The following is a 56,351-nucleotide window of genomic DNA, read 5'->3' as shown; positions in this document are numbered from 1 at the left end:
GGCTACGGAGACGACTCCTGGGTCATCGCAGGTATGGAATGGGCGGTGGACCAGGGTGCCAAGGTGGTGAGCATGAGCCTCGGCGGCTCCGAGCCCACGGACGGCACCGACCCGATGAGCGAGGCCCTGGACCGGCTCAGCGAGAAGAGCGGGGCGCTGTTCGTCGTCGCCGCGGGCAACACGGGCATGGAAGCGTCCATGAGCGCCCCGGGTGCCGCCGACGACGCGCTCACCGTGGCCGCGGTGGACTCCGGCGACCAGCTCGCGGACTTCTCGACACGAGGCCCGCGCTACGGCGACTACGCCCTCAAGCCGGACATCGCCGCACCCGGCGTCGACATCCTCGCCGCGAAGGCCGGCGGCAGCGCCGACAGCGGCTGGTACCAGACCATGAGCGGCACCTCGATGGCCACGCCGCATGTGGCGGGCGCGGCCGCGATCCTCGCCGAGGAACACCCGGACTGGACCGCGCCCCAGCTGAAGGACGCGCTGATGAGCACCTCCAAGGAGCTCACCGGCTTGAGTGCCTACCAGGTCGGCGCGGGCCGGGCCGATGTGGCAGCCTCCGTCGACGCCACCGTGACCGCCACAGGTTCGGCGTACTTCGGCTTCGACGCCTGGCCGCACAGCGGCCCGGCGACCGTCGACCGCACGCTCACCTACCGCAACACCGGTGACACCGCCGTCACTCTGAAGCTCGCTGTCACCGCGGCGGTGGCCGGCGGACCCTACGACGTCGACCCCGGCGCGGACGCCGGAAACCCCGCCCCCGCCGGGATGTTCTCGCTCTCCGCCGACTCCGTGACCGTCCCCGCGCACGGCACCGCCACCGTCACCGCCACCGCGCGGCCCGGCCTTGGCGCGAACGGCCGCCGCTACCTCGGACAGGTGTCCGCGAGCGACGCGTCGGGCGAGGTGCGCGCCCGCACCCAGGTCGGGCTCTACCGGGAGGAGGAGCGCTACTCCCTCGACGTCCAGCTCAAGGACCGCTCCGGCGAACCCGCCTCCGGATACGTCCAGTTGCAGCGCTTCGGCACCGACGCCGAGCCGGAGATCGTTGCCGTCGGTGACAGCGGCGAGGCGACCGTACGGCTTCAGGCCGGCACGTACAGCGCGCTGAGCTACGTCGATGTCGCGGGCAGCCACGGCCCGGACTCGCTCGGCATGGCGCTGCTCGGCGATCCGGAGATCGTCCTCGACCACGACCGGAAGCTGGTCCTCGACGGCAGCAGGACCCGTGAGGTCACCGCGGAGGTGCCGCGCAGGACCGAGGACCGGATGCTCTACATGAACTGGTACCGCTCGGACGGCGGAATCAGCACCGTGGACTCCGAGTACCTGCTTCCGCCCACCTACGACAGCATGTTCGTGCTGCCCACGCGGAAGGTGACACAGGGTACCTTCGAGTACGAGACGCGCTGGCGCAAGGCGTACCCGCTGCTCTCGCTGAGCCACGAGGGCAAGGCTCTCACCCCCCTCGGGCAGGCCGGATCCGCCTTCTACGACGGCCACAAGCGGTTGGACGTGGTGTACGCCGGATCCGGCACCCCCGCCGACTACGCGGGGCTGCGCGCCAAGGGCAAGGCGGTGCTGGTGACCCGTTCCGACGACGTCACCGGTACGCGGCGAGCGCAGGCGGCGGCCGACGCCGGGGCCGGTCTCCTGCTTGTCGTGAACGATCAACCGGGCAAGCTCCTCGAATGGGTCGGTACCGACGAGGGCGGCTACAGCGCCGTCCCGGTCGCCTCGCTGACCGCGCGCGAGGGCGCCCCCCTCGTCAAGCAGGCCCAGCACGGCACCCTGCGCCTGAACGTCGAGGGTGCGCCCAACTCGCCGTACGTGTACGACCTCGTCGACCCGCACCCGGGCCGGATTCCCGACACGGGCCTCACCTACCGGCCGCACGCGTCCGAGCTGGCCGTCGTGGACATGCGCTTCCACGGCACCACCAAGTACCCCAGCGGTGAGTACCGTTGGGACTACCGCCCCTACCGCACCTACGCCGTCGGATTCCCGCTGCGCACGGACATGCCCACCACACGCACCGACTACCTCTCGGCACAGCCGGGCACCTCGTGGGCCGAGGACTCGATCACCGGGCCGAACCTGGCCATGGAGTCACGCGGTGGAATGGTCGCCTACAAGGCCGGCAAGCGGGTCACCAGCGACTGGTTCGCCCCGATCGCGCATCCGCGCAACGGCAGCGGCTTCTGGTGGTCGGAGCGGCAGCAGACCTTCGTGTCCTTCAACATCCAGCCCTGGACGGACAACGGTCTCGACCACGGCGGCTACATGCAGGACGGCAACGACAGCCTGGACTTCAAGGTGTACCAGGACGGGGAGCTGGTGAAGACCTCGGCCTGGGCGTCCGCGGCGCTGTACCCGGTGCCGACCGTGCCCAGCACCTACACCCTCGACCTGCGCGCCGAACGCGACGCGAGCTCCTACCGGTTGTCCCCTCGCACGCACACCGTGTGGCAGGTGCGATCGGCGCCGGTGACCGATCCGATGAAGATCGACCGGATGGCGCTGATGCAACTGGACTACGGCGTCACCACCGACCTCGCGGGCGACGCGCGCGGCGGTCGGCAGACCCTCGGTCTGACCGGGTCGCATCTGCCGGACGCGGCGGGCGCCGGACGGGTCGCGGGCGCGACGCTCGCCGTCTCCTACGACGACGGCCGCCACTGGCTTCCGGTCCGCCTGGACCGGACGGCCACCGGCCACTGGACCGCCCGATTCGACGCCCCGCACGACGGATTCGTCTCACTCAAGGCCCGCACTTGGGACGATGCGGGCAACAGCGTCACGCAGGAGGTGACACGGGCCTACGGCTTGAAGTAGACCTTGGTGGCACCGTGAGATCGGGCCGGCCCCGGGCTTTCGCAGCCCGGGGCCCGTCCGGTGTCACCACGCCGACTTCAAGGAGTGGCCCATGCTCGCCGCGCTGGGTCTCGGTCCGGCCGAGGAGGAGATCTACCGCCTTCTGGTGGCCCGGGGACGGGCCGCCGTCCACGAACTGGCCGCCGACGGCGGCCGCCCCGAGTCCGAGGTGCGTGAAGTCCTCACCGAGCTGGCCGGCCGCGGTCTCGTCGTGCGCCAGGCGAGCGAGGGGACGGCCACCGTGTTTCTCGCGGCACCACCGGCGGTTGCGTTGGGCGGAGAACTGCGGCGCCGTCGCGACGAGTTGAGCGCGGCGGAGCACGCGGTCCTCGCTCTCGCGGAGCAGCACCGCACGGGTGCCGAGGGCGGCGCGGTGGAAGTGATCAGCGACATCGACGCCGTACGCCACCGGTTCAGACAGCTCCAGGAGTCCGCCCGGCAACAGGTGCGGGCGATGATGGTGCCCGAACAGACCGTTGTGTCGCGCAGCGACAACACCGCGGAGGGGGCCGGAGTCCGGCGTGGCGTGCTCTACCGGACGATCCTGCACCGGGAGACGCTGACCGAGCCCGGAACGGTTGCCCAGGCCCTCGCGGCGCTCGAAGCCGGACAGCAGGTCAGGGTCGCCGACGCCGTACCGGTCAAAATCATGATCGCGGACCATGAACTGGCGATGCTTCCGCTGTTCAGCGGCCGCAACACCGCGGCCGCCTCGGTGCTGGTCCACGCCGGCGGGCTGCTGGACGCGCTGGTCGCCTATTTCGAACTGGCCTGGGAGCAGGCGTATCCGCTCTCGCCGCACACGGCGGGCGACGGCGTCGCCGAGCAACGCCCGGACGCCATAGACGAGTTCGACGCCCGGATGCTCGCCCTGGTCCTCGCGGGACTCACCGACCAGGCGGTCGGTGCGCGGCTCGGCGTATCCCGCCGCACCGTACAGCGCCGCATCGGTGAACTCATGGCGCGGGCAGGGGCGGAGAGCCGCATCCAGCTCGGCTGGCACGCCGCGCGCAAGGGCTGGGCCTGACGGGACGCCCGGTGGTCGTTCCGGGCGTCAGTGCCCCCGGACGGCGGGTGAGGGGCGCGCGGACCGGGTGACGACGAGGTCCGGCTCGCGCGGACCGGGAGGCAGGCCGGTGTCGAGGTCGGCCTGGCGCAGTTCGGCCAGCAACTCGGTCTGGCCGGAGAGCAGTTCGGTGAGGATGCGACGGGCGGCGCGCAGGAGTTCGGCGACATCGCCGCCGGCCAGCGCGTAACTGACGGTGGAGCCCTCGCGGATGGACACCACGATTCCCGAGCGGCGCAGTACCGCCAGTTGCTGCGAGAGGTTGGAGGGTTCGATCTCGATCTCGCCGAGCAGGTCGCGCACCGAGACGGGTCCGCTCTGCAGCAGTTCCAGGACCCGGATGCGTACAGGGTGTCCGAGCATGCGGAAGAACTCGGCCTTGGCCTGGTAGAGGGGGACCTGCCTGGTCAAAATCGTTCGCTCCCTGCCGCCTGGGTCGGGCTGCTTCTCCGGCTGGTGCGGTGGCGGTCTGCGCGCCCTCCGCGAGCGGTGCCGTAAGGACCGATCCTCGCGGCTCCACCTCCGCACGCCCACGGGATTGACTTGATCTGGATGTACCTAAATGAAGAAGTCTTCAAGTCGTGGGCATGCGGAGGCGCGGAGAAGGCGGCCGACTACACCTCCAGTTCGGCCTCGATGCGTGCGAGCTGGTGACGCGCCATGGCCAGGTTGGAGGTGGCCTTGTTGAGCACTAGATACAGGAACAGCCCGTTGCCGTCACGGCTCTTGAGCGGCCGGAGGAGGTGGTACTGGTCGGCGAGCGTGATCAGTACGTCCTCGATCTTGCTCTTGAGGCCGAGGTGCTCCATGGTGCGCACCTTGGCCCGGATCACGTCGGTGTTGCCCGCCGCCGCGACCGACAGGTTGAGTTCCTTGCCGCCCCCCAGCGTGCCCAGTGCCATGCCGCTCGTGTAGTCGACGAGAGCGGCGCCCATCGCACCCTCGATCGACGTCATGGTCTCCTTGAGGGAGATCTCCACGTTTGCCATACCGATGTCTCCTCCTGGTCACCGCGCGGGCGGAGGAGTTCCCGCCCGGTCGGTGACCAGGACCCTACGTACCGTCCGCGGCGGGCAGCCGAGTTGTTTCGGGACTGGCGGAAGGAGTATCGAATTGCCCGCCGACACAGGCTCTATTGATCGCTGTTGTGTGGTCGGTGATCGTGAATCACGGTGCGGAGGAACGTCCGGTGGTGTGCGGTCGGCGGACGAGGCTCAGCCGGCGGCCGAGGACCGTGACGCTGCCGTGCGCGTCGCGAAGTCCGCGAACCAGGTCAGCATCTCGGGGTGGGTGATGGATCCTTCGCTGCTGACCTCGGAGCTGCGGGCGCCCTGGAGGATGCGCTTGACCGGGACTTCGAGCTTCTTGCCGGTGAGGGTGCGCGGGACCGCGGGAACGGGCACGATCACGTCGGGCACATGGCGCGGGGACAGCCGGCTCCTGATGGCCGCGGCGATCCGCCGGCGCAGGCCGTCGTCGAGCGCGGTGCCCTCGGCGGGCACGACGAACAGCGGCATGAAGTAGTCGCCGTCGGGCTGTTCCACCCCGATGACGAGGCTGTCGGCGACCTCCGGGAGCTGGTCGACGACGGCGTAGATGTCGGCGGAGCCCATGCGGACGCCCGAGCGGTTCAGGGTGGAGTCGGAGCGGCCCGCGACGACGACCGACAGGTCCGTGTCGATCGTGACCCAGTCGCCGTGCCGCCAGATTCCCGGGTAGGTGTCGAAGTAGCTGGCCCGGTAGCGGGCGCCGTCGGGGTCGCCGACGAAGCGGAGCGGCATGGACGGCAGCGGCGCGGTCACCACCAACTCGCCCTGCTCGCCCGTCAGCGGGTGTCCCTGAGCGTCCCAGGAGGCCATGGCGACCCCCAGCGCGGGAGCCTGGATACGGCCCACGCGGACGGGCAGCAGAGGGGTGCTTCCCGCGAGGACCGAGCAGACGTCCGTACCGCCGCAGATGGACTGGAGCCGCACTCCGGGCGTCAGCCGGTCGTTGACCCAGCGCCAGGTGCTGGGCGGCAGGGTCGACCCGGTCTGCAGGACGGTCCGCAACCTGTCGAGTCCGAACATGTCCGCGGGACGCGAGTCCGCCTTCTCCCCGGCGGTGAGGTACGCGGCGCCCAGGCCGACCACGGTCGCGCCGGTCCACTCGGCGATCCGCCAGGCGCCGTCGACGTCGGGAAAGGTCGGGCTGCCGTCGTACAGGATGACGGTGCTGCCGTGCAGCAGCCCGCCGACCAGGAAGTTCCACACCATCCAGCTGGTGGAGGTGATGAAGAGATAGCGGTCGTCGGCGCGCAGATCGACGCCCAGGCCCAGGGCCTTGAGCAGTTCGACCACGATGCCGCCGTGACCCTGCACGATCCCCTTCGGTATCCCCGTGGTCCCCGACGACCACAGGATCCACAACGGGTGGTCGAAGGGCACGTCGGCGAACTCCAGCTCCTCGTCCGCCGCCGGCAGCGTGGACCAGGCGTGCTGTTCGACGTCGGGGCGCCCCGACCAGGGCTCGGCCGGGGCCGCGAAGAGGCTGTCGACGGCGAGGATGTGGCGGACGGTGGGCAGCCCGTCCGCGAGCTCCGCGACCTCCGGGCGCTTGTCGTAGTCCTTGCCGCCGTAGCGGTACCCGTCCGCGGCCACGAGGACCGTCGGCTGCGCCTGGCGGAGCCTCGCGAGCACACTGGGCGTCCCGAAGTCCGGGGAGCAGGCCGTCCACACGGCGCCGACGGCGGCCGAGGCCAGCAGCGCCACGACGGTCTGGCGGAGGTTGGGGAGGTATCCCGCCACACAGTCGCCGGGCTCCACGCCCATGCGGCGCAGGGCCGCCGCGACATCGGTGACCTGCAGGCGCAGATCGTGCCAGGAGATGTCCTCGGGAGTGCCGCCCTCGGTCAGGCAGACGAGCGCGGGGCGGGCGTCCGTTGCCTGGGCGAAGCAGCGTTCGGCGAAGTTCAGCCGGGCGCCGGGGAACCAGACGGCGCCCGGCATGGACGCCTCGCCCAGTACTTCGTCGTAGCCGGAGACCGCGTCCAGCCCGTAGAACTCCCACACCGCCGACCAGAATCCAGCCAGGTCGGTGGAGCTCCACCGCCACAGCTCGGCGTAGTCGGAGAAGTGGAGTCCCCGTACTTCGCTCACCCAGTCCATGAAGCACGCGACGTTGGAGTCCTCCAACTCACGGCGACCGGGGGACCACAGGAGGTCGGTGTCGGTGTTCATCGGCTGCCTTTCTGGGCTGGACGCGGCGTTCAGCCGGTTTCTTCTATTTCGCGGAGCAGTTCCTCCGCGCGCGGCCAAGGACCGTGGCCGGACGCGGGGTTGAGATGGCCGACCTCGCCGAGGTCCACCAGAGCGCTGCCCCAGTCGCGGGCCAGTTCCGTGACCCGCTCGACCGTGCCGAGGGGGTCGTTGGAGCTGACCGCGACGATGCTGGGGAAGGGCAGCGGTGTCCGCGGCACCGGTGTCCAGCCGTTCTCCGCGAGCACCTCGGGCCTCGGATAGCCGTCGGGCAACGGGGTCTCGAAGTCCGGCGGTGTCGCGAGAAGCGCTCCGCGCACCTGTGCCGTGCTTCCTTGGGCCCAGTGGACCGTGGTGATCACACCGGCGCTGTGCGCGACGAGGACGACGGGGCCCTCGATCTCCGAGACCACCTTGTCGAGCGCCGCCACGCGGGCGTCGCGGTTCAGGGCGTCCTCGGTGAGCGGCGGGACCGTACGGACGGTGCGTCCGGCCTCGGTCAGCCGGTCCGCCAGCAGGGTCTGCCAGTGGTCCGGGACATGATCGCGCAGTCCGGGGACGATCACGATCACCGGGTCGGCGGTGGCGCTCACGCGGTCACCACCGCGTCCTCCGGCTCCGGCGCCGGGACCGGTCCGCTCGTCAGGCGGTGCAGATCACGCTCGTAGAAGTGGCGGCCGATCAGGAAGGCGACGGTGGCGGCGACCGCGGCGAGCGGGATGACCCGCAGGGCGCCGAGCAGCCCCATGTGGTCGGCGAGCGCACCGGTGACGGCGGGTCCGGGAGCCAGCCCGAGCAGGCTGTTGGCGAGGGTCAGGGTGGCGAAGGCCGTCGCGGAGATGGACGCCGGGGTCAGGTTGGCCACCATGGCGGTCGCGGGACCGGCCGTGCCGGCGGACAGCACGGCCCCGGCCGCCAGCACGGCGAGCTGGAGGGGGCCGGTCGGCAGCCGGAACGCGGTCATGAGCAGGACGAGGGAGCCGAGGCTGCACGCGATGGCGACGGCCCACTTGCGGATGGGGAACGCCCGGCTGATGCGGTCGGAGACGATGCCGCCGCCGATCATGCCGATGCCGATGACGAGGATGAAGATCCCGGCGGTCGCGCCCGCCTTGGCGGTGGGCATGTGGTAGTAGCGGTTGAAGAAGCTGGGCAGCCAGGCCATGAGGGAGGCGGCGATGAAGAGCTGGAGACCGCTGCCGACGTACGCGCTGATCACCGAGACCGAGGAGAACAGCCGGGGCAGCAGCACGCGCAGCCGGCCGCTCGGTCCGGGATCGGGCTCGGCGTCGGTGGCACCGGCCCCAGGGGCCAGCTTCTTCTCGGTGACGACGAGGCCGTAGACCGCGGCCAGGACCAGGCCGAAGATGCCCATGACGCCGAACGCCCAGCGCCAGCCGAGGTGTTGGGCGACAGCGCCGCCGATCGACACACCGAGGACCGACCCGAAGGCGCCGCCCGCTATGAACGCACCGGAGAGGGTGGCGCGCAGGCCGATCGGGAAGATGCTCAGGACGACGGCGATGCCGACGCTTCCGTACGCGGCCTCGCCTATGCCGACGAAGAGCCGGCCGACGAACATCTGGTCGTAGCTCGCGGAGACCGCGCAGCCGAGGGTCGCCACGCTCCACAACGCCGCGGCGAGCAGCAGGCTCTTCACCCGGCCCCAGCGGTCGGCCATCAGCGACATGGGGAAGGTGAGCAGACCGACCATGAGGGCGACGACGCTGCTGAGCGAACCGAGCTTGGCGTCGGTGAGCAGCCACTCGCTCTTGAGCATGGGGAAGACGGCGTTGAGGACCTGCCGGGACATGTAGTCGGACAGCAGCAGGCCGAAACTGAGGGCGAAGACCACCCAGGCATAACGTCGGGTCACGGGCCATCCGGACGAGGCGGTCGTGTCCGTCTCGGGAATGGATCCAGCAGTGGTGTGCAACTCCATTGTCATCACCTCACGCGCTTGGAGGAACGGGGTCAGAACGGTCTGTCGCCGACGATTCCGGCGCGCTCCATCCGGCGGACGGCGGGCCAGTAGTCCTGTACGGCGTAGTGCTGGGTGGAGCGGTTGTCCCAGATGGCGACACTGTTCGGGGTCCAGCGCCAGCGCACCTGGTACTCCGGGATCGCGGCCTGACCGATGAGGTAGTTGAGCAGGAGGCTCGCGCCGGGAGCGAAGTCCTGCCCGAACCGTATGTTCTCCGGGGTGTGGTAGTTGACGAAGTGCGTGGTGAACGCGTTGACGAAGAGGATCTCCTCGCCGGTCTCGGGGTGGACGCGCACCACCGGGTGCTCCGCGTCCGGGAACCGCTCCTTGAGGGCGTGCCGCTTCTCCTGCGGCATGGCGGCGCCGAACGTGGCCTCGATGCTGTGCCGGGCCCGCAGTCCCCGGATCGTCGTCCGGATGTTCTCCGGCAGCCGGCGGTAGGCCTCGGCCATGTTGACCCAGATCGTGTCCCCGCCGACGGGGGGCCCTTCGATACAGCGCAGTACGGCGCCCATGGGCGGGTTCTCGCGCCAAGTGGCGTCGGTGTGCAGGGCGTTCTCGTAGTGCTCCGCCGGGCTGTCGAGGTCCTTGTAGATCCGCACCAGGCCGGGGTTCTCGGGGTCGCTGCCGGCCACCGGGTGGTCCTCGAGCGCGCCGAAGCGCTCGGCGAAGGCCACGTGTTCGGCGCGCGTGATGTCCTGGTCGCGCAGGAACAGCACCTTGTACTTGAGCAGCAGGGCCCTGATCTCTTCGAACAGATCCTCGTCGCGTGAGGCGTCGCCGAGGTTCACTCCGGACAGTTCCGCGCCGATGGTACAGGTCAGCGGTTCGACCTTGATCGAGCCACGGGTATGTGCGAGGACCGGTGCGCCCTCGGGGGGAGCGAGCGTGTGATCCATGGTGCTTCCTCCTGGAGAGAGTGGAGTTGAACCGCGGGGAGTGGTGAGGATCAGAGGACGAAGACGGACGATCCGGTGGTCTGCCCGGCCTCCAGTTCGCGGTGCGCCTGGGCGGCGTCCTCGAGGGCGAAGCGCTGGTTGACCTCGATGGTGATGCGGCCCGAGGTGACGTGGTCGAAGAGTTCGCCCGCGAGGTCCGCCCGTTCCGCGGGGTCCGCGATGTAGTCGGCGAGCGCGGGCCGGGTGACGAACAGGGAGCCCTGGACGGCGAGTTGCATGGCGTCGATGGGCGGGACGGGGCCGGAGGCGGTGCCGAAGCAGACGAGCAGGCCGCGGCGGCGCAGTGAGGCGAGCGAGGAGGCGTACGTGGTCTTGCCGACGCTGTCGAAGGCCACCGGGACCCCGGCGCCGTCGGTGAGTTCGCGTACGCGCTCGGCCACGTTCTCGGACCGGTAGTGGATGACGTGGTCGCAGCCGTGCGCGCGGGCCAGTTCGGCCTTCTCCTCGGTGGAGACGGTGCCGATGACGTTCAGACCGAGCAGCTTGGCCCACTGGCAGACGATGAGGCCGACGCCGCCCGCCGCCGCGGTCAGCAGGATCGTGTCACCCGCCTTGAGGGGGTGGATCCTGCGGAGCAGGTACGCGGAGGTCAGACCGCGCATGGTCATCGCCGCGGCGGTCTCGAAGGCGATGCCGTCCGGCAGCTTGATCAGCGAGTTGACGGGCATGACCCGCTCGGTGCTGTAGGCGCCGAGCGGACTTCCGGTGTACGTGACCCGGTCGCCCTCGGTGAACTGGGTGACGCCCTCGCCCACAGCCTCGACCACGCCCGCCGCCTCGACGCCCAGCCCGGCGGGCAGCGGCGCGGGGTAGAGCCCGGTGCGGAAGTAGGTGTCGGCGAAGTTGAGTCCTACGGCGTGGTGGCGGATCCGGACCTCGCCGGGGCCGGGGGCGCCGACGACGACCTCCTCCCAGCGCAGGACCTCGGGACCGCCGGTCTCCTTGAATCGAATGGCGTGAGCCACGGGAGCACTCCGTTGTTGGTGTGAGGTGGAAGGGGAGGGAAGGGGCCGCCGGAGCCGGGGGGTCTGGCCCCGGCGGCCGCGTGGCGTGACGAGTCGAGTTGCGCCACGGTGGCCCCGGCCGCGAGCGGCACGCCTGCCGGTACCCGGGCCGGCGAAGGGCGCGGGGCCCCTGTCGTGACCACCGTTGGACCGGTGACCGGTGACCGGTGACCGGCGCATGAGCCTGTGCCGTGGCCGGGTGGCCAGGACGGTGGTCCCTTTCGGGGCCGGGCAGGCGAGGAGGTGATCCTTGCCGTGCCGGCCGATCGGTCGGGACTCCGGTCCTGGCCGTGGCCCGGCGGGCCACGATGCCGGGCCGTGGGGCAGCCGGGCGGACCGTACTGGCGGTCCGTGCCCGGCCGGCGGCCCGGCGCGGTGGTCCGCCGGCGGGTCGGGCGTGGGATCAGGCGTCGCGCAGCATGAAGCCGCGGCGGCCGGGACGGCGGTTCGGCACCATGCCGAGCTGGGCCAGCGTCTCGTCGGCGTTCGCGTACGTCTCGCCGAGCTTGTAGATCTTCCTGGCCTCGGCGCCGGTCGCGATGTCACGGCCGAGCGCCTCGGAGATCTGCACCATCTGCTCGACCTGCTCGACGCTGGACATGCGCTCGCCCTTGCGTCGCCACAGGTTGTCCTCGTTGCCCACCCGGACGTGCGCGCCGAGCGCGATGCCGATCGCGTTCATGGGCGCCACGGCGCGCATGGAGCTCTCGATGGTGAGGACGGCGCCGTCGGGGGCGCGACGGACGAACTCGATGAGGTCGGCCGGGTGACGGCCGGCGAAACCGCCGCCGATCGCCACGTAGTTGAGGATCAGCGGGCCGGTGTGGATACCGGCCCGGATGAGCCGCTCCACGGTTTCGAGCTGGGCCAGCGTGGCGAGCTGGAAGTGCGGCTGGATACCGCTCGCGGCCAGACGCTTGAGGTGCTCCAGGTAGAAGTCCGGACCGGCCTCCAGGTACATGTCCCGGTACGCCTTGTAGTAGTCCGGCTTGGCGATCGAGGTGCCTTCCAGATCGTCGTCGGTCATGATCTCGACGATGTTCATCTGGCTGGTGTTGATCGCGATGGTGACCTGGTCCGGCTTCGGGTCCAGGTCGGCGAGCATGTGGCGGCTGTCGAAGTCCAGCCACTTGGCGTCCGCGCCCTCGCCTTCCGGGGCGAACGAGATGGACCCACCGATCTGCAGGACCATGTCCGGCACGGCCTCGCGCAGGCGTCCGATCAGCTCGTTGAACATGGAGAGCCGCTTCGAGCCCTTGCCGTCGAGCTCACGTACGTGGATGTGGAGCACGGTGGCACCGGCGTTGTAGCAGTCGACGGCCGCCTGCACGTGCTCGTCCATCGTCAGCGGAAGGTCGTCGGCGTCTCCGGGAAGCCATTCGGGCCCGTAGGGAGCGGCCTGGATGACGAGCTTTTCCTGGTTCTCGGGGAACAGTGAGTCGTCGTGGAAGTGCACGGTCCGTCTCCTTCGTCGGATCGGTGATCACTCGCCGGGGGCATCGCCGCGAACTGCGCGGGCCTGGGATGTCCGGCGGGGATCGATGCGGGTCACCGGGTGACAGCGGGCGCGAGGTGGCCCGCTGCGATCGGCCGTTCCGGAGGGAGTGCCGGGGGAGTGGCACGGCTCCCTCCGGCGGCCGACCGCGTCTTCTGTGCGGTGGTGCAAAGGTAGGGCCGGGGTCTGGAGTGTGCTTGCCGTCAAGGGACAGATGATTTGCCATTTGGGGACATCGGTACTTCGGTGCGTCCTGAGGGCGGTGCATGGCCCGGACACCCGTCTCGCCCGTCCCGGCAGTCCCCGTGCGGGAGTTGGGGCGGAGGAGCCGGAGCCGCTACGGAGCGTTGTTGCCGCGCCACGCTCTAGGGCTGCACCCGAACTGCTCACGGAACCAGCGCGAGAACCCGCTCAGCGAGGAGAACCCCAGAAGGTCGGAGATCTCCGTCAGCGAGCGCCGCGGGTTCGCGACGAACTGCTCCGCGAGATGGCGGCGGGTGACGTTGAGGAGCGAGGAGAACGTCTCGCCCGACGCGGCCAGATGCCGGTGGACGGTGCGCCGGTCGACGCCGAGGCTGCGCGCGACCTGCTCGATCGAACAGCGCCCGGTCGGCAGCAGGACCTCGATCAGTTCGCGCACCCGGTCCGCGGCCGTGGTGTCCTTGGGGACGGCGATCGCGTCGAAGTACTGGCGGGCGTACTCGCGCATCAACGGGTCGGCCATGGCGTTGGGCGCGTCGAGGTCGTCGGCGTAGAAGACGATGCCGTCGAGCTCGCGGTCGAACTCCACGATGGGTCCGAACGCGCGCCGGTGCGCCGCGGTGTCCGCCGGCGCGGAATGCCGGAACCACACGGAGAGGGGCTGCCAGCGGGTGTGCAGGAAGTCGTTCAGGATGCGGTGGAACGCGGCGACGGCCAGCTCGGTGGCCTGCCGGGACTCCATCACCTCGCCGAGCCGCAGATCCACCTTCAGCGTGGCCAGCCCGTCCCCCTCGGACAGCCGGGCGTGCAGCACCTCGTTGTACATGTACTGATGACGGATCAGCAGTTCCAGCGCACTGCGCACGTCGGGTTCCTCGCGGACGACCAGGCTGATGGGTCCGAGATTGGAGAAGCGCCGGAACTCCGCCAGCAGGACCCCGAAGTCCTCGTGGCCCGACTCGGCCGCCGACAGTTCCAGCACCTGGACGGCGGCCGTGCCGGAGATCCACCGGTCCTGGACGGTGAGAGCGGCCGTGTCCAGGCCCACCCGCTTCAGCAGCGCCTGCGGATCGATGCCGAGTGAACGGCACAGCTCGACGTAGCCGCTCAGTGCGGCGGTGCGGACCAGGGGTCGCATGTGCACGCTCCAGGAATGTCCCGAAAAGCCAAATCTCCTGTCCCGCCATGGCAAGCATGGCGGTGGTCGAGGAACCTAGCATGACGCCGTTCACCGGCCGGGCCCCTCAGCGGGGACCGCTCGCGTGTGGGTGAACACATGACGGATCGGAGGCGAACATGACAGGAACGACGGACGCGGACCAGGCGCCGCCCACGCCCACGCCCCGCTCGGGCCCCTCGGTGTGGAAGGGCCAGGACCTGGCACACCCCGAGGAGTGGCAGCTGCACCTGTCGGCGTCCGGGCTCGCCGAGATCGACTCCGCCCTGCACGCGGCACGCAGCCGGGATCTCACCCTGCTGAGGCTGGCAGCCGCCGATTTCCCGCTCCCCACCCTCGCCGCCGACCTGGCGCGCCTCGCCGGGGTCCTCGAACACGGACGGGGGTTCGCGATCGTCCGGGGCGTCCCCGTCGAGCGGCTGGGCGAGAGTGCCGCGAGCACCGTCTTCTGGGGCCTCGGCCGGCACCTGGGGCACCCGGTCCCGCAGAGCGCCGACGGACTCGTCCTCGGCCACGTCCGGGACACCGGGCGCAGCCTGAGCGACCCCGCCGTACGCGGCTACCAGACCCGCGAGGCCCTGCCCTTCCACACCGACGGCGCCGATCTCCTCGCCCTGCTGCCGCTGCGGACGCCCCGCAGCGGTGGACGGATCTCCCTGGTGAGCTCGTCCGCGGTCCACAACGCGGTACTGGACCTGCGGCCCGATCTGGCCGGGCGCCTGTACCGCACGTACCACTTCGACCGCCGCGACGAACACGCTCCCGGTGAGCCGCCCTGGACGGCCGCCCCGCTGGTCTCCCGCGCCGACGACCCCTCCGGCGCGCTCAGCATGCGGTACAACCGGTGCTATCTCGAATCCGCCCAGCGCTTCCCCGAAGTGCCCCGCCTGGAGGCGGCGGACCGGGAACTCTTCGATCTCATCGACTCCGTGGCCGCCTCCCCGGAGTACCGGCTCGACCTCGATCTCCGGGTCGGGGACCTGCTCCTGCTCAACACGCACCGGGTGATGCACGCCCGCTCGGCGTTCGAGGACCATCGATCGCCTGAACACAAACGCCATCTGCTGCGCCTGTGGCTGGCCTTCCCGCCGGGACCCGGTAGCCAGGACGCACCCCACTGGGTCACTCTTCGCGATGTGATCCGACCGCGCAGCACCGCCGCGCCCGGCGCGACGAATTCAAGGAGATACCCGGCATGACCAACCTCGTCACCCTCCTGGCCGCCACGGTCGCGGCCCACGGCGAGCGCGTCGCCGTCCGCCACGACGACGACACGCTGACCTACGCCGAACTCGACGACGCCAGCGCACGGGTGGCCGCGCTGCTGCGGGACCGCGGCCTCCTGCCGGGCGACCGCGTCGCGATGACCATGCCCAACGTCCCGCTGTTCCCCGTCCTCTACTACGGCATCATGCGGGCCGGCGGTGTCGTCGTCCCGATGAATCCGCTGCTCAAGGCCCGTGAGGTCGCCTTCACCCTGCGCGACTGCGGGGCACGGATCGCGCTGGTCTTCCCGCTGTTCGCCGAAGAGGTCACGAAGGCGGCGGCAGAGACCGGAACCGACTGTCTGGTGACCGATCCCGAGGCCTTCGACGCCCTGCTGCGCGGCCACGAGCCGATGCGCGACACCCCGGACAGGTCCGACGACGATGCCGCCCTGATCCTCTACACCTCGGGCACCACCGGAACGCCCAAGGGTGCCGAGCTGTCGCACCGGAACCTCGCCAGTAACACCCTCACCACGTCCGAGACCCTCCTGCAGGTCGGACCGGACGACGTACTCTTCGGCGGCCTCCCCCTCTTCCACGCCTTCGGCCAGACCTGCGGGCTCAACACGGCCGTCGCCGCCGGTGCCACGCTGACCCTGCTGCCCCGGTTCGACCCGCGGAGCGCCCTGGAGATCATCGCCCGTGACGAGGTCACCGTCTTCCTGGGCGTTCCGACGATGTACGCGGCCCTGCTGCACGCCGAACTTCCCGAGGGCTTCGACACCGGCCGGCTGCGCCTGGCCGTCTCGGGCGGGTCCGCGCTCCCGGTGGAGGTGCTGCACGGTTTCGAGCGGCGCTTCGGTGCCGCGGTGCTTGAGGGGTACGGACTGTCCGAGACGTCGCCGGTCGCCGCCTTCAACCACCCGGACCGCCCGCGCAAGCCGGGGTCGATCGGCGTGCCCATTCGCGGGGTCGAGATGCGGCTCGTCGCCGAGGGCGGCGGTGAGGTCGAGCCCGGCGGGATCGGCGAGATCGCCATCCGCGGCGAGAACGTCATGACCGGTTACTGGAACCGCCCGGACGCCACCGCGGAGGCGATCCGTGACGGCTGGTTCCACAGTGGTGACCTGGCCCGCGTCGACGAGGACGGCTTCTACTTCATCGTCGACCGCAAGAAGGACATGATCATCCGCGGCGGCTACAACGTCTATCCGCGTGAGATCGAGGAGGTGCTGTACGAGCACCCCTCGGTCGCCGAGGCCGCCGTCGTGGGCGTGCCGCACCCCCTGCACGGTGAGGAGGTCGCGGCGGTCGTCACGCTCCGGCCCGGTGCCGAGGCCACGGCCGAGGAGATCCGCGCCCACACCAAGGAGCGGGTCGCGGCGTACAAGTACCCGCGCATCGTCACGATCGTGGCCGAACTGCCCAAGGGCCCCACGGGCAAGATCCTCAAGCGCGAGATCGTGGTCGGCGGCGAGTGAACCACTGAGAGCGGACGGCTGTGCGACGGTGGCGGAAACCCCGCCACCGTCACCGCTCCCGAGGGCGCGGTCCCGCGAGGATCAGGCTCTCGACACCCTCGTACACCCCCCGTTCCCGGTCCGCCGCGCGGCGGCCGGACAGCAGGCTGCCGAGCCAGCCGAAGGCGAAGCCCAGCGGGATGGACACCAGCCCCGTGGTGGTGAACGGGAACCAGTTGAAGTCGGCGGCGGGAAAGGCGGACGTCGGGGACCCGGACACCAGTCTGGTGCCCGGCATCAGGATCAGGACGGCGAGCGTGCCGCCGATGAGCGTGCTCATCAGCCCGGTCCGCGTATAGCGGCGCCAGAACAGGCTGTAGACCAGAGCCGGGGCGATCGCCGAGGCCCCCACGCAGAAGGACATCGTGGCGAGCGGTTGCAGACTGCGGTGCTGGACGAGCACCGCGAGGGCGATCACGGGCGCGCCGACGACCAGGGCCGAGCCGCGGGCGAAGGCCGTCTCGCGCTGCGGTGACATGGCGGTGTTCCGGCCCGCGAAGACGTCGTGGGCCAGCGAGTTGGCGCAGGCGAGGGTCATGCCGGCGACCGAGGCGAGCAGCGTGAGGAAGATCGCCGTGGTGACCGTGGTGAACACGAGGGACTCCGCCCGGGACACCACGGGGCCGAACGCCGCTCGTGAGCCCAGCAGATAGGCCGTGTGCCCGTGAGGGTCGGCGGCGGTGATGCCGGCCCGGCCGATCATCGCCGTCGCCCCGATCGCGACAACGCCCGCCACCAGCATGAACAACGCCACCGAGGACACCGCCCAGGACATCGAACGCCGCACCTGACGGGCGCTGTTCGCGGTGAACATGCGCATGGTCACGTGCGGCAGGCAGGCACCGCCCAGCACGACGGCGAACTGCGTACTGATCATGTCGAGCCGGGGATGCGGCCCACCGGCGAACTGGAGCCCACCGTGCAGGTACGCGGCCGGTGAGCCGCTTCGCTGGGCGGCTGTGGTGAACAAGGCTCCGACGCTCCAGTGGAACCGGCTCAGGATCAGCAGGGCGACGACGATTCCGGAGCCGAGGAGCACCACCATCTTCAGGAGCTGGATCAACGCGGTGCCCCGCATGCCGCCGATGGCCGCGTAGGTGATCATCAGGGCGCCCACCCCCACGATGCAGCCGGTCTGCATGGAGTTGTCGGAGAAGCCGAGGATGAAGGCCAACAGCTGCCCGGTGCTGGCGAGTTGGACGAGCATCATCGGCACGAGCGCGGCGATCGTGACGCCGCACGCGGTGATCCGTACGGTCCGGCCGGGCATCCTGCGGGCCAGCACGTCGCCCATGGTGAACTTGCCCGTGTTCCGCAGGGGTTCGGCCAGCAGGAACATCAGCACCAGCAGGGACAGCAGTGTGCTGAGAGCCAGCACGACACCGTCGAAGCCGCAGAGGGCCATCACGCCGCCGATGGTCAGCACGGTCGCGGCGGAGATGTAGTCGCCCGCGATGGCCAGTCCGTTGCGCAGCGGGGAGAGCGAGCGGTAGCCGGTGTAGAACTCGGCGAGATCGTCGCTGTCGGGGCCGGTCAGCACGCACAGCAGCAGGGTCACCGTGACGGCTACGGAGAACGCGACCAGGGACCAGGACTGCGTGGAGCCACCGAAGGCGCTCACCGCTCCCGCTCCTGCTCGCCGCTCGCCCAGGGAGTGCTCCGGTTCACGCGGCGTGCGAGGGGATCGACGAAGCGGCGGGCGGTGCCCTCGTAGACGAGCACGGCGAGCCAGGTGGCGGGGATCTGGGAGAGCGCGAGCACCAGGCCGGTCGACAGGCCTCCGGTGACGGGACGGTCCATGAGACCGGGGGCGCCGGCGGTGAGACCGAGGAAGACGGTGAAGCAGCCGAGTACCGCGAAAGTGGTCACGCGCCGTTGCCGGCGGTAGGCGCGGCGCAGGATGCGCAGATCGCGATGTTGCCCGGTCCAGGTGCGGGGTGAGGCCCCGCCGCGTAACGGTTCCCCGGCGGGGTCCGGGACACGGCCGGGCGGGGAGTCGTGCTGTCCGTGCGGCGGTCGCGCGGGACGCGGGGCGGAGCTGTCGTACGACATGCCGGTCTCCTGGTGGGGGTGCGGGCCCGGCGTACATGGACCGCGGGACGGTGGGGGACGGCTCGGGTCCTCGCACGCTATTCGGCCCTTCGGCCCGTGCGAAGGGCTTTCCTTCAAGTGCCTGGTCGGAAGGTGTCCATGCCGCTGACCTCGTCTGTTGTGGGTGAAACCGCTGTTGCGTCGTGCGCTTCGAGTGAGGGGTGTGGCAAGGGTGACCGGGACGTTCGGCGCGCGCGGAATCGTCGCCCACCCAGCCGCGGGGTGGAGCGGCGAGGGTCTGCGCGGTGCTCGACGAGGTGGTTCGCGCGGGGCCGGCGCGGTGCCAGTGGCACCCGTTTCCGGACGGATCGGCGGTCATGCCCGTACCGGGTCAGCCGTGCCCGTACGGGGGTCAGGGAGAGTCGCTGAGTTCGTTCAGCGGTGTCCCGTGCGCCCAGCGTCTGAGGCGGGAACCGTCGATCAGACGGACTCCGCCCTGCCGCCGCGCCCACTGGACGTCACGCCGGGTGAAGTCCCCGCGGTGCACCACGAGACGGAGCGGCGGGCCGGGGCCGCCCGCACGTCCCGGACGAGAGGGCGCGTCCTCGTCGGGCAGCGGCTCGGCCACGGGCCGGAAAGCGACCTCCAGACGATGCCCGCGACCGTCCCGCGCGCGGACACGGACGCGGTCCTCGGCTCGCCGCGGAGGGAGCACCCGCCAGCCGTCCCGGCGCAGCATCCGGGACACGGCCAGGGCCAGCCCCGCCGTGTCCAGTTCCGCCAGTTCCTCCGGTGTGTAGAAGCCGAGGCGCCGACGGGCCGGCGGACGGTGCCGCCGTACCGCGGCCGGGGTGGCGACGGCAAGGACGACCAGCGCGCCGAGCGGTACGGCGATGCCGGCCACGCGATAGCCGACGGCGAGGCCCGCGACGATCGCGCACAGGGTGACGACGACCGCGGCGAGGGCCGGCAGCACCTCACGAAGCAACGGCCCGTACTGCCCTTCCGCGCGCAGCCGGCGGACGGCTCGCCGCCGCTGCGCACGTCCCGACAAGCGTTTCCCTGGTGTCCGCCCCCTGGGTGTCACTCGGGCCAGCTCCCCCCAACCCCCGCGCGCTTCGGCGTGTGCGGGAAGGGGCTACCCCTCGCGGGCGCGTCTGCCCCCTGGAGCACGGGATCCGGCCACGAATCCGGCTGAACTCTTTCGCGGTCCCGCGACGCGTGGGGCACGATCGGTTCCGGTGGCCGCGGTGTCCTGTGCGGCGGACCGCACAGGGAGCAGGGGCGTCGACGCGACCACCGGGCGGTGGCCCTCTCATTCCTCCAGCCGACGGGGCGTCAGAAGCCGTCTGAGCAGAGCGCGGTGGGCGGTGTGCAGCGGCGGATCCATCGTCGCACCAACTGGTGCACTACTACTTCCGCACGATGGACGACCTGTTCCCCGCGCTGTTCCGGCACCGCGCGCAACAGGGCATGGAGCAGCAGGCCGAGGCGCTCTCCTCCGGCCAACCGCCGCGTGCGCTCCGGGAGTCCAGCACCGATCCGGCCGGGGCCGCGCCGGCCGTACTCACCCCGGTGCGGCGCTGTCGCCCGGAGGTCGGCGGAGCAGGTGCAGACAGACGACCGAGGCAACGACGGTCCGCCGTTCGGAGGCGTCCAGGCGGGAATTCGTCTCGACTACGTACCGCTCCAGTCCGAGCCACGCGTCGCCGGAGCTCACCGTGACCCGGCCGAGTATCTCGGGCTCCGGGCTCCGTCTCGGATCGGTCTCCGTAAGAAGCCATTCGGGGGACATGTGACCCCAGCGTGTGAGGAGGAGTCGGCGTCCCTGTTCCGTCTGAAGGGTCAGCCGTAGGGTCTTCATCACTGCAGGGGTGACGGCGGTGCCGACCTCCAAGTCCGCGCCGTCGGTGAAGTGGAACCGCACCGGTCCCAACTGGCCGAACCAGGAACGCCTCTCGATACGGACGATGCACTCGCCGGACGTGTCCGTGAGGAGGGAGCGCGTGTCGTCGGTGTGGGTGACCTGGGCGAGCAGGGTTCCCTCCACGGTGGACACGGCCAGGGCGGGACCCTCGTACCTGCGCCATCGTGAACGCTCCGGCTGTCCCACCACGACGGCTTCCAGTTCGAACAGACCAGGTTCCGTCATCGGTCTTCCTTCCCCCGCCACGGCTTCCCCCTCGATCGCGTACGTCCACTGTGACGGAGAAGCTGCCCGACGCCCATCCCTCGGGCGGAGACCGACGCCACGCGATGGCGCCAGGGACGATGACATTCTGTCAGGAGTTATGAGTGATCGTCAGGTGATGGCGGAGTCGCCGTGGTCGATGGGCCCGCTCAGTAGCTCGCTCGCCGCCCGGTTGACCTTCGCCAGGGCGTTCAAGAGGCATTCGCGTTCGGTTTCGGTGAGATCCGCGGTGACCTTCTCCTCGATCAACCGCCGTTCCGCTTCGACCGGTTCCTGCAGCGCACGCCCCGCGTCGGTGAGCCAGAGCCGGACGAGGCGGTTGTCCCGGTCGTCACGACGACGGGCGAGCAGCCCGGCCGTCGTCATCCGGTCGGCCATCTTGACGACGGTGGGCGTCGTGACGTTCAGGGCGGCGGCGACCTCGCCGGGCGTCCTGCCGTCCCGTTCCCACAGCGCTGCGAGCAGGTGGTTCTGTCCGACGTGCAGACCATGGCGTCGCATGGCCGCGTCGGCCAGGGCCCGGAGCACCTTCGACGTTCTGCCGTGCAGGTCCAGGAACTCCGGCATCGGTGCCTTTCGGTGTTGTGCGGGAGCGGCTGCCTGAGCCGCGAGCAAGTCGATTGACGGCTAATTATTCACCGGCTAACGTTCCGGGCAACTCGTTAGACGGCAAACGACTTTAGGGAATCATGATGATACTGGTCACCGGTGCCACCGGTGCCACCGGGAACATCGGACGTGAACTCACCCGTGAACTCGACGCGAAGGGCGCGAAGTTACGTCTTCTCGTCCGCGACCCCGCCCGCGCTGCCGGACTGTCCGACCGCGCCGAGCGCGTCGTCGGCGACCTGGGGGAACCCTCGACACTGCCGCCGGCCTTCGATGGCGTCGACAAACTCTTCCTGCTCACCCAGGGCATCGGCACCGACCACACCGCCGCCGCCGTCGCCACCGCCGAGGCCGCCGGGGTGAGCCACATCGTGCACGTGTCTTCCCTCCACGTCACCCTTGTCCCGCTGCCCGCCATGGCCCGCTGGCACCACGAACGCGAGGAGATCGTCCGCGCCTCGGGAATACCCGCCACATTCCTTCGGCCCGGCGGGTTCATGACCAACGCCTTCGACTGGCTGCCCACCATCCGCGAGGGAAACCACGTCCTCGACCCGGTCGGCCCGGGCCGCTACGCGCCGATCGACCCCGCGGACATCGGCGCGGTCGCCGCGCTCGTCCTCACCGAGGCCGGCCACCAGGGCGAGGAATACGTCCTCACCGGCGACGAGACGTTCACCGTCGCCGAACAGGTCCGCGTCATCTCCGGGACAGTCGGCCGCGACATCAAGGTCCGAGAGGTGACCACACCGGACGAGGCCGTACGGTTCCGCTTCCCCGACGGAGCGCCCCAGGAACTCGCCGATGCCATCACCGAGGGCTTCAACCTCATGCGCGCCGACACCGTCGGGTTCCGGACGGACACCGTCGAGCGACTGCTCGGACGCAAGCCGCGGACGTTCGCGGACTGGTGCGCGCGTAACGCCGAGGCGTTCCGCCGGCCTGAAACCTTCTGAGCCGAGATCGAGATCTTCTTCTCGCCCCCGGACTTCGCCCCGCCGGAGCGTTGCCCGAAGGAGGCGGCGGGTGGTGCACCGCCGCCTCCGTCAGCACTGGTCCGTGGGGGTGGCCCCTGCTGCCGGACCGCTCAGACGGTGCCGCAGTCGGAGATGACGATCTTCTTCGCAGTGCGGCCGGAGTCGCTGCCGAGCGCCTCGATCGTCTTCACGACGTCCATGCCCTCGACGACCTCGCCGAACACGACGTGCTTGTTGTCCAGCCAGCCGGTGACGATGGTGGTGATGAAGAACTGCGAGCCGTTGGTGTTCCGGCCCGCGTTGGCCATGGACAGCAGACCCGGCTTGGTGTGCTTGAGCGTGAAGTTCTCGTCGGCGAACTTCTCGCCGTAGATGCTCTTGCCGCCCGTGCCGTTCTGGCGCGTGAAGTCGCCGCCCTGGAGCATGAAGTTCGGGATGACCCGATGGAACGGCGAGCCCTTGTAACCGAAACCGGGTGCGCCGGTGGCGAGCTCACGGAAGTTCCGCGCGGTCTTCGGGACGACGTCGTCGTAGAGTTTGAACTCGATGCGGCCCAGCGGCTCGCCGTCGGCGGTGACCTCGAAGTAGACGTTCTCGCTCATTGCTCTGCTCCTCATGGATGCGAATGTTCGCCCCCGAGCATAGAGAGCCTGAGGTGGTGGGCGCGTGACCGGGGGTGATCATTCGGCGTGTGGCCCGGAGGCACGGACGGGTGGGCCGCGGGTGGGACTCGCCCCTCGAATCGCCGGGGACACGGCTGTCACCGGCGGGCCTGCCCGGTTCGCGACTGCTCATGAGACCCCACGGGGGCGCGTTCAGCCCCTGACGCGAAGCGAGCCAGGGGCTGAACGCGGTGCCCTTCGGCCACCCGTGTGATCGACGGGCCGGTCTATTCCACTTTCGCCCAGTCGAGCGTGCGCTCCACCGCCCTCTTCCAGTCGGCGTACCCCTGTTGACGCCGGTCCTCGGACCACTGGGGCTCCCAGCGCTTGGACTCCTGCCAGTGGGTGCGCAGTTCGTCGGTGTCCTTCCAGAAGCCGGTGGCCAGACCCGCCGCGTAACAGGCGCCGAGCGCGGTGGTCTCGGCGACGACGGGACGGCTGACCGGTACGCCCAGGACGTCGGCCTGGATCTGCATGCACAGGTCGTTGGCGGTCACGCCGCCGTCGACCTTCAGCACGTCGAGATGCACTCCGGAGTCCTGCTCCATGGCCTCGACGACATCGCGGCTCTGGTAGCAGATCGCCTCCAGGGTCGCCCGGGCCAGGTGGGCGTTGCTGTTGAACCGGGCGAGACCGACGATCGCGCCGCGGGCGTCGGAGCGCCAGTACGGGGCGAACAGGCCCGAGAACGCCGGGACGAAGTACATCCCGCCGTTGTCCTCCACGCTGCGGGCCAGCGTCTCGCTCTCGGCCGCGTTGGTGATGATCTTCATCTGGTCGCGCAGCCACTGCACCGCGGATCCGGTGACCGCGATGGAGCCTTCCAGCGCGTAGACGGCGGGACTGTCGCCGAACCGGTAGGCGAGGGTGGTCAGCAGGCCGTGCTGCGAACGGACCAGCTCCGTACCGGTGTTGAGGACCAGGAAGTTGCCCGTGCCGTAGGTGTTCTTGGCCTCGCCGGGCGCATAGCACACCTGGCCGACCGTGGCCGCCTGCTGGTCGCCGAGCACCCCGGTGATGGGGATGGGGGCGCGCAGCGGCCGGGAGGTGCGCGTCGTACCGAACGCCTCGCGGTCCGACGAGGAGTTGATGCTGGGCAGCATGGCGCGCGGCACACCGAAGAAGCCCAGCAGTTCGTCGTCCCAGTCGAGGGTTTCGAGGTTCATCAGCATGGTGCGGCTGGCGTTGGTCACGTCGGTGGCGTGGATGCCGCCGTCGGGGCCGCCGGTCAGGTTCCACAGGACCCACGCGTCCGTGTTGCCGAAGAGGGCGTGGCCCTGTTCCGCCGCTTCGCGGACGCCGTCGACGTTCTCCAGGATCCACTGGATCTTGCCGCCGGAGAAGTAGGTCGCCGGTGGCAGCCCCGCCTTGCGGCGGATCACGTCACCCTGGCCGGAACGTTCCAGGGCCGCGGCGATGGAGTCGGTCCGGGTGTCCTGCCACACGATGGCGTTGTAGTACGGACGGCCGTTGCGCGGGTCCCACACGACGGTGGTCTCCCGCTGGTTGGTGATGCCGATGGCCGCCAGGTCCTCCGCGGTCAGGTTGCTGTGCCGCAGGGCGTTCTGGATCACCGAGTTGGTGCGTTCCCAGATCTCCACCGGGTCGTGCTCGACCCACCCGGAGCGCGGGAGGATCTGGGCGTGTTCCAGTTGATGCTTCGCCACCTCGTTGCCGGCGTGGTCGAAGATCATGAATCGGGTGCTGGTGGTCCCTTGGTCCACCGCGCCCACGAAGTCAGCCATGGGTTGCCGCCTCTGCTGGGGGTGTCAGTCCTCGGGAACCGGGACGCGTCCTGCGGGTTCGGGCTCGGCCGTCGGCAGGAACCGGCCGATGAAGAGCTTGTAGATGCCTGCGCCGAGCACACCACCGATCAGGGGGCCGACGATCGGCACCCAGAAGTAGAAGTTCCCGTACTGATCTCGCCATGCCCCTCCGTATCCCGTGAGGAAGCTCGCCAGCCGGGGACCGAAGTCACGGGCCGGGTTGATCGCGTAGCCCGCGAGGGTGCCCCAGGCCATTCCGATGCCCACGACGACCAGGCCGATGATGAACGGGGCCAGGTTCGCGCCGGGCGGGGTGTTGAGCAGGTCCGTGATGGCCATGATCAGCAGCAGCAGAATCGCGGTGCCGATGATCTGGTCGCGGAACGCGCCCCACTCGTGGACCGGCAGGTTCGGGTTGCCGTTGGCGGGCAGTGTGGAGAACACGCCCTGGGTTTTGATGGTGTGGCCGGGGTCGGCCTTCGCCAGCGCGTCCGTGTAGTTCCAGCGCACGATCAGCGCCGCCACGAAGGCGCCGAGGGTCTGGGCCACCACGTAGGGCGCCACCCTGCGCCACGGGAATCCCCTGAACGTTGCCAGGGCGACCGTCACCGCGGGGTTGAGGTGCGCGCCGCTCAGCCGTGCCGCGACGTAGACGCCCATGATGACGCCGATACCCCATGCCCAGGCGATGCTGTCGTGGTTTCCCAGACCGCCCGGTGGCGTCGTGAGCGCGCCGCCGGCGACCACCTGGGCCACCACGCCGCACCCGAAGAGGATGAGAATCATCGTGCCGAGGAATTCGGCGGACATTTCGCCGATCAGCCCCGACTTAAGCCGCCCAACCATGGAAGCCCGCTTCCCGCCGGTCCAGGACCGGCCGTTGACCGCCGCCCGAGCCCTCCCTCACATCAGCATAGGATGATCAAGAGTGAACCGCATCAAAAAGATAAATATCCTGTTTTGATACTCCTTGCGAGGGGTGGTGCCCGGTCGTGATGAGCGGTGCCCGGTCGGGTGAGCGGTGCGTCGGTCCTCCCCCTCGGCGTCGTCGGCGCGGACACGGGACGCGTCAGGCCGGCACCGTGACGATGCCGAGAGGCTCGCTCGTCGGCTGCTGTGATCCGCCCGCGGGTTCGGCCGTGATCCCGACGGCGCTGACGTCGTCCAGGGATCCCTTGAGCAGCTGCGCGTGCCCGCCACCCGAGCCGGGGAACAGGCCTGCCGGGCGAAGGCCGCCCGCTTTCTCGGCATACCAGAGTTCGTACACCTGGTCGTCGCCGAGGCGGGGCAGGTCCGAGGCGATGAAGGCCGCCCGGCCCTGCGCGCGGGAGGCGACCACGCTGATGTCGGCCCCGCCCCCCAGCTTCCGCGTGCTGATCGTGGCGTCACGGGCGGTGAGGATGTCGGTGAGGGTGGAGGCCTCCGCCTTCCTGGCCGCGACTTCGGCGCGCGCCTCGTCCGCCTGGGTGTGCTGCCATGTGGCGAGGCCGCCGAGCGCCGCCGCGAGTGCCAGACATGCGGCCAGGGCCACGCGCAGCGCCCGCTGACGGACCGGAATCCTGCGCGGACGTTCGCGCGCGAGGTGCTCCTGACGCGTGTGGGCGATCCGGTCGATGACACGCCGGCGCAGTTCGGGCGAGGGGTCCGCTTCCTCCGCCGAGGCCAGTCGCAGCGTGACCTCGGACAGCTCCGTCACCTCGTCCCGGCACGCGGCGCAGCCGGCCAGATGGTTCTCGAAGGAGGCTTCCTCGGCGGCAGGCAGGGCGTGCAGCACGTATGCGCCCACGAGCTCGTGCGGGTCTTCGGCGCCGGTCATCGCCTGGCCTCCAGACACCCGCGGAGCAGGCGCAGCCCGGCGCGCATCCTGGACTTCACGGTGCCCGCCGGAGTGGCCAGACAGGCGGCCACCTCCAGATAGGTCATGCCCTGGTAGTAGGCGAGCACCAGCGGTACGCGTTGATGCCGCTCCAGGGCGGCAAGGCAGCGCCGGACGCGATGGTGGTCCTCGTGCCGTTCCACGGCCTCGGCCACCTCGTCGAAGGGCCGGTCCTCCGCGAGCAGCGCGCTGCGCCGTTCGCGCGCCGTACTGGCCTGGACGTACCGGACCCGGTCGACGGCCCGTCGGTGTGCGAGCGTGAGGACCCATCCCCGGGCGGTTCCGAGTTCGGGGCGATAGCGGTCCGCGGTCCGCCAGATCTCCACCATCACGTCCTGCGTCACCTCCTCGGCCTGCGCCTCGTCCATCAGCACACGGCAGATGAGGCCCTTGACCGCTCGCGCCAGGGCGTCGTAGACATCCGCGAACGCGTCGTGGTCGCCCTCCGCCACGCGTTCGAGCCGGGCGTCCAGCCACGCCTCCGCCGAGGAGTGCCGTCGCGAACCGTGTCCGTCCTGGCCTGTCTTGGACATCGCTCACAGAATCCGTCCGTTGCTTCCTTCTCGCCTGGCCCGTCGGGCTCGACCCTGCGTCGCGGCGCCCTCCTCCGCGGCACGACGGGGCCGTTCGCCGACGGTGTGCGCCCTGGACGCCGCGCCGAGAAGGCCGCGGCGTCCGGCGCCGTCCGGAGTCGAGGAGGCGATGGGCGTCGACACCGTGTATCCGTAGCCGCCGTACCCCGCGTATGAGCCGGGGGTGCCGCGAAGTTCCCAGGCCGGAGGCCGTCGGCCCGCGAAGTCCCCGCGTCGGAGGCCCTGGGCCGCCGCACCGAGGGGAATCGGCCCGGTCCGGGTCCTCCCGAAAACTCGTATGAAAAACATAAGGAGGTCTATCCTCATACATACCTTTCGTCGCTCCGAATACCTTATGTCCCGCACGTCGGGGGCCTTGGAACGTACCGACAGTTTCGGCGCGAACTTCCGTGACACCGCCCCCGTTGTGCACGTCCGTCACATTTCGAGGGAGGTGAGTCCGATGACCACACGCATCAGCACCCGGCGCCTGCTCGCCGGTGCCGCCGCGACAAGCCTGCTGGCCGGAGGGGCCGCGTTGGGCCTGTCCGGTTCCGCCGCCGCGACCACGGCACCGTCGCCCACGCCGTCGGCGACCGCTGACCACCATGGTCACCACGACCGCTGCGAGTGGAAGAAGGGCCACTGGGAGAACAAGTGGGTGCCCGGACACTGGGTCAAGAAGTGGGTCCACCAGGACACCTGGCACCACGGCCATCACAGCCACGGCTGGATGCAGAAGTGGGTCTACGTCCCCGGCCACTGGGACCACGTGTGGGTCAAGGGCCACTGGGACTGCCGGCAACACCATCACGACCACTGAGCACTCCGGTCGAGGTGTGAGGACCGGGCGCGGCCACCCCGCTCCCGGTCCGCCCTCACGTGTTCGCCGCGACGCGCGCCGGTTCCGTCACGGTGAGTGCCTACGGGGGAGGTCGACGGTGGGCGCCCACGGTGAGCACGCGGGAAACGCGGTGGAACAGGCCCGATCCCGTTGGTTAGGCTCACCCGATGACCACACGCACTTTCCGTATCACCGTTCGCGGTGTCTTCGACGGGCTCAGCCCCGACCAGCGAGCCGGACTCCTGGCGCGCGCTTCGGAACACGACGTCCTGCAGGCGGCCTTCACTCCCGAGGGACACCTCAGCTACGACGTTGCCGCCCGGCCGGCCTTCACCTTCCGCTTCCTGGATTCAGGGGAAGCGGAGGAGGACATCCTCGAGGCGGTCGAACGGGCCGAAACCGCCGCGACGGCCTGGCTGGCCGAGCGCGGCTACGGTTTCAAGAGGCTCAAGTCCCAGGGGGAGGACCTGTCCCAAGCGCCCCTCGGCAAACGACAACGGCGGGCCATCGCCCAGAACACCACCCCCTGATCCCTCGTGCTTCAGGGGGAATCGCGTTCCGGATATACTTGAGTAGTCAAGGAGGTGTCAATGAGCAGGGGACTGGACGCGGCACTGCGCCTGATGAGGGCGCAGGCCGCCCTGGTGAAGCGGTTCGACGCGAGTCTGGGCGGACTGCACGGGGTGAGCCTGGCCGACTTCACGACGCTGCTGCGCCTGTCCGAGGCCCCGGGTGACCGTATGCGCCGGGTGGATCTGGCCGAGGCCTTGGGGCTGACCGCCTCCGGTGTGACCAGGGGTCTCGTTCCCCTGGAGCGCATCGGCCTGGTGCGGCGGGACGCGGACGCCCGTGACGCGCGGGTGGCCTACGCGACGCTGACGGAGACCGGCCGGGAGCGGCTGGCGGACATGCTCGTCACCGCGGAACAGGTCGCCGAGGACATCTTCGCCGAGCCGCCGTGGACCAAGGAGGAGGCGGCACAGCTCGCCGGCCTCCTGGGCCGCCTCGGCGGCACCGGGTTCACCCGGCGCGAGCCCGGCGGCTCCTGAACCGAGCCGCCGGTGGTCCGGGCAGAGCGTCCCGCTGCCGGTCCCGGGCAGAGCGTTCCTGCCGCGGCCCGCGGGCTGCCGGGCCGCGGCAGTGCGCCGGGCCGCGGCAGTGCGCCGGGCCGCGGCAGTGCGCCGGGCCGCGGCAGTGCGCCGGGCCGCGGCAGTGCGCCGGGCCGCGGCAGTCCGCAGGGCGGCGGTGCCGCGACTGTGGTGGGGCCGGGGCCGGGGCCGAGGGTGCGGGTGCGGAGTCGCTGTGAGTCCGTCACTCCGAGGTGTCGCACGGGAACAGCGTGCCGCAGCCGGGGGCGTCGTTGGGCTCGCGGGTCCTGTGACGCCTTGCCTGTCTCGTGACCTCGGCGCACGCTGGTGGCATGGGAGCTCGCGACGGGCCGACGCTCATCACCTCCGTTCAGCGGGCCTTCCGCCTGCTGGAGGCGGTGAGCGCGCACGAGAACGGCGCGCCCGCCAAACAGCTGGCACGCGAGACCGAGCTGCCCCTGGCCACCGCGTACCACCTGCTGCGGACCCTCGTCCACGACGGATACATACGCAAACTTGACGACGGTGGATTCATCCTGGGTGACAAGATGCAGACGCTGCAGAGCCAGGGCCGCGGGCAGGCGCTGCTCAGCCGCGTGCGTCCCACTCTCGCCGCACTGCGTGACGAGCTCGCGTCCGCCGCCTACCTCACCTTCTACGAGGAGGGCGAGATCAGGGTCGCCGAGATCGTCGACGGGCCCCGGGCACCCCGCGTCGACCTCTGGGTCGGATTCGAGGACGCGGGACACGCCACCGCGCTCGGCAAGTCCGTGCTGCGGGAGCTGGACGAGGAATCCCGCAACGACTACCTCGCCCGGCACACCCTCGCCGACCTCACACCACGGACGATCACCACTCGACGGGAGCTGTTGCGGAGCCTGGCCTCGTCGCCGGTGGCCCCGGCTGTCACCGACCTGGAGGAGTACGCCCTCGGCACGGTCTGCGTCGCCGTACCCGTGTACAGCGGGGATACGCTCGGCTCGCTCGGCGTCTCGCTCCCCGCCGAGCGTCTGCCCCGGCTCCAGGCGGTCCTGACGCGGCTGATCCCGACCGCAAACCGGGTGACCAGGAGCCTGTCGCTCACTATCTGAAATCTATGTGCTTGTGGCGCGGGCCTCGAACGTCTTTCCTGGATCAATCGGACATTTCAGGGATGAACCCAGGTGAGGACTGCGGACGAACATGAGTCAGGCCCGAGAGCACAGTAGCGAGCACTGGCCGAAACGGACGTTCACGAACCGAGACGCGGGTTCCTGGGCGGCGGTCCGCAAGCGCGCCGCCCACCTCGCCTTCGGCACGCCGGTGCTGCCCTTCCTGGTCGTCGGCGCCATCGTGCTCATCGACCTGGCCGGCGGAGCGGGGGTGATCTGGCTGCCGCTGCTGGCCGCCGGACCCGCCCTGGCGGCGACCACCAGCCGACCGTGCGGAGTTCTCTGCGTCGGTCTCCTGGCCGCGGCGCTCAGCGTGATGCTCGGTACCAAGGACGGTGTCCCGGGCGGCGAGCTCGCGGCCGTCCTGTCCGCCCTGGCGGCCGTCACCCTGGCGAGCGCCCTGGCCAGCGCCCTGCGCTGGCGCCGGGAGCGCGTCCTCGCGGCCGTCCGATCGGTCGCGGAAGCCGCGCAGCACGCCGTGCTCGCACCCATACCGCCGAGTGTCGGACCGTTCCAGGTGGCCGTCCGTTACAGCGCGGCCGCGGCGGAGGCACGGATCGGCGGCGATCTCTACGCGCTGGTGCCCACGCCGTACGGGGTCAGGATGATCATCGGCGATGTCCGCGGCAAGGGGCTGCCCGCCGTGGGCACGGCCGCACTCGTCCTCGGTGTCTTCCGCGAGGCCGCCTACGACGAGCCCGATCTCCTCGCCGTCGTCGGCCGGATCGAGCGGAGTCTGGCTCGGAACCTCGGGTACGACGACTTCGTGACCGCCGTGGTCGCCGGGTACCCGGAGCCGGGCCGGCTGGAGGTCGTCAACTGCGGACACGCGCCTCCGCTGCATGTGCGCGCGTCCGGGACCGTCGCGTCGGTCGACCCCGTCAACCCCGCTCCGCCTCTCGGACTGCGTGCCCTGACGGGGGAGACCCCGAGTCTCCAGGTGCTGCCGCTGGCCGACGGTGATCAGCTTCTGCTCTACACCGACGGCGTCACCGAGGCCCGCGACCACGGCCGCGAGTTCTACGCCCTCGCCGAAGGGCTGGCCCGGCATGTGTCCGACGAGCCCGCGTCCACCCTGGCCGCGCTCGACGCCGAGCTCCAGGCCCACGTGGGCGGTCGCCTGCACGACGACGCGGCCCTGCTCCTGCTGCGCAAGCCGGCCGTTCCCGAGACGGTGTCCGCGGTCGTCGCGGGAGGTGGCTCCATAACCGTCCCGGCCCCGCCCCGGCCGCCCGGTGCGGGCGCGGGTGTGAGCTGTGGCAGGGGCGCGGAGTAGCTCCTTCCCCCCGGAGGTGTCACCCCCACATCCGCGGCGGCCCCCGCGTGCGCCTGCCGGCCGGCGTTCCGGAACGGTCAGTGCCGGGCGAACTGGACCCGCGTCGGTTGCACGGTGTCGGGTCGCAGCGCGATTTCGCCGACGGTCAGGCGTTCACCGTAGATGTCGGTGATCCTGATCGCGCCGCCGCATCCGCCGCCGTCTTCGGCGAGGAAGTAGTTGTAGTCGGTACGGGGCAACCGCCGCCAACCGTCGCCGCCGCGGAGTTCGAGCCGGGCCACCGGATTCCGGTGGCCGAGCACCTGGACCGCGCACCACCAGCGGCTGGACCCGGTCTTGTACCGGACCGCGATCGTTTCGGAGGTGCTCGGGCTCAGCAGTTTCCACGTGACCGGGATCCGCCCGGCCGTGGGATTCGCGAGCCGGGCGAACGCCTGTGCGCTGAGGTCGAGCTGCCCTGGGGCGCAGCCCACCGGGCATTCGTTGGTGATCCGTACGGTGACGGCCGCGCCGCCGGCCGCGCGGACAACGACGTACGCTCCGCACGCCTTGGACGTCTCGTAGTCGGTGTGGTTCATCGCGGCGGTCAGGAGGTCGTCGCTCGGGCCGTAGGAACAGGCACCGTCGCCCGATCCGGCGTCGTAGGTGGTGGCCACTCCCCGGTAGCCGACCCCGGGACGGATCCGTCCCGCGAGCGAGGCCGTCGTGGACACGGTCCGGGAGGTGTTCGAGGCCGACGGCCGCACCGGTGCGGTGGTGGTACCGGCCGCCGAGGTCGGGGAGGTACTCGAGCTCGGCGACCGTGTCGCGGTCGGGGACGCCGATCCGGCCGGAGCCCCCTGGCCGGGCGACTCGGTCCGTTGTGAACCGGCGAAGGCCGAGGCCGCGGCGTGCCCGGCACCGGCGTGGTGATCGGGGCGGAACGCCACGACAAGACTGACGAGAGCACCCACCGCGATCAGCGCGATGGGGGTGACGGTCGACAGCCTGAGCCGGCGCCCGCGGCGCCGCGCGGCCTGCCTCGTTGCCTTCATGCGCATCCGTTCCGGGGATCGAGCCGATGGTGTGTCCAACAGTGGCCGCGGGAAGCCAAAAGGTTGCCGCCCGATTCCGGTCCGCGCCGGACCGGCGTCCACCGGACGAGCACGACACCGGGTGTGGCGTCCCCGGCAGTTCCTGGAGCAGGGTCACATGGGTGACGGACCGGCGGATCGGCCGGACGGGGGTGGAGCGACGTGCTGAGGGGCGCTGGTCCCTCGGCGGAGGCCGGGAATCAGCCGCCGCTGCGTGCCCTGGTGTCCGCCGTGCCCCGGGCAGGGGGCGAGAACCCGGCGCTGTGCCACCGACGGCCGTCCCGGCGGGCCTGTTTCAGCCGTCGTCATTCCTTCTGGCCGCCGAACGTGTGGTGTGGGTGACGCGCCTCTACGCTCATAGCCTGCGCCGAACGTAGGCGGACCGCACGTGGACGGGGCGGACCCGTGGACCGTCCCGGCACGTGCTCTGTGTTCTGCGCGCGTGCTCCGTGTTCTGTGCAGTGGGCATGCGTTGGTTCCGGGGATGGGACAGAGTGTGGTCATGGGGCGCCTGTGGATGACGTGGTCGATCGACGGAGTCGGATCGGCCGGCCAGAACGTCGCGGACGTGGAGGCGGCCTGCCGTGCTCTGGTCGGCTCCGTCGAGCGGTCCCGGCGTGCCTTCGATGTGCCGGAGCCGTGGGAGGAGCTCCGTGAGTCGGCGCTGATCCTCCAGGACCGGATCCTGGGCTCGGGGCGCGAGGTCCTTGACCAGGGCCGACAGTGGACCTCGACTCTGAAGGGCGTGAGCATCATCCTGATTCCGCGCGACTGAACGGTCCGGACGCCGGAGAACCGGACGCCGGGCCCGGCGTCCGGTTCTCCGTTCGACCATGCGTGCCAGGACCGCAGTCATCTGGGCGGCCGGGGGCCCGGCCGGGTGGAACCCTCCCCGATTTCGTCGGGAAGGTCAGGCGCCGGCCGTGACGGGCGCCGCCTCTTCGTCGCCCCGGAAGGCGGGGTGGCCGCTCAGACGGCGTACGTAGTCCCGGAGCCGGTGATGCCCGCCGAGGATGTCCGACGGGCCGAGTCGGGTGAGCGCCACCCACACGTCCACGTCCGCCGCCGTCAGGTTCTCGCCCAACACATAGGACCGCTCCATGAGTTGGCAGTCCAGCAGCTCCAGGGCCGCCGAGAGCTCCGGGGGTTCGGCGGTCGGGGTGACGTCGCGGTCCAGCAGGTCGCGCAGGGCTTCGATGTCCGCGGTGAGAGCCGGCGGGCACAGTGTGGAAGGGTGCCCCGTGGTGTGGCCGGAGAGCAGCCCCGCGAGATCGCGGAGAATGTCCGGCGTGTGGTTGCTGACGATGCGTCCGCTCCAGCGGTCGCACAGCGCGGGTGCCGTCAGCGGTCCGTCGTAGTGGTGCTCGGTGGCCTCGTAGGCGCGGCGCAGTGAGGCGAAGGCGTCGGGTGTCCTGGCGGGGTGCGCCAGGACTGTGGTGGCGACCGAATCCTTCAGACCGAGCAGGTCGAGGGTGATCGCGATGCGCTGCGATAGCGGACAACTCTCCGACAGATACAGCTCGTAGCGGTGCGGCGCCGGGTAGAAGCCGCCGGCCAGGCCCACGCCGATACGGCTGTGGACGCGGTGGGAGAGGACGGACGGTGTCGTCACCTTCAGGCGAAGGCCCGAAGGGAACGAAACCTGGTCACAGGGACGTGAGTTGGCTGTACCGGAAGTGCGCGAAGCTGTCTCGGGCATTGACTCTCCCTTGGGGAACGAGGAAGCCACCGCCGCCTTTTGGGCACCAGCGGCCGAATGCGGATTGACGCGCCTGTCGGCACCGGTCCGGATCGAACGGACCGGTCGCGGATCAGTAGGCGCTGGAGACACGCAACAGATCGATGTGCAGGCGCCTCGTCAAACCGTTCCTGGGCAATTCCCACCGGTCCCGACTCCAGGCTCGCGAGACGCGAGACCACGCTTGCCCCACCGCACCGGCGGGACCCGGTCGTCACCCGGGGCACCCCGTCGCGGTGGAAGGGTTGCCTGTCAGCGAGCCGGGGCCGATGACCACAGGAGCGGGCGAACCGCACCGTGGGCGCTGACAATCGTGACCGTCCAGGCCAGTCTCGGTGCGACCTGTCGCGCCGTCAAGAAGGCCGGGCGCGCGGTCTCACCTGGTGGTCATCCGCATTGACATTCTTTTCGGGGCGGGCCTAACGTGCGGCGCACAACGGGATGCCTCAGGGCCGGAGAAGAGAAATGGTGACGGCGATGCACGCAGCTGACGGGACGGCCGCATGGCGGCGTCCGGGCCGCGATGTGCTGTGCGCCGACCGCTCCGTGGACCTGCTGCGTGTCAGCAGCGCACTGTGTACGGGCACATGTCGCCCGCTCTGCCACGGCTGACGGCTTTTCCTCTGCGTCTCTGACGAACACCGCTGTCGCGGTGTGCCCCTTCTTCGTCCAGCCCCTGTTCCACGTGCACCCGTGCGTCGATCCGCGCTGAGCCGCTCCGGCTCCGCGTCGTGCCGCCGCTCGCCGTGGTCCGGGGTGTCCGCATCCGCTGGAGCTCTCCATGAGTCAATCTCCCGGCACAGCTGTGTCCTTTGGATCAGCGCCGCCCGCCGAGGCGATCCCCCGTCCTGACGTCCCCGCCCCGCCGAAGCCCCTGGCGGCTCAGCGGGTCCTTCCGCTCCGGCGCCCCGGCCGCTGGATCATCACGGCCGTCGTGCTCGTACTGGTCGCCCAGATCACCCACGGCCTGGTGACCAACCCCTTCTACCAGTGGGACCGTTTCCAGTACTGGTTCCTGCGCCCGACGATCCTCGACGGACTGCTCATCACTCTCGAAGTCGCCTTCTACAGCGCGATATTGGGTTTGCTGGGCGGCATCCTGCTGGCGCTGGCCCGGCTCTCTCCGAGCCCGGTGCTGCGCGCGGTGAGCTGGGTCTACACCTGGCTGTTCCGCTCGGTACCGCTCATCGTCGTCCTGCTGTTCCTCTACAACTTCAGCGCCCTGTACCAGACGTTGAGCGTCGGCGTGCCCTTCGGCCCGGCCTTCTTCACCTTCGACGAGTCCCGCCTCGCCACCGACATGGCCGTCGCCGTCATCGGACTCAGCCTGAACGAAGCGGCGTACGCCTCCGAAGTGGTGCGGGGCGGCATCCTCTCGGTCGACCAGGGCCAGCACGAGGCGGCCTCCGCCCTTGGCCTGCCGAGGCGGTACCAGTTCGCGAAGATCGTCTTCCCGCAGGCGCTGCGCTCCATCACCCCCAACTACGTGAACCAGTTGATCGGCCTCATCAAGGGCACCTCGCTGGTCTTCTACGTCTCCCTGCTGGACCTGTTCGGCTCCGTGCAGAGCATGGGCAGTACCTATCCCGGCGACATCGTGCCGCTGCTCCTCGTCGCCACAGCCTGGTACCTGATCCTCACCAGCGTCGTGTCCGTCATCCAGTTCTACGTCGAGCGGTACTACTCGCGGGGCGCTGTGCGCACCCTGCCGCCGACCCCGTTGCAGAAAGTACGGAACGGTCTGCGCGATGTGCGGGCCCGGGTCCGGAGGGAGACGGCGATATGACCGGCGAAGCGCGTCAGGCGACGGTGAAGACCAGGACGGGTCCGCAGGAGCAGGAGCAGGAGCAGCAGCAGGAGCGGGAGCGGGAGCAGGGGCAGGGGCAGGGGCAGGCCACGGGGACCGGGACGGTCCCGGCGGCCGAGGTCGTCGGAGTACTCGGGACCCAGCCGGCGGCGGTCGAGGTGCACGACGTGCACAAGTGGTACGGCGTCCATCAGGTCCTGGACGGCGTGGAGTTGACCGTCCGGCCCGGAGAGGTCACGGTCATTCTCGGACCCTCCGGATCCGGCAAGTCCACTCTCCTGCGGGTGATCAACCATCTGGAGAAGCCCGAGATCGGCCACGTCAGCCTGAACGGCGAGCTCATCGGCGTCCGCAGGCACGGCGAGCGTCTGAAGGAACTGAGCGAGCGCGTCATCCTGGGCCAGCGCAGCCGCATCGGGTTCGTCTTCCAGAACTTCAATCTCTTCCCGCACCTGACCGTGCTGGACAACGTGGCCGCGGCTCCGGTGGCGACCGGAAAACTGTCCAGGCCCGAGGCCCAGCAGCTGGCCCGCGATCTGCTCGCCCGCGTGGGGCTGGCGGACAAGTCCGGTGCCTATCCACGGCAGTTGTCGGGCGGACAGCAACAGCGGGTGGCCATCGCCCGCGCCCTGGCCCTGCGGCCCGGGGTCATCCTCTTCGACGAGCCGACCTCGGCGCTCGACCCCGAACTGGTCGGCGAGGTGCTCGCCGTCATCAAGGATCTGGCCAGAAGCGGCACCACCCTCGTCATCGTCACCCACGAGATCGGCTTCGCCCGCGAGATCGCCGACCGGGTCGTCTTCATGGACGGTGGCCGCATCGTCGAACAGGGCACGCCCGCGGAGGTGTTGGACGATCCGCAGCAGGAGCGGACCAGGGACTTCCTGAGCAAGGTCCTCTGACCCGCGCGCCGAGTGCGGACGGCGAGGCACCTGTCGGCACCCGCCTCGGTCCGCCTCCGCAGGCACGCGTTCGGCGAAGCACCTCCCAGCACGAACCCCGGAACTCGCCGTCCGCCGTGAGCCGTTACGCACCACCATCCGATTTCGCGGCCCGCCGGGACCGCGCCCCCACACCCGCACCGCACACACCCGACAAGGACAGCCATGCGCACGCTCCCCCTGAACAGCAGAACTCTTCGCGGCGTCGCCGCCACCGCGGCCGTCGCCTCCCTCGCCGCCGGGCTCGCCGCGTGCGGGGGTGACAGCGACGCCGCCACCACGACCGAGGTCGCCGGCACGGTCACCGTCGGACAGCTGTCCAACGGGGCCGCCGAGCCGACCGCACTCAAGGTCTCGGAGGTGAAGTCGATCAGCGCCGAACTTCCCGCGTCGGTCAGCAGGAGCGGCAAACTGGAGATAGGCGTGGGCGCCCTGCCCGAAGGCTTCCCGCCGCTGGCGTACGTCGGCGAGGACCAGAAGACCCTCACCGGCGCCGAGCCCGACTTCGGCCGCCTGATCGCCGCCGTCCTCGGCCTCAAGCCCGAGCTCCGGAACTCCACCTGGGAGAACATGTTCGTCGGTGTCGACAGCGGCAAGGTCGACGTGGCCTTCGCCAACATCACCGACACCGAGGAGCGCAAGAAGAAGTACGACTTCGCCTCCTACCGCAAGGACAACGTCGGCTTCGAGGTGCTCAAGAAGAGCACCTGGAACTTCGACGGCGACTACGAGAACCTCGCGGGGAAGACCGTCGCCGTCGACAACGGCACCAACCAGGAGAAGATCCTCCTGGAGTGGCAGACGAAGCTGAAGAAGGAGGGCAAGACCCTCACCGTCAAGCACTACGCCAGCAAGAGCGCAGTGAACCTGGCGCTGACGGGCGGCAAGATCGACGTCTACTTCGCCGCCAACCCGGGCGTCGCCTACCACGTCACGCAGACCGCCAAGTCGCCCAACCCGACCCGCAGCGCGGGCACGTTCTCCGGGGCCGGGGCCACGCTCCAGGGCCTGATCGCGGCGACCACCAAGAAGGACAGCGGGCTCGCCAAGCCCATCGCCGACGCGATCAACCACCTGATCAAGAACGGCCAGTACGCCAAGTGGCTCGCCGCCTACAACCTCTCCAACGAGGCCGTCGACACCTCCCAGGTCAACCCGCCCGGCCTGCCGCTCGACAACTCCTGAACCAGCGCCCGCCTCACGGGACTCCGCGGCGCCGCGGCGGAGTCCCGGGGCGCGTCCGGCCGCGTTCCAGATACGGAGAACCCGCACCGCCATGTCCACCAGCCTCCACCCCGCCCTCTTCCCGAGCACGGCCGCACCGCACATCCTCGACAACGCGGCGTGGGCCGCGCTGACCGGTCCGCACGCCCACCTCGCCGAGCGCGTCGGCCGGGCCGCCCGCTATCCCACGGACGTGTCCCCGTTCGCCGCACTCGCCGACCCCGCCGACCCCCGCTCGTGGGACGACCTGGCCGCACTCGTGGGTCCGGGCGCGGTCACCCCGGTCACCGCGGTCCAGGCCGTGCCCGAGGGCTGGACGATCGAACAGGGCGGCTACGGGGTCCAGTTGGTCGCCACCGCGCTGCACTCCGAGCCCGCGCCCGAAGCGGTAAGGCTCGGCCCCGCCGACGTGCCCGAGATCCTCGACCTGATCGCCCTGACCCGGCCGGGCCCCTTCCTGCCCCGTACCGTCGAACTCGGCACGTACCTGGGCATCCGGGAGGGCGGTCGCCTGATCGCCCTGGCCGGCGAACGCCTGCGCCCGCCGGGCTGGACCGAGATCAGCGCGGTGTGCACCCATCCCGGTCATCGCGGCCGGGGCCTGGCCACACGGCTGGTCCGCGCGGTCGCGGCGGGCATCAGGGAACGCGGCGACATCCCTTTCCTGCACGCAGTCGCCGACAACACGAACGCGATCCGGCTCTACGAGTCGATCGGGTTCACCCTGCGCCGCCGCACACGGTTCGTGCTCGTCCGCACGCCCGGCGCCGAGCAGGCCGCGAACATGAGGCAGGAAGAAGCCGGGCAGCCGGAAGAAAGGGCATAGCCGTGCGGTTGTGCTTGTCGGAGACCGTACGGTGCCCTGCCGGGTACCCGCGAGGGCTGGGCCGGCCAGGAACTCCGGAGCGCCGGATCGAAGGGGCGGAGGTGCGGGGCATGAGCCGTGTGTCCCGCCGCCGTGTGCCGAGGCCTCTCACGCCCCGCCGCCTGCACCTGTACGGCCGGCCGCACATCGATCTGCTGCGGGTCGCCGGCGCGCTCTGTCGCCCCTGACCCGTTCCCACGCAGCCGCGCCCCGCTCGCCGGGGCGGGCTTCCTCGTACGGTCGATCAGGAAGGCACCTCCGTGTCCTCGTCACCCACACCCCTGCACCTCGCCGTCGCGCTGGACGGCGCGGGCTGGCACCCGGCCGCCTGGCGCGAGCCCGTGGCCCGCCCCCGCGAACTGCTGACCGCCGCCTACTGGACCGGCCTGGTCGCCGAGGCCGAGCGTGGTCTCCTCGACTTCGTGACCATCGAGGACGGACTCGGCCTCCAGTCCTCGTCGCTCACCGGACCGGACGGGCGCACCGACCAGGTCCGCGGCCGCCTGGACGCCGTCCTCATCGCGTCGCGGATCGCGCCGCTGACCCGCCACATAGGCGTGGTTCCGACCGTGGTGGCCACACACACCGAGCCGTTCCACATATCCAAGGCGATAGCCACTCTCGACTACGTGAGTTCCGGCCGCGCGGGCCTCCGTGTGCAGATCAGCGCACGCCAGAACGAGGCCGCGCACTTCGGACGCCGGACGGTCCCGCCGATCCGTTTCGAGGACTACGACACCCCCGCCGTGCAGGAAGTGGTGGCCGCCCACTTCGACGAGGCCGCCGACTACGTCGAGGTCGTGCGCCGGCTCTGGGACAGCTGGGAGGACGACGCCGAGATCCGGGACGTCGCGACCGGCCGCTTCATCGACCGCGGCAAGCTGCACTACATCGACTTCGAGGGCAGCCACTTCAGCGTCAAGGGCCCCTCCATCACCCCCCGGCCGCCGCAGGGCCAGCCGGTCGTCACCGCCCTGGCCCACGCGACGATCCCGTACCGGCTGGTCGCCCGGTCCGCCGATGTCGGCTACGTCACGCCGCACGACGCCGGCCAGGCCCGCGCCGTCGTCCAGGAGATCCGCGCCGAACAGGACGCGGCCGGCCGGGCCGGCGACACCGTGCACGTCTTCGGCGACCTGGTGGTCTTCCTGGACGACGATCCGGGGGCCGCCGAGGCCCGCCGGGAGCGGCTGGACGCGCTGGCGGGCGAGCCGTACACCAGCGACGCGCGCATCTTCGCCGGGACACCCTCCCAGCTCGCCGATCTCCTCCAGGAGCTGTCCGCCGCGGGGCTCTCCGGCTTCCGGCTGCGGCCCGCCGTCGCGGGCCACGACCTTCCCGCGATCACCCGCGGCCTCGTGCCCGAACTCCAGCGCCGGAACGTCTTCCGGAACGCCTACGAGGCCGACACCCTGCGCGGACTGCTCGGGCTCGCCCGCCCCGCGAACCGCTACGCCACGACCGCCTGAGCCGGAAGGACCCCGACCATGAGCAAGCCGCTCAAGCAGATTCACCTCGCGGCGCACTTCCCCGGTGTCAACAACACCACCGTGTGGAGCGACCCCGACGCCGGCAGTCACATCGAGTTCAGCTCGTTCGCGCACTTCGCGCGGACCGCCGAGCGCGCCAAGTTCGACTTCCTGTTCCTCGCCGAAGGCCTGCGTCTGCGCGAACAGGGCGGGGAAATATATGACTTGGACGTCGTGGGACGGCCCGACACCTTCGCCGTCCTCGCCGCGCTCGCCGCCGTCACCGAGCACCTCGGACTGACCGGCACCATCAACTCCACCTTCAACGAGCCTTACGAGGTGGCCCGCCAGTTCGCCAGCCTCGACCACCTCTCCGACGGCCGGGCCGCCTGGAACGTCGTCACCTCCTGGGACGCCTTCACCGGCGAGAACTTCCGCCGCGGCGGCTTCCTGCCCCAGGAGGAGCGATACTCCCGGGCCAAGGAGTTCCTGACCACGGTGAACGAGCTCTTCGACTCCTGGCACGGCGACGAGATCGTCGCCGACCAGGAGAGCGGCACCTTCCTGAACGACGCCAAGGCCGGAGCCTTCGTCCACCAGGGACAACACTTCGACATCGAGGGCCAGTTCAACGTCCCGCGCTCCCCGCAGGGCCGCCCGGTGATCTTCCAGGCCGGTGACTCCGAGGAGGGCCGGGAGTTCGCCGCGGCCGGCGCCGACGCCATCTTCAGCCGGTATTCGACCCTCAAGGAGGGCCAGGCCTTCTACACGGACGTCAAGGGACGCCTCGCCCGCTACGGCCGCCGCCCCGACCAGCTGCTGATCCTGCCCGCCGCGACCTTCGTGCTCGGCGACACCGACGCCGAGGCGGAGGAGCACGCCCGCGAGGTGCGGCGCGCCCAGGTCAGCGGCGCCACCGCCATCAAGCACCTGGAGTTCGTCTGGAACCGTGACCTGTCCTCGTACGACCCGGACGGCCCCCTGCCCGACATCGACCCGGACCTCGGCGAACACACCATCGCCCGCGGCCGGGCCCAGGTCCGGATGTACCGCGACCCGCTGGCCACCGCCCAGGAGTGGCGGGAGCGGGCGGCCGCCAACAACTGGTCCATCCGCGACCTCGTCATCGAGACCGGGAGCAGGCAGGCTTTCGTCGGCAGCCCCGCCAAGGTCGCCGAGACCATCGACGACTTCGTCCAGGCCGACGCCTCCGACGGCTTCATCCTCGTCCCGCACATCACGCCGGGCGGCCTGGACTCCTTCGCGGACACCGTCGTCCCCCTCCTCCAGGAACGCGGTGTCTACCGCACCGACTACGAGGGCAGCACCCTGCGCGACCACCTCGGCCTGGCCCACCCCGACGCCGAGCCGCAGGCAGAGCGGGCCGCGTCATGAAGTTCCTGGCGATCACCCTGATCGTGCACGCCCCCCATCCGGTCACCGGGATCCAGAAGCCGACGAACGACCGCTTCCGTGAAGTGATCGACAACGCGCTGCTCGCCGAGGAGCTCGGCTTCGACGGCTTCGGGGTGGGGGAGCGGCACGAGCGTCCGTTCATCTCGTCCTCGCCGCCCGTGGTCCTGAGCCACATCGCAGCGCTCACCTCAAGGATCCGGCTCTTCACCGCGGTCACCACGCTCAGCCTCCTCGACCCGGTGCGCGCGTACGAGGACTACGCGACGCTCGACCATCTGTCCGGCGGACGCCTGGAGTTGATCGTCGGCAAGAGGAACGGCGCCGCGCAACGGGAGCTGTTCCAGGTCACCGCCGAGGACCAGTGGGACCGCAACGCCGAGAGCTACGAGGTGTTCCGCCGGATCTGGCGGCAGGACAAGGTCACCGCGGCGACCCGCTTCCGCCCGGAACTGAAGGACGCGGAGGTGTGGCCCCGGCCCCTCCAGCAGCCCGTCCGGGTCTGGCACGGCAGCGCCACCAGCAAGGAGTCGGTCGATCTGGCCGCCCGCCACGGCGACCCGCTCTTCTCCGCCAACGTCACCAACCCCATAGAGCCGTACGCCGAGTTGATCCGCTACTACCGCGAACGCTGGGAGCACTACGGCCACGATCCGGCCGCTATCGCGGTCGGCGCCGGGACGGCGGGCTTCTACGCGGCACGCACCTCTCAGGAGGCCCTCGCCGTCTACCGGCCCGTGTTCGAAGGCAACCTGGCCTTCCAGAAGCGCCTGGGCCTGGAGCCGGTGTTCCCGACGCTGGAGGACTACGTGGAACGCAGCTCCGCGCTGATCGGCAGCCCCCAGCAGATCATCGAGAAGGTGCACCGTTATCACGAGCGGTTCGGCCACAGCGTGCTGCATCTGCACGCCGACGCCGGTGGGCTGACCGATCGTCAACACCGTGGCACGCTGGAACTCTTCCAGTCGGACGTCGCCCCCGTGCTGCGCCGCGAGATCCCCGACCCGCCGTTCCCGTGGGGGCCGGTCCTCTCACCGCCCGTGCCCGAAACCGTACCCGCCGAGCACTGAGGAGCCCTGACCCGTCATGTCCGACATCCCTCTCGGCGTTCTCGACCTGGTCCCGATCTCGTCCGGTTCCACCGCCACCGAGGCGCTGCACAACACCATCGACCTGGCCCGCAGGGCCGAGGATCTCGGCTACGCCCGTTACTGGTTCGCCGAACACCACCTCAATCCGGGCGTCGCCGGCACCTCGCCGGCGGTCGTCCTCGCCCTGACGGCATCCGCGACCTCGACGATCCGGATCGGCTCCGGTGCCGTACAACTGGGCCACCGCACCGCCCTGTCCACGGTCGAGGAGTTCGGCCTGATCGACGCCCTGCACCCCGGCCGTCTCGACCTCGGCCTCGGCCGTTCCGGCGGACGGCCTCCTGGCGGGCCCGTCAAGCCGCTGCCGACCGCGACGCCCGTCCTCGACGGCCGCACGCCCAACGGGCTGCGTATTCCGCCCCGTTTCTCGTTCGAGCATCTGCTCGGCTCACCACGGGTCGCCCTTCAGCGCATCCTCCTCCAGCAGCCGAACGCCCATGCGCAGGACTACGGCGAGCAGATCGACGACATTCTGGCGCTGCTCGCCGGCACCTACCGGTCGGCGGAGGGGGTCGAGGCGCATGCCGTGCCGGGCGAGGGCGCGGACGTGGAGCTGTGGATCCTGGGCAGCAGCGGCGGACAGAGCGCCGAGGTCGCGGGCCGCAACGGGCTCCGGTTCGCGGCGAACTACCACGTCAGTCCGGCCACCGTACTGGAGGCGGCGGAGGGTTACCGGGCCGCGTTCCACCCGTCCGACGTCCTCGACAAGCCGTACGTCAGCGTGTCCGCGGACGTCGTGGTCGCCGAGGACGACGACACCGCCCGCGAACTCGCCACCGGATACGGCCTCTGGGTCCGCAGCATCCGTACTGCCGAGGGAGCCATCCAGTTCCCCACCCCGGACGAGGCGCGCGCCCACGTCTGGTCCGACACGGACCGCGCTCTGGTCCAGGACCGCCTCGACACCCAGTTCGTCGGCTCCCCGGGCCGGGTGGCCGACCAACTGGAGCAGCTCCAGGAGGCCACGGGTGCCGACGAGTTGCTGATCACCACGATCACCCACGACCACACCGACCGGGTTCGGTCCTACGAGCTGCTCGCCGAGGAGTGGCGCAAGCGGTGAGCCGGAGCGGGTCGGCCGCCCCGCAGCCACCGGGACAGCCCTTAGGACTGCTGGGCCGCCGGGGCGGCCGCCCAGCAGTCCTAGCCGGTCAATTCACCCACCAGTGCGGCGACTTGCTCCACCTCGATGAGGAAGCCGTCGTGTCCGTAGGGGGACTCGATCACCCGGAGGCGGTCCGCCGTGGGGATACCGGCGGCCAACTCGGCCTGCTGGGACAGCGGATAGAGACGGTCGGAGTCGACTCCGGCCACCAGCGTCCGCGCGGTCACCCGGCCCAGGGCCGCGCGCGTGCCGCCCCGGCCGCGCCCGGCGTCATGACTGTTCATGGCCTCCGACAGCGTCACATAGCTGCCCGCGTCGAAACGCCGTACCAGCTTGGCGGCGTGGTGGTCGAGGTAGGACCGGACCTGATACCGGCCGCCGTCCCACGGGTCCTCCGTGCCCTGCGGCGCACGGCCGAAGCGGACCGCCAGCTCGGGTTCGCTGCGATACGTGACGTGGGCGAGGCGGCGGGCCAGGCCCAGCCCCGCGTGCGGTCCGTGACCGGAGGCGGCGTCGTGGTAGTCGCCGCCGCGCCAGTTCGGGTCACTTCGGATGGCCTGGGTCTGTATGCCGGCCCAGGCGATCTGCTCCGCGCTGGCCGCCGCCGTGGTGGCCAGCAGCAGGAGCGCGTCCGTGCGCTCCGGATACGAGACCGCCCACTCCAGGGCGCGCATGCCGCCCATGGAACCGCCGATCACCAAGGCCCATCGGCCGATGCCCAGCGCGTCGGCCAGGCCGGCCTCCGCCGCCACCTGGTCGCGCTGGGTCAGGAAGGGGAAGGCACTGCCCCAGGCCGGACCGCCGGGGCGGGCTGAGGACGGACCGGTGCTGCCCTGACAGCCGCCGAGCACGTTCGGTGCGACCACGAACCAGTGGCGAGGGTCGAGGGCGAGTCCGGCCCCGATCAGACCGTCCCACCAGCCGGGCGTCGGGTGACCGGACCCGGCCGGTCCGGCGACGTGGCTGTCGCCGGTGAGCGCGTGCAGCACCAGCACGGCGTTGGAGCCGTCCGGCGCGAGCCGCCCCCAGGTCTCGAACGCCAGCCGCACACCGGGCAGTTCGCCGCCCGCCTCCAGGGGCAGCACCTTGTCCCGGAGGTGCCACCGCCGGTGTCCGGGCGGGTCCCCCTCCCGCCAGCCTCCGGAGGCCGGCGGGAAGGGAACCGCGGACGGTGTGAGGACGGTGTTCAGGACGCGCCCTTCGCCGCGCGGAACCCGGCCTCCAGGTCCGCCTTGAGATCGGCGAGGTTTTCGATGCCCACCGACAGCCGCACCAGACCGGGCGAGGTCCCGGTCGCCGCCAACTGCCTCTCGTCCAGCTGACTGTGGGTCGTCGAGGCCGGGTGGATGATCAGGCTGCGTACGTCCCCGATGTTGGCGAGATGACTGAACAGCTCGACCGCGTCCACGAACCGCTTTCCGGCCTCGACGCCGTCCCGCAGCTCGAACGAGAGGACCGCTCCCGCGCCGCGCGGAAGATAGCGTTGCCCCGCCGCGTACCACCGGTTGGACGTGAGGCCCGGGTAGTGGACCGCGGCGACCTCGTCGCGCTGCTCCAGCCACTCGGCCAGGGCCTGGGCGTTGGCGGAGTGCCGCTCGATGCGCAGGCTGAGCGTCTCCACCCCCTGGAGCAGCAGGAATGCGGAGTGCGGTGACAGGGCCGGCCCGAGGTCCCGCAGCAGTTGCACCCGCAGTTTGACCGCGAAGGCCCCCGGGCCGAGCGCCGGCCAGTACCGGAGGCCGTGGTAGCTCGGGTCCGGCTCGGTGAAGCCCGGGAAGCGTTCGGCGTGCGCGCCGAAGTCGAAGCTGCCGCCGTCGACGACGACACCGGCGATGGTCGTGCCGTGCCCGCCGAGGAACTTGGTCGCCGAGTGGACGACGATGTCGGCCCCGTGCTCGATGGGCCGCAGCAGATACGGAGTCGGCACGGTGTTGTCGACGATCAGCGGCACGCCCGACGAGTGCGCGACGTCGGCCACGGCCCGTACGTCGAGCACGTTGCCGCGCGGATTGCCGAGCGTCTCCGCGAACAGGGCCTTGGTGTTCGGCCTGATCGCGGCACGCCAGGCCTCCGCGTCGTCCGGGTCGTCGACGAAGGACACTTCGATGCCGAACCGGGGGAGCGTGTGGCGGAAGAGGTTGTACGTGCCGCCGTACAGGGACGTGCTGGACACGATGTGGTCCCCGGCGGATGCCAGCGTCAGGATGGCGAGCGTCTCCGCGGCCTGACCGGAGGCGAGCGCCACCGCGGCGACGCCGCCCTCCAGCGCCGCGATGCGCTGCTCGAACACGTCCTGGGTGGGGTTGTGGATGCGGGTGTAGATGTTGCCCGGCTCGGCCAGCGAGAACAGGTCGGAGGCGTGCTGGGTGTCGCGGAAGACGAACGAGGTGGTCTGGTAGATCGGCACCGCCCGCGCCCCGGTCGTCGGGTCGGGCACGGCACCGGCGTGGATCTGCTTGGTCTCGAACGACCAGGCCGAGGTGTCGGGGCCGATGGGCTCGTCGTCGGGGGTGTGCCCCGCGGTCACGGAGTCGATGGGCTGGCTCATGGTTCTCCCTTGTGCGGTGTGCGCAGGCGCAGGGGCTGCTCGGGGTGCGCCGGCTGTGGCGTCGGAGGAGGCACCGCGGAACCGCGAGCTGAGCACCGCTTCCGGAAAGGGCAGCGGGCAGCACGGGGTGCGGTGAAGAGGGGAGGAGAAGGGTGATCGGTTACCGGAGCGAGGGGTCAGCTCTCGGTGCGACACCCCGTGGTGGTGACACGCACGTAGTCGACGTGGCGGCGGGTCACGAGCACGGTCATGGAGCCAGGTAACCACAGATGGTCACGGCGCACCAGCATGAACGCCGGGCCGGCCGGGGCGGGGAGGGGACCGGCCGTGTCGGCCCCGCAGCCTGTGACCCGTGGTCACGGCACGATCGCCTGTCCGGCTGCTCCCGGGGCCCGGACCGAGGATGACCCGGTCGTCCCCCGCCCGAACCGAAGGGTCGTGATCCGCTTGAGCGGTCTCCCCGACGCGTCGACCGACCCGGTCGACGGACGAAGACCGCTTCCTGCGGAGGGAGTTGGTGAGCCTGCCGCGCACCGGCCGGACCCGGCGACACCGCGGCCGGTAGCGACCGGGCGAGAGGTTCCGCCGCCCGGAGGTGACACCGGATCGCCCCGGCCGGTGCGACGCGACCCACCCTCAGCCCGTGGACGCGAGCACGGTGGTACGTCCTCCCAGCGTGGCGGAGAAGTGGTCGGTGACCTGCTCAAGCGCCTGGGCCGCGGCGAGCGCGACGGCGGGGGTCCCGTCGTCGCCGACGACGATGTCCTTGTCGAGCGTGAACCAGCCGGGCACGATGTGCGACGCGCCCATGGAACTCAGCACCGGGCGCAACGCGTAGTCGATGGCCAGCACATGAGCCGTACTGCCTCCCGTCGTCAGCGGCAACACCGTCTTGCCGGTGAGCGCGTACTGCGGGAGCAGGTCGAGGAGCGACTTCAGCAGCCCCGAGTACGCGGCCTTGTACACGGGCGTCCCGATCACCACGCCGTCCGCCCGCTCGAACTGGGCCGCGGCCTCGACGATCGCCGGATGCCGGAAATCGGCGCCGAGCAGCGCCTGGGCGGGCAGGGTACGGACCTCCAGCGGCGTGACCTCGTGGCCCTGGAGCCGGAGCCGCTCGTCCAGGTGACGCAGCAGTCGTGTGGTGCGGGACGTGGGGGAGGGGCTTCCGGAGACGGACAGAATCACGGCCATGGCGGACCTTCCGGGTCGGGTTCGAATGCTTCAAGAGGGCGGGCGACGGCCGGCGGCGAACGCGTGCGGCCGGCAGGGGAACGGGTGCGGGCCGGTCAACGGGAGCGGGCGAGGGGCGGGAAGGGCCGAACCGCTCGGGCAGGACGCCGGACGGCCGGGCCCCCGCGTCCAAAGGCCGGTACGACGGACGTCACCAGGCGCTCGACCGCACCGCGACCAGCGGCCGCAGGCCGCCTCGCAGCGCTTCGAGGAACGCGACGACCTCCGCCGCCACGGAGCGGTGCTGGAGATCGTTGAGGACGTCGTGGTGGGCGCCGTGGACGACCGACAGCCGGGCGCGGGGCAGCGACTTCGCCGCGCGGGCGAGCGCCTCGTGGTCGGCGAGCGGATCGGCGTCCCCGGCCAGGAAAAGCGTGGGGAGCACGGTCCGGCTGTCGTAGGCCGCGGTGAGTACGGCCTGCGGAACCGCGTCGCCCAGAGAGCCGCGCCGAACGTGTGCGTCCTCCGTGAGGACACCCCGGTGGGTGGGGCACGAGGTGCGGACGTCGAGCTCGTCGTCCCAGCCGTCGACCCCCGTGCCCGACTCGGCGGACGGGCCCGGCAGACCGGCGAGCACGAGCGCGTCCGGCCGCCAGGGCGGCACCGTCCCGGTCCTGCCCACCAGCGCGGCGAGCGCCGCCGCGCCCGAGTCGGCCCCGACGAGCACGAGAGGCCGGACGGCACCGTCCTCGGCCGCGGTGCCCTCGACGGCCGCGGCGAGCCGGTCGGCGAGGCCGGACAGGGACGCGTCCGGGTCCCCCGCGTCGAGGACCGGGGCGTCGATCACCCGGACGCGGTAGGCGTCGGCGGCGATCCGCCGGCCGAAGCGCGTGTAGGTCGCCCGGGTCTCGCCGCGGCCGGGAACCACGAGAACCGTGCCGCGGACAAGGAGGCCTTCGGGGGCGTGGTGATCGCTGTACTGGGTCATCTCATACTCCTGCGGATGCGGGTTCGGCCGTGCGCGCGGGCTTCCAGCCCAGAGCAGGCGCGACCTCGGTGGCGATGAGTTCGAGGGCACGCACGGCGGCGTCGTGATCGGGCACTGCGGGGTTGAACTGGGTGATGAGGTCGGTCGCGACGGGCAGCACCCGCTCCCGCCGCAGTGCTTCGACGATCTCGTCGGGATGGCCGTAGAACGTGTGGAAGCGGCGCAGCGCCTCGTCCGCGTCGAGACCTCTGGGGAACGCGCCGCCCTCCGCCATGCGCAGCGCCGCCCTGTGGACGTCGTCGCCGATCACCCGGAGCGCCGTGCGCCGGTCCTTGGCGGGGAAGACGAAGCGGGACAGGCCGATGCGCGGGCGGTGCGGCTGGTCCCACGCGGCGAGGAAGGCGTCGGCCCAGGGGCGCTGCACCTCGTCGGTGGGGGCGTCATAGCCGTAGGCGGCCCGGTTGAGCAGCAGGTTCGAGCCGCGGCTCGCGGCGTACTCGGCCCCCTGGGCGCTGAACACGCCCTGCCAGACCCGTCGGCCGAAGTCGCCGGGGCGGGGCTGTATGCGGAAGTCGGCCGTGCCCACGTCACCGTGGGCCAGGGCCCGGCGCAGGACGTCGAGGTTCTCGCTGGTCAGTTCCCGCTTGCGGGCGGCGTCCTTGCCGAACGCGGCGTACTCCGGACCGCTCGTTCCGCTGCCCACACCGATCTCCACGCGGCCTCCGCTGAGCGTGTCGACGGTGGCGACGTCCTCGGCGAGGCGGACCGGGTCCTCCAGCGGCAGGACGGTGACGGCGGTGCCGAGCCGGATCCGCCTGGTCCGCGCCGCGGCGTGGGCGAGGAAGGTCCACGGAGAGGAGAGTCCGCCGCCTCCGAGGGCGACGTGGTGCTGGGCGACCCAGCCGACGTCGAAGCCGAGTTCGTCCGCGACGACGAACAGCTCCTGCGCGTTGCGGTAGGTGCGGGCGATGTCCTGGTCACGTCCCTGGACGTGGGTGAGGAAGCCGAGCCGGAAGCGTGGTCGCTCGCTCGTCATGGGTGTCGGCCTTTCGGTGTCGGGCCGCCGCGCCGGCCGGTTCCGGGGTGAGCCGGCCGGTGTGCGGGGCCGCGGGGCGAGGGTGTGCTCGACCGTCCGGTCGGGGCGAGGACCTCAGTCGTTCACGAGCTGGGGCTCGCGGGTGTGGCGGTTGGCCGGGACGGGCAGGCCGAGGTTGCCGCGCAGCGTGTCGGCCGCGTACTCGGTACGGAAGAGTCCGCGCTTCTGGAGGATCGGGACGACGCCGTCGACGAAGAGATTCAGCTCGTCCTCGGTGCGGAAGGCCAGGTTGATGCCGTCGAAGGTGCCGGCGTCGAACCACTTCTCGATGGTGTCGGCGACGGTCTCCGGCGCCCCTACGAAGGGCGAGATGCGGAACTGATTGACGGACTCAGCTATCTGACGCAGCGTCAGATTCTCCGTGCGAGCGCGCTCGATGAGAGCCGCCGCGCCCGTGCGCCCGCCCTTCTCGGCGAGGTGCGCGACGTCGGGGAACGGCGCGTCCAGGTCGTGCACGCTGAAGTCGTAGGCACCGAAGGAGCGGCCGAGCAGGGCGAGATTGCGGTCGAAGTCGTTGTCCTCCTCGAAGATCTCCCGCTCGCGGCGCCTGGCCGCCTCGTCGGTGGCGGCGACGACCGGGCTCCCGTGAATGAAGATCTTGATGTGCTCGGGGTCGCGGCCGTAGGCGGCGGTGCGCTTCTTGATGTCGGCGTAGTACTCCTGCGCCTGCTGGAGTGAGCCGCCCGGCGCGTAGATGCCCTCGGCGACCTGCGCGGCGAGGTCGCGGCCCTCCTCGGACACCCCGGCCTGGAAGATCACCGGCTGGCCCTGCGGGGAGCGGGAGAGGTTCAGCGGTCCCGCCACCTTGAAGTGCTCGCCCTCGTGGTCGAGCGCGTGCAGCTTGGCCGGGTCGAGGAAGACGCCCCGGTCCACGTCGGCAGGGAAGGCGTCGTCCTCGTAGGAGTCCCACAGGCCCCGGGCGACCCGGACGAACTCCAGGGCGCGGCCGTACCGGGCGGTGTAGTCGAGGTGCTCGTCGAGGCCGAAGTTCCGGGAGGTGCCGGTGTCGAAACTGGTGACGACGTTCCAGCCGGCCCGGCCGCCGCTGATGTGGTCCAGGGAGGCGAACCGGCGGGCCAGGTTGAACGGCGAGTTGTACGTCGAACTCGCCGTGCCCACCAGGCCGATGTGCTTGGTGTGGGTGGCGACCGCGGACAACAGGGTCAGCGGTTCCAGGCGGTTGAGGTAGTGCGCCGGGTAGGTGGCGTTGATGAACTGGCTGTCGACGATGAACAGCGCGTCGAAGAGGGCGTGTTCGGCCGCCTTCGCCAGCCGGATGTAGTAGTCGATGTCGATGCTCGCGTTCTTCGCCACGCGCGGGTCCTTCCACAGTCCGTGCTGGCCGGGACCGCCGACGCCGTAGGGGTGCAGGGCGAGATGGATGGTGCGGGGCATGGCTTTCTTCCTGTCTCTCGTGGGGTTCTGTCGTCTCGGTGTTCTGTCGTCCGGTGTTCCGGTGTTCAGGCGTTCAAGAGGGCCCGCAGGGCCGCGCGCTCGGCCCGGTCGGCCGCGGCGGAGCGCAGTGTCGGCGCGGAACGGACCAGCAGGCGGGTGTAGTTGTGCCGGGGACTGCCGATGACATCGCGGGAGGCGCCGGCCTCGACCAGCTCGCCCTGGTACAGCACGGCGATGCGGTCGGCGATCCCGGCGACGGAACCGAGGTCGTGGGAGATGAAGACGAGGGCCACACCGTCGTCGCGGAGTTCCTCCAGGATCCGCAGGATCTGGACGCGGTTGGCGGAGTCCAGGGCGCTGACCGGCTCGTCGAGGATGATCAGCCGGGGTTCGGTGACCAACGCCCGTGCCACCGCCACGCGTTGGCGCTGACCGCCGGAGAGCTCACCGGGCAGTCGGTCGAGCAGGTCCTCGGAGAGGCGGACGCGGGCGAGGAACGCGCGGACCCGGCGTGCCGCCTCCTCGCGGGAATCGCCCCGGACGAGCAGCGGTTCGGCCAGGGAGGTCTCGACGGTGAGGTCCGGGTCGAGGCTGCGCAGCGGGTCCTGGAAGACGTACTGGATCACACCGCGACGCCGCAGAGCGCGCCACTGGCGCGCGCCGTGGGCGCTGACGTCCTCACCGTCGACGACGACGGATCCCGCCGAGGCGCGCACCAGTCCGAGCGCGGCCCGCGCGAGGGTGGACTTGCCCGAACCCGTCTCGCCGATGATGCCGACGGTTTCGCCCGGCGCGACGCTGAGCGAGACACCGCGAAGAGCGGGCCGGCGTCGCCGCGGCGTTCCGTAGTGCACTTCGAGGTCCTTGACCTCCAGGACGGCTTTCGTCGGCTCCCCGGGGGCGGTGGTTCGCGGGGAAGGTTCGGTGGCCGGGGCGTCGGTGCTCATGCGTCCCCCTCGGGATCGGGCGCGAGGAACTTCTCCAGGCCGTACTGCTCGTGTTCGGCGATCAGGAGCCGGGTGTACTCGTGCCGCGGATGGTGGAGTACGTCCCTGGTCGGGCCCTGTTCGACGACCTCGCCCCGGCGCATGACGAGGACCTCGTCGCACAGCTGGGCGACGACGGCCAGGTCGTGGGAGACGACGACGAGGGCCAGCCCGGTCCGCTCGCGCAGGTCTGCCAGCAGGTCGAGGATCTCGGCCTGGACGGTCACGTCGAGCGCGGTGGTGGCCTCGTCGGCGATGAGGATCCGCGGGTCGGCGGCGATCGCCACGGCGATGAGGACCCGTTGGAGCATGCCGCCGGACAGCTCGTGGGGGTACTGGCCGTGGACCAGTTCCGGGTCCCGCAGCTGGACGGCTTCCAGCAGTTCGATCGCCCGGCGGTGCGCCGCGCGCCGCTTCAGTCCCGTCTTGACCCGGAGAACCTCGGCGATCTGTGCCCCCACGCGGATCGAGGGGTTGAGATAGGACGCCGGGTCCTGGAAGACCGCGCTGATGGTGGCGCCCCGCAGGTCCGTCCACCGCGCGGGGGACAGGTCGGCTATGTCGTTGCCGTCGATCTCGACCGAGCCGCCGGTGATCTCGAAGTGGGCGGGCAGGATCCCCAGTGCGGCACGGCAGGTGAGGGTCTTCCCGCTGCCGGACTCGCCGACGATGCCGACGGCGCTGCCGGGCGTGAGCGTGAAACTCACGCCGTGGACGATCTCCCGGTCGCCGGCCCGGTCGCCGATGCGCACATCGCGTACGGCCAGCACCGGGGACGGCGGTTCGGCCGGGTGCCCGGAGCCGGGCCCGGTGATCTGTTCGATCGTCTCGGTCTCCTCGGCCCCGACCTCGGCGAGGAGCTTCTCGGACAGGGTGGTCATCGCACACCTCCTGCGGGAGCGGGGTCGGACTCGCGGCGGCGGTTGGCACGGGCCTTGCGGGTGTTGACCAGCGCGCGGCCCGCCTCGCCGGAGACATCGCGGATCGCGTCGGCGAGGAGGTTGCAGGCCCAGACGGTGACCATGATCAGCAGGGCGGGGGCGAGCGGTGCCCACGGCTGGTGGCTGAGGTACCCCAGATCCGAGGCGAGCAGGCCGCCCCAGGTGGGTGCGGGAGGCTGGACGCCGATCCCCAGGAAGGTCAGGCTCGACACGATCACGAAGCCGACGCCGACGGTCTGGGCGAGCGCGACCGCGATCGGCGGGAGCACCTTGGCCCAGACATGACGGCGAACGACCCAGCCGATGGAGGCGCCCGAGACGATGGCGGCCTCCACGTACGGAGAGCGGGCCACGGCCAGGGTGGCGGCGCGGGCCACGCGGTAGAACAACGGGGACACCAACGCGCCGGTGACCAGCATCGCCTGGGAGAGGCCGTTGCCGAGCAGGGCGATGACGGCGACGGCGAACAGCAGGAACGGCAGGGCTACCAGCGTGTCGGCGAGCCGCAGCGTGACCCATTCGAAGACCCGCCCGAGGTGGACGGACAGGATGCCGGGGACGGTGCCGACGGCCAGGGCCGTGATCGCGACCTCCAGCGAGCCGAGGACGCTGACACGGGAGCCGTCGAGGAGCCGGCTCAGCACATCACGGCCGAGATAGTCGGTCCCCAGCCAGTGGGCGCCGGAGGCGGCGGCGAGCGGGTGGTCGCCGGTGGCCAGGGGATTGTGCGGAGCGAGCAGCGGTCCGAACAGCGCGAGCACGGCGATCAGGGCGAGGACGGTCAGGGCGATCCGCCCGGTGGCGAGGGAGAGGAGGCGGCGCACCACGGTCACACCCCCCGCTGCGCGGCCGGCGTGACGCGCGCCAGCACCAGGTTGACGAGCAGGTTGAAGGCGACGACCAGGACGATCGACACCACGAGGACGCCCTGCACCGCCGGTACGTCGCCGGCCTGCGCGGAGTCGTTGGCGAACCGTCCGAAGCCCTGGAGGCCGAAGATCCATTCCGTGACGACGGAGGCACCGACCAGGGCGGGGAACTTCAGGCCGAGGGTGGCGAGCGCCGGCCCGAGGCCGTTGCGCAGCACATGGCCGAAGAAGATCCTGCGCGGACTCAGCCCGCGGACCACGGCGCCGGTCACGTAGTTCTCGCGGTAGGCCCCGATGAGGCTGCCGCGCAGTTGCCGGGCGACATCGGCGACGACGTCGAAGCTCAGGGCGACGGCGGGCAGGGTGATGTGGGCGAGCCACGGCCCGAACCCCTGATCCGCCGGAACGTAACCGGCGGACGGGAACAGGTGCAGCCCCACCGCGAAGACCGCGACCAGCACGATGCCGACGACGAACGCCGGCATCACCGAGATCACCGTCACGAAGCCGGTGATCGCGCGGTCGACCCACGTGGTGCGGCGCAGGGCCGCGACCGTGCCGAGGGCGAAGCCCGCGACCACGCCGATGAGCAGCGCGAAGGTCGCCACCGACAGGCTCACGCCCAGGCCCAGGCCGATGAGGGTGGAGATGTCGGCGCCGTTGGTCCAGCTCGCGCCGAGCTGTCCGTGCAGGACGCCGCCGAACCAGTCCCCGTACTGGACGAGGAAGGGCCGGTTCAGGCCCCAGTGGGCCTCGACGCGGGCGACCGCTTCGGGAGTCGCTTCCTCGCCCAGCTGGATGCGCGCCGGGCTGAGCCCGCTCAGGGACCGCAGCGCGAACGTCACGAACGTCGCGACCAGGAAGACGGGCACGAAGATCGCGACCGACCGGGCGAGGGTCGCCAGGACGCGGCCCAGGGTGTGCCGTGTCCGGGCCGTCGTGGCCGGGAGACGGACGTCGGGTGGGGCCGGTGCCTCCGTCGTCGTCATGGGTTGCCCCCTCTCTGTGTTGGACGGAGTGTCAGTTGGAGCCGTCGATGGTCACGCCGGTCCAGTCGATGTGGGCCGGGTTCTCCGGCAGCGCGGAGATGGACTTGCTCTTGGCGATGAGGTTGGGCGAGGAGTACGTGAACACCAGCGCCTTGCTCTTCAGGCCGGCCCGGGTCGCCGCCTGGAGGACCTTCGGGTAGTCGGGCGAGTCCAGCGGGGTCTGGCGGACCTTGGCGATGGCGGTCTCGAAACCGGCCGGCTCGTACGGAGAGCTGAGGTTGAGCGGGCCGTTCGGGCCGAAGTGCGCGGTGAGGGTCTGCGCCGCGGAGTCGCGCCCTGTGGTGCCGTACAGCGAGAACGTCAGGTTCTTGGCGAAGAACGGTGTGGCCCAGTTCTTGTCGATCTTGATCGTGACGCTGATGCCGACCTTCGCCAACTGCGCCTGGACGATCTCGGCTTGGGGATCCTCGGCCGGGATCACAAGACTGAGCTTGAGCCCGCCCGCCTTGTAACCGGCCTCGTCCAGAAGCTTCTTCGCCTTCGCCGGGTCGTAGGCGTAGTCGTCGGCCGACTGCGGGTCGAAGGCGACGTACCCCTTCGGGAAGGGCTGGTTGGTCACCGAGCCGTAGCCGAAGGTCAGCTTGTCGACGAACTCCTGACGGTTGATCGCGTAGCGGACCGCGTCGACGACCTTGTCGTTGTCGAACGGCGCCTTGTTGGTGTTGAGGCTGAGGTTGGAGGCGTTGAAGCCGGGCTGCACGAAGACGTCGAGGCCGGCCTTCTTGGCGGCGTCGGCCTGACTGG

General features: G+C 70.7%; 53 protein-coding genes and 1 riboswitch (2 of these 54 only partly in view). Of the genes, 20 read left to right on the top strand and 33 right to left on the bottom strand.

Going from position 1 to position 56,351, the window contains the following annotated elements; genetic code table 11:
- On the top strand, positions 1-2,844 hold the 3' portion of the coding sequence (locus ACFYW8_RS24145) for a S8 family serine peptidase (RefSeq protein ID WP_389079712.1). Its footprint begins 912 nt before the window's first position; the window shows 2,844 of its 3,756 coding nt (coding positions 913-3,756); its start codon lies off the left edge, out of view; it ends in the stop codon at positions 2,842-2,844.
- A 91-nt stretch (positions 2,845-2,935) separates the two neighbouring features.
- Positions 2,936-3,910 carry a helix-turn-helix domain-containing protein gene (locus tag ACFYW8_RS24140; RefSeq protein WP_389079708.1) on the top strand — a complete coding sequence of 325 codons (975 nt, stop codon included), beginning with the start codon at positions 2,936-2,938 and terminating at the stop codon, positions 3,908-3,910.
- 27 nt (positions 3,911-3,937) lie between these two features.
- Here ACFYW8_RS24140 and ACFYW8_RS24135 read toward each other — a convergent pair whose 3' ends face one another.
- The 9 genes from ACFYW8_RS24135 to ACFYW8_RS24095 form a co-directional block, all read right to left on the bottom strand.
- Positions 3,938-4,312 carry an ArsR/SmtB family transcription factor gene (locus ACFYW8_RS24135; RefSeq protein WP_389080076.1) on the bottom strand — a complete coding sequence of 125 codons (375 nt, stop codon included), beginning with the start codon at positions 4,310-4,312 and terminating at the stop codon, positions 3,938-3,940.
- Positions 4,313-4,563: 251 nt separating this feature from the next.
- Positions 4,564-4,938: a hypothetical protein gene (locus tag ACFYW8_RS24130; RefSeq protein ID WP_365877111.1), complete on the bottom strand. Its 375-nt coding sequence runs from the start codon at positions 4,936-4,938 to the stop codon at positions 4,564-4,566.
- Between the two features lie 225 nt (positions 4,939-5,163).
- Positions 5,164-7,167 (bottom strand): acetoacetate--CoA ligase, encoded by a 2,004-nt coding sequence (locus tag ACFYW8_RS24125; RefSeq protein ID WP_389079704.1) that lies wholly within the window; start codon positions 7,165-7,167, stop codon positions 5,164-5,166.
- Between the two features lie 29 nt (positions 7,168-7,196).
- Entirely contained in the window at positions 7,197-7,778 is a 582-nt protein-coding gene (locus tag ACFYW8_RS24120; protein WP_389079701.1) for an RBBP9/YdeN family alpha/beta hydrolase, read from the bottom strand.
- Entirely contained in the window at positions 7,775-9,061 is a 1,287-nt protein-coding gene (locus ACFYW8_RS24115; protein ID WP_389079698.1) for an MFS transporter, read from the bottom strand. The genes ACFYW8_RS24120 and ACFYW8_RS24115 overlap by 4 nt, the downstream gene beginning before the upstream one ends.
- Positions 9,062-9,159: 98 nt before the next feature.
- Positions 9,160-10,068, bottom strand: a complete 909-nt coding sequence (locus ACFYW8_RS24110; protein ID WP_365877119.1) for a TauD/TfdA family dioxygenase — start codon at positions 10,066-10,068, stop codon at positions 9,160-9,162.
- Positions 10,069-10,118: 50 nt separating this feature from the next.
- On the bottom strand, positions 10,119-11,093 hold the full coding sequence (locus ACFYW8_RS24105; RefSeq protein ID WP_389079694.1) for a quinone oxidoreductase family protein: 975 nt from the start codon (positions 11,091-11,093) through the stop codon (positions 10,119-10,121).
- 442 nt (positions 11,094-11,535) lie between these two features.
- On the bottom strand, positions 11,536-12,588 hold the full coding sequence (locus ACFYW8_RS24100) for a 3-keto-5-aminohexanoate cleavage protein (protein ID WP_389079691.1): 1,053 nt from the start codon (positions 12,586-12,588) through the stop codon (positions 11,536-11,538).
- Between the two features lie 376 nt (positions 12,589-12,964).
- A complete protein-coding gene (locus tag ACFYW8_RS24095; RefSeq protein WP_389079688.1) occupies positions 12,965-13,966 on the bottom strand; it encodes an AraC family transcriptional regulator in 1,002 nt (333 codons plus the stop codon).
- 158 nt (positions 13,967-14,124) lie between these two features.
- Between ACFYW8_RS24095 and ACFYW8_RS24090 the strand changes: the two genes are divergently transcribed.
- Together ACFYW8_RS24090 and ACFYW8_RS24085 are read left to right on the top strand one after the other, a co-directional pair.
- A complete protein-coding gene (locus ACFYW8_RS24090; protein WP_389079685.1) occupies positions 14,125-15,204 on the top strand; it encodes a TauD/TfdA family dioxygenase in 1,080 nt (359 codons plus the stop codon).
- A complete protein-coding gene (locus ACFYW8_RS24085; RefSeq protein WP_389079682.1) occupies positions 15,201-16,694 on the top strand; it encodes a long-chain fatty acid--CoA ligase in 1,494 nt (497 codons plus the stop codon). The genes ACFYW8_RS24090 and ACFYW8_RS24085 overlap by 4 nt, the downstream gene beginning before the upstream one ends.
- A gap of 49 nt (positions 16,695-16,743) precedes the next feature.
- Here the strand turns inward: ACFYW8_RS24085 and ACFYW8_RS24080 are convergent, their stop codons facing one another.
- The 5 genes from ACFYW8_RS24080 to ACFYW8_RS24060 form a co-directional block, all read right to left on the bottom strand.
- A complete protein-coding gene (locus tag ACFYW8_RS24080; RefSeq protein WP_389079679.1) occupies positions 16,744-18,354 on the bottom strand; it encodes a cation acetate symporter in 1,611 nt (536 codons plus the stop codon).
- Positions 18,351-18,785, bottom strand: coding sequence for a DUF485 domain-containing protein (locus tag ACFYW8_RS24075; protein WP_389079677.1), 435 nt, complete (start codon positions 18,783-18,785; stop codon positions 18,351-18,353). The genes ACFYW8_RS24080 and ACFYW8_RS24075 overlap by 4 nt, the downstream gene beginning before the upstream one ends.
- Positions 18,786-19,176: 391 nt before the next feature.
- Positions 19,177-19,818: a hypothetical protein gene (locus ACFYW8_RS24070; RefSeq protein WP_365877135.1), complete on the bottom strand. Its 642-nt coding sequence runs from the start codon at positions 19,816-19,818 to the stop codon at positions 19,177-19,179.
- Positions 19,819-20,331: 513 nt separating this feature from the next.
- A complete protein-coding gene (locus tag ACFYW8_RS24065; protein ID WP_389079673.1) occupies positions 20,332-20,916 on the bottom strand; it encodes a hypothetical protein in 585 nt (194 codons plus the stop codon).
- Positions 20,917-21,066: 150 nt separating this feature from the next.
- Positions 21,067-21,522, bottom strand: a complete 456-nt coding sequence (locus ACFYW8_RS24060; protein WP_389079670.1) for a MarR family winged helix-turn-helix transcriptional regulator — start codon at positions 21,520-21,522, stop codon at positions 21,067-21,069.
- A 122-nt stretch (positions 21,523-21,644) separates the two neighbouring features.
- On the opposite strand from ACFYW8_RS24060, the gene ACFYW8_RS24055 reads away from it, so the two are divergent.
- Positions 21,645-22,520, top strand: coding sequence for an NAD(P)H-binding protein (locus ACFYW8_RS24055; RefSeq protein ID WP_389079666.1), 876 nt, complete (start codon positions 21,645-21,647; stop codon positions 22,518-22,520).
- Between the two features lie 131 nt (positions 22,521-22,651).
- Here ACFYW8_RS24055 and ACFYW8_RS24050 read toward each other — a convergent pair whose 3' ends face one another.
- From ACFYW8_RS24050 to sigK, 5 genes are all read right to left on the bottom strand, one after another.
- Complete coding sequence (locus tag ACFYW8_RS24050) at positions 22,652-23,143, bottom strand: peptidylprolyl isomerase (protein WP_365877143.1); 492 nt, start codon at positions 23,141-23,143, stop codon at positions 22,652-22,654.
- A 287-nt stretch (positions 23,144-23,430) separates the two neighbouring features.
- Complete coding sequence (glpK, locus tag ACFYW8_RS24045) at positions 23,431-24,948, bottom strand: glycerol kinase GlpK (RefSeq protein ID WP_389079664.1); 1,518 nt, start codon at positions 24,946-24,948, stop codon at positions 23,431-23,433.
- 24 nt (positions 24,949-24,972) lie between these two features.
- Positions 24,973-25,815 (bottom strand): MIP/aquaporin family protein, encoded by an 843-nt coding sequence (locus ACFYW8_RS24040; protein ID WP_365877147.1) that lies wholly within the window; start codon positions 25,813-25,815, stop codon positions 24,973-24,975.
- 223 nt (positions 25,816-26,038) lie between these two features.
- The gene (locus ACFYW8_RS24035; RefSeq protein ID WP_389079660.1) at positions 26,039-26,785 is read right to left on the bottom strand and encodes an anti-sigma factor domain-containing protein; all 747 of its coding nucleotides are present in this window, start codon (positions 26,783-26,785) and stop codon (positions 26,039-26,041) included.
- A complete protein-coding gene (sigK, locus tag ACFYW8_RS24030; protein ID WP_389079657.1) occupies positions 26,782-27,378 on the bottom strand; it encodes an ECF RNA polymerase sigma factor SigK in 597 nt (198 codons plus the stop codon). Before sigK ends, ACFYW8_RS24035 begins: the two co-directional genes overlap by 4 nt.
- 502 nt (positions 27,379-27,880) lie before the next feature.
- On the opposite strand from sigK, the gene ACFYW8_RS24025 reads away from it, so the two are divergent.
- The 5 genes from ACFYW8_RS24025 (at position 27,881) to ACFYW8_RS24005 (ending at position 31,776) form a co-directional block, all read left to right on the top strand.
- Positions 27,881-28,240: a hypothetical protein gene (locus ACFYW8_RS24025; RefSeq protein ID WP_389079655.1), complete on the top strand. Its 360-nt coding sequence runs from the start codon at positions 27,881-27,883 to the stop codon at positions 28,238-28,240.
- 188 nt (positions 28,241-28,428) lie between these two features.
- The gene (locus ACFYW8_RS24020; protein ID WP_389079652.1) at positions 28,429-28,791 is read left to right on the top strand and encodes a DUF6204 family protein; all 363 of its coding nucleotides are present in this window, start codon (positions 28,429-28,431) and stop codon (positions 28,789-28,791) included.
- Between the two features lie 60 nt (positions 28,792-28,851).
- Positions 28,852-29,310 (top strand): MarR family winged helix-turn-helix transcriptional regulator, encoded by a 459-nt coding sequence (locus ACFYW8_RS24015; RefSeq protein WP_365877158.1) that lies wholly within the window; start codon positions 28,852-28,854, stop codon positions 29,308-29,310.
- Between the two features lie 371 nt (positions 29,311-29,681).
- A complete protein-coding gene (locus ACFYW8_RS24010) occupies positions 29,682-30,440 on the top strand; it encodes an IclR family transcriptional regulator C-terminal domain-containing protein (RefSeq protein ID WP_365877160.1) in 759 nt (252 codons plus the stop codon).
- Positions 30,441-30,531: 91 nt separating this feature from the next.
- On the top strand, positions 30,532-31,776 hold the full coding sequence (locus ACFYW8_RS24005) for a PP2C family protein-serine/threonine phosphatase (RefSeq protein ID WP_389079646.1): 1,245 nt from the start codon (positions 30,532-30,534) through the stop codon (positions 31,774-31,776).
- Positions 31,777-31,853: 77 nt separating this feature from the next.
- Here the strand turns inward: ACFYW8_RS24005 and ACFYW8_RS24000 are convergent, their stop codons facing one another.
- Entirely contained in the window at positions 31,854-32,810 is a 957-nt protein-coding gene (locus tag ACFYW8_RS24000) for an expansin EXLX1 family cellulose-binding protein (protein WP_389079643.1), read from the bottom strand.
- Positions 32,811-33,351: 541 nt separating this feature from the next.
- Here ACFYW8_RS24000 and ACFYW8_RS23995 point away from each other — a divergent pair.
- Positions 33,352-33,624 carry a hypothetical protein gene (locus ACFYW8_RS23995; protein ID WP_365877168.1) on the top strand — a complete coding sequence of 91 codons (273 nt, stop codon included), beginning with the start codon at positions 33,352-33,354 and terminating at the stop codon, positions 33,622-33,624.
- Positions 33,625-33,759: 135 nt separating this feature from the next.
- On the opposite strand, the gene ACFYW8_RS23990 is transcribed toward ACFYW8_RS23995, so the two are convergent.
- Both ACFYW8_RS23990 and ACFYW8_RS23985 read right to left on the bottom strand, forming a co-directional pair.
- Positions 33,760-34,461 carry a cell envelope biogenesis protein OmpA gene (locus tag ACFYW8_RS23990; protein ID WP_389079639.1) on the bottom strand — a complete coding sequence of 234 codons (702 nt, stop codon included), beginning with the start codon at positions 34,459-34,461 and terminating at the stop codon, positions 33,760-33,762.
- A 199-nt stretch (positions 34,462-34,660) separates the two neighbouring features.
- Complete coding sequence (locus ACFYW8_RS23985; protein WP_365877172.1) at positions 34,661-34,780, bottom strand: putative leader peptide; 120 nt, start codon at positions 34,778-34,780, stop codon at positions 34,661-34,663.
- Positions 34,763-34,906: riboswitch (SAM riboswitch) on the bottom strand. Its footprint overlaps the gene before it by 18 nt.
- Positions 34,907-35,368: 462 nt before the next feature.
- Here ACFYW8_RS23985 and ACFYW8_RS23980 point away from each other — a divergent pair.
- The 9 genes from ACFYW8_RS23980 to ACFYW8_RS23940 all read left to right on the top strand — a co-directional run bounded on the left by ACFYW8_RS23980 (position 35,369) and on the right by ACFYW8_RS23940 (position 44,520).
- Entirely contained in the window at positions 35,369-36,373 is a 1,005-nt protein-coding gene (locus ACFYW8_RS23980) for an amino acid ABC transporter permease (RefSeq protein WP_389079635.1), read from the top strand.
- Positions 36,370-37,296, top strand: a complete 927-nt coding sequence (locus ACFYW8_RS23975) for an amino acid ABC transporter ATP-binding protein (RefSeq protein WP_389079632.1) — start codon at positions 36,370-36,372, stop codon at positions 37,294-37,296. The genes ACFYW8_RS23980 and ACFYW8_RS23975 overlap by 4 nt, the downstream gene beginning before the upstream one ends.
- 204 nt (positions 37,297-37,500) lie before the next feature.
- Entirely contained in the window at positions 37,501-38,520 is a 1,020-nt protein-coding gene (locus ACFYW8_RS23970; RefSeq protein WP_389079628.1) for an ABC transporter substrate-binding protein, read from the top strand.
- Between the two features lie 91 nt (positions 38,521-38,611).
- Complete coding sequence (locus ACFYW8_RS23965; RefSeq protein ID WP_389079625.1) at positions 38,612-39,385, top strand: GNAT family N-acetyltransferase; 774 nt, start codon at positions 38,612-38,614, stop codon at positions 39,383-39,385.
- A gap of 110 nt (positions 39,386-39,495) precedes the next feature.
- The gene (locus ACFYW8_RS23960; protein WP_365877182.1) at positions 39,496-39,612 is read left to right on the top strand and encodes a putative leader peptide; all 117 of its coding nucleotides are present in this window, start codon (positions 39,496-39,498) and stop codon (positions 39,610-39,612) included.
- A gap of 72 nt (positions 39,613-39,684) precedes the next feature.
- Complete coding sequence (locus ACFYW8_RS23955) at positions 39,685-40,893, top strand: LLM class flavin-dependent oxidoreductase (RefSeq protein WP_389079620.1); 1,209 nt, start codon at positions 39,685-39,687, stop codon at positions 40,891-40,893.
- Positions 40,894-40,911: 18 nt separating this feature from the next.
- Positions 40,912-42,288, top strand: a complete 1,377-nt coding sequence (locus tag ACFYW8_RS23950; protein ID WP_389079616.1) for an NtaA/DmoA family FMN-dependent monooxygenase — start codon at positions 40,912-40,914, stop codon at positions 42,286-42,288.
- Positions 42,285-43,376, top strand: coding sequence for an LLM class flavin-dependent oxidoreductase (locus tag ACFYW8_RS23945; protein ID WP_389079613.1), 1,092 nt, complete (start codon positions 42,285-42,287; stop codon positions 43,374-43,376). Before ACFYW8_RS23950 ends, ACFYW8_RS23945 begins: the two co-directional genes overlap by 4 nt.
- A 16-nt stretch (positions 43,377-43,392) precedes the next feature.
- Positions 43,393-44,520 carry an MsnO8 family LLM class oxidoreductase gene (locus ACFYW8_RS23940; RefSeq protein WP_365877190.1) on the top strand — a complete coding sequence of 376 codons (1,128 nt, stop codon included), beginning with the start codon at positions 43,393-43,395 and terminating at the stop codon, positions 44,518-44,520.
- An 80-nt stretch (positions 44,521-44,600) separates the two neighbouring features.
- Here the strand turns inward: ACFYW8_RS23940 and ACFYW8_RS23935 are convergent, their stop codons facing one another.
- The 11 genes from ACFYW8_RS23935 to ACFYW8_RS23885 form a co-directional block, all read right to left on the bottom strand.
- Entirely contained in the window at positions 44,601-45,752 is a 1,152-nt protein-coding gene (locus ACFYW8_RS23935; protein ID WP_389080073.1) for a homoserine O-acetyltransferase, read from the bottom strand.
- The gene (locus tag ACFYW8_RS23930) at positions 45,749-47,110 is read right to left on the bottom strand and encodes a bifunctional o-acetylhomoserine/o-acetylserine sulfhydrylase (RefSeq protein WP_389079609.1); all 1,362 of its coding nucleotides are present in this window, start codon (positions 47,108-47,110) and stop codon (positions 45,749-45,751) included. The genes ACFYW8_RS23935 and ACFYW8_RS23930 overlap by 4 nt, the downstream gene beginning before the upstream one ends.
- 636 nt (positions 47,111-47,746) lie before the next feature.
- On the bottom strand, positions 47,747-48,304 hold the full coding sequence (gene ssuE, locus ACFYW8_RS23925; protein WP_389079606.1) for an NADPH-dependent FMN reductase: 558 nt from the start codon (positions 48,302-48,304) through the stop codon (positions 47,747-47,749).
- A 190-nt stretch (positions 48,305-48,494) separates the two neighbouring features.
- Positions 48,495-49,271 carry an alpha/beta hydrolase gene (locus tag ACFYW8_RS23920; RefSeq protein WP_389079603.1) on the bottom strand — a complete coding sequence of 259 codons (777 nt, stop codon included), beginning with the start codon at positions 49,269-49,271 and terminating at the stop codon, positions 48,495-48,497.
- 1 nt (position 49,272) lies between these two features.
- The gene (locus ACFYW8_RS23915) at positions 49,273-50,307 is read right to left on the bottom strand and encodes an LLM class flavin-dependent oxidoreductase (RefSeq protein ID WP_389079600.1); all 1,035 of its coding nucleotides are present in this window, start codon (positions 50,305-50,307) and stop codon (positions 49,273-49,275) included.
- Between the two features lie 114 nt (positions 50,308-50,421).
- Positions 50,422-51,762: an LLM class flavin-dependent oxidoreductase gene (locus ACFYW8_RS23910; RefSeq protein WP_389079597.1), complete on the bottom strand. Its 1,341-nt coding sequence runs from the start codon at positions 51,760-51,762 to the stop codon at positions 50,422-50,424.
- Between the two features lie 65 nt (positions 51,763-51,827).
- Positions 51,828-52,709, bottom strand: a complete 882-nt coding sequence (locus tag ACFYW8_RS23905) for an ABC transporter ATP-binding protein (RefSeq protein ID WP_389079593.1) — start codon at positions 52,707-52,709, stop codon at positions 51,828-51,830.
- Entirely contained in the window at positions 52,706-53,629 is a 924-nt protein-coding gene (locus ACFYW8_RS23900; protein WP_389079589.1) for an ABC transporter ATP-binding protein, read from the bottom strand. The genes ACFYW8_RS23905 and ACFYW8_RS23900 overlap by 4 nt, the downstream gene beginning before the upstream one ends.
- Positions 53,626-54,516, bottom strand: coding sequence for an ABC transporter permease (locus tag ACFYW8_RS23895; protein ID WP_389079586.1), 891 nt, complete (start codon positions 54,514-54,516; stop codon positions 53,626-53,628). Before ACFYW8_RS23895 ends, ACFYW8_RS23900 begins: the two co-directional genes overlap by 4 nt.
- 2 nt (positions 54,517-54,518) lie before the next feature.
- Positions 54,519-55,547 (bottom strand): ABC transporter permease, encoded by a 1,029-nt coding sequence (locus ACFYW8_RS23890; protein WP_365877208.1) that lies wholly within the window; start codon positions 55,545-55,547, stop codon positions 54,519-54,521.
- A 31-nt stretch (positions 55,548-55,578) separates the two neighbouring features.
- Positions 55,579-56,351, bottom strand: the 3' portion of a protein-coding gene (locus ACFYW8_RS23885; protein WP_389079581.1) for an ABC transporter substrate-binding protein. 802 nt of this gene lie beyond the right edge of the window; 773 of the gene's 1,575 nt are visible here — the last part of the coding sequence; its start codon lies off the right edge, out of view — the gene reads right to left on this strand; the stop codon is at positions 55,579-55,581.

This window comes from Streptomyces sp. NPDC002742, assembly GCF_042888885.1.
Lineage (GTDB): Bacteria > Actinomycetota > Actinomycetes > Streptomycetales > Streptomycetaceae > Streptomyces.
Note: the sequence above shows the minus strand (reverse complement) of the source record. Positions and strands in the feature narration are given on the sequence as shown.

Bases quoted from the DNA above. Each gene is read 5' to 3' on its own strand.
- ACFYW8_RS23945 (WP_389079613.1), top strand. From the start codon at position 42,285: ATGAAGTTCCTGGCGATCACCCTGATCGTGCACGCCCCCCATCCGGTC.
- ACFYW8_RS24000 (WP_389079643.1), bottom strand. From the start codon at position 32,810: ATGAAGGCAACGAGGCAGGCCGCGCGGCGCCGCGGGCGCCGGCTCAGG.
- ACFYW8_RS23900 (WP_389079589.1), bottom strand. From the start codon at position 53,629: ATGACCACCCTGTCCGAGAAGCTCCTCGCCGAGGTCGGGGCCGAGGAG.
- ACFYW8_RS24125 (WP_389079704.1), bottom strand. From the start codon at position 7,167: ATGAACACCGACACCGACCTCCTGTGGTCCCCCGGTCGCCGTGAGTTG.
- ACFYW8_RS24135 (WP_389080076.1), bottom strand. From the start codon at position 4,312: ATGCTCGGACACCCTGTACGCATCCGGGTCCTGGAACTGCTGCAGAGC.
- ACFYW8_RS24015 (WP_365877158.1), top strand. From the start codon at position 28,852: ATGAGCAGGGGACTGGACGCGGCACTGCGCCTGATGAGGGCGCAGGCC.
- ACFYW8_RS23960 (WP_365877182.1), top strand. From the start codon at position 39,496: ATGAGCCGTGTGTCCCGCCGCCGTGTGCCGAGGCCTCTCACGCCCCGC.
- ACFYW8_RS24090 (WP_389079685.1), top strand. From the start codon at position 14,125: ATGACAGGAACGACGGACGCGGACCAGGCGCCGCCCACGCCCACGCCC.
- ACFYW8_RS23975 (WP_389079632.1), top strand. From the start codon at position 36,370: ATGACCGGCGAAGCGCGTCAGGCGACGGTGAAGACCAGGACGGGTCCG.
- ACFYW8_RS23910 (WP_389079597.1), bottom strand. From the start codon at position 51,762: ATGCCCCGCACCATCCATCTCGCCCTGCACCCCTACGGCGTCGGCGGT.
- ACFYW8_RS23915 (WP_389079600.1), bottom strand. From the start codon at position 50,307: ATGACGAGCGAGCGACCACGCTTCCGGCTCGGCTTCCTCACCCACGTC.
- ACFYW8_RS24055 (WP_389079666.1), top strand. From the start codon at position 21,645: ATGATGATACTGGTCACCGGTGCCACCGGTGCCACCGGGAACATCGGA.
- glpK (WP_389079664.1), bottom strand. From the start codon at position 24,948: ATGGCTGACTTCGTGGGCGCGGTGGACCAAGGGACCACCAGCACCCGA.
- ACFYW8_RS23920 (WP_389079603.1), bottom strand. From the start codon at position 49,271: ATGACCCAGTACAGCGATCACCACGCCCCCGAAGGCCTCCTTGTCCGC.
- sigK (WP_389079657.1), bottom strand. From the start codon at position 27,378: ATGTCCAAGACAGGCCAGGACGGACACGGTTCGCGACGGCACTCCTCG.
- ACFYW8_RS24130 (WP_365877111.1), bottom strand. From the start codon at position 4,938: ATGGCAAACGTGGAGATCTCCCTCAAGGAGACCATGACGTCGATCGAG.
- ACFYW8_RS23905 (WP_389079593.1), bottom strand. From the start codon at position 52,709: ATGAGCACCGACGCCCCGGCCACCGAACCTTCCCCGCGAACCACCGCC.
- ACFYW8_RS24005 (WP_389079646.1), top strand. From the start codon at position 30,532: ATGAGTCAGGCCCGAGAGCACAGTAGCGAGCACTGGCCGAAACGGACG.
- ACFYW8_RS24050 (WP_365877143.1), bottom strand. From the start codon at position 23,143: ATGAGCGAGAACGTCTACTTCGAGGTCACCGCCGACGGCGAGCCGCTG.
- ACFYW8_RS23950 (WP_389079616.1), top strand. From the start codon at position 40,912: ATGAGCAAGCCGCTCAAGCAGATTCACCTCGCGGCGCACTTCCCCGGT.
- ACFYW8_RS24025 (WP_389079655.1), top strand. From the start codon at position 27,881: ATGACCACACGCATCAGCACCCGGCGCCTGCTCGCCGGTGCCGCCGCG.
- ACFYW8_RS23940 (WP_365877190.1), top strand. From the start codon at position 43,393: ATGTCCGACATCCCTCTCGGCGTTCTCGACCTGGTCCCGATCTCGTCC.
- ACFYW8_RS23930 (WP_389079609.1), bottom strand. From the start codon at position 47,110: ATGAGCCAGCCCATCGACTCCGTGACCGCGGGGCACACCCCCGACGAC.
- ACFYW8_RS24095 (WP_389079688.1), bottom strand. From the start codon at position 13,966: ATGCGACCCCTGGTCCGCACCGCCGCACTGAGCGGCTACGTCGAGCTG.
- ssuE (WP_389079606.1), bottom strand. From the start codon at position 48,304: ATGGCCGTGATTCTGTCCGTCTCCGGAAGCCCCTCCCCCACGTCCCGC.
- ACFYW8_RS24075 (WP_389079677.1), bottom strand. From the start codon at position 18,785: ATGTCGTACGACAGCTCCGCCCCGCGTCCCGCGCGACCGCCGCACGGA.
- ACFYW8_RS24060 (WP_389079670.1), bottom strand. From the start codon at position 21,522: ATGCCGGAGTTCCTGGACCTGCACGGCAGAACGTCGAAGGTGCTCCGG.
- ACFYW8_RS24085 (WP_389079682.1), top strand. From the start codon at position 15,201: ATGACCAACCTCGTCACCCTCCTGGCCGCCACGGTCGCGGCCCACGGC.
- ACFYW8_RS23970 (WP_389079628.1), top strand. From the start codon at position 37,501: ATGCGCACGCTCCCCCTGAACAGCAGAACTCTTCGCGGCGTCGCCGCC.
- ACFYW8_RS24040 (WP_365877147.1), bottom strand. From the start codon at position 25,815: ATGGTTGGGCGGCTTAAGTCGGGGCTGATCGGCGAAATGTCCGCCGAA.
- ACFYW8_RS24020 (WP_389079652.1), top strand. From the start codon at position 28,429: ATGACCACACGCACTTTCCGTATCACCGTTCGCGGTGTCTTCGACGGG.
- ACFYW8_RS24035 (WP_389079660.1), bottom strand. From the start codon at position 26,785: ATGACCGGCGCCGAAGACCCGCACGAGCTCGTGGGCGCATACGTGCTG.
- ACFYW8_RS24140 (WP_389079708.1), top strand. From the start codon at position 2,936: ATGCTCGCCGCGCTGGGTCTCGGTCCGGCCGAGGAGGAGATCTACCGC.
- ACFYW8_RS23890 (WP_365877208.1), bottom strand. From the start codon at position 55,547: ATGACGACGACGGAGGCACCGGCCCCACCCGACGTCCGTCTCCCGGCC.
- ACFYW8_RS24065 (WP_389079673.1), bottom strand. From the start codon at position 20,916: ATGACGGAACCTGGTCTGTTCGAACTGGAAGCCGTCGTGGTGGGACAG.
- ACFYW8_RS23995 (WP_365877168.1), top strand. From the start codon at position 33,352: ATGGGGCGCCTGTGGATGACGTGGTCGATCGACGGAGTCGGATCGGCC.
- ACFYW8_RS24110 (WP_365877119.1), bottom strand. From the start codon at position 10,068: ATGGATCACACGCTCGCTCCCCCCGAGGGCGCACCGGTCCTCGCACAT.
- ACFYW8_RS23980 (WP_389079635.1), top strand. From the start codon at position 35,369: ATGAGTCAATCTCCCGGCACAGCTGTGTCCTTTGGATCAGCGCCGCCC.
- ACFYW8_RS24010 (WP_365877160.1), top strand. From the start codon at position 29,682: ATGGGAGCTCGCGACGGGCCGACGCTCATCACCTCCGTTCAGCGGGCC.
- ACFYW8_RS23965 (WP_389079625.1), top strand. From the start codon at position 38,612: ATGTCCACCAGCCTCCACCCCGCCCTCTTCCCGAGCACGGCCGCACCG.